The following is a 57,671-nucleotide window of genomic DNA, read 5'->3' on the forward strand; positions in this document are numbered from 1 at the left end:
CGCAGACTGACCGATGCCGTCCACGCCGAAGGCGCACTGGCGGCGGCGCAGATCGGCCACGCGGGACTGGTCGCCAACACGCTTTCCAACAAGACGAAGACTCTGGCGCCGTCGACCAGGCTGAGTCCGCCCGCAATGGGCCTCGTCAGAGGCGCGACACTTGCCGAACTCGACGGTGTTGTCGCCGACTTCGAACGGACCGCCCGCGTCGCCGTGGATGCGGGATTCGACGCCATCGAGGTCCATCTCGGTCACAACTACCTACTCAGTTCGTTCATGAGCCCCAATCTGAACAAACGCCACGATCGATACGGCGGCAGCGTCGCCAAGCGCGCCGAGTATCCGCGTCGAGTCATCGAAGCGGTGCGACGAGCTGCTGGATCCACCGTGGCAGTCACCGCGAAATTCAACATGTCCGACGGGGTTCCGAAGGGTCTGTGGCTCGACCAGAGCCTGCCGATCGCACAGATCCTCGAAGACGACGGGCATCTGGACGCGATGCAATTGACCGGTGGCAGTTCACTTCTCAACGGAATGTACTTCTTCCGCGGTGAGGTCCCACTGGCTGAATTTGTCGCTTCCCAACCCAAGCTCGTCGGGTACGGGCTCAAGTTCTACGGCCCCAAACTCTTTCCGACGTACCCGTTCGAAGAAGGCTTCTTCCTTCCCTTCGCCCGTCAGTTCCGGCAGGCGCTGAAGATGCCACTGATCCTGCTCGGTGGCATCAACCGTGTCGACACCATCAACCACGCGCTGGACGAAGGGTTCGAATTCGTCGCCATGGCGCGAGCGCTCCTCAGGGACCCACAACTGGTCAACAAATTTCAGGCCGAGAGCGCCGTCGAGGGTCTCTGTATTCACTGCAACAAGTGCATGCCCACCATCTACACCGGAACGCGCTGCGTGGTTCGGGACGCGCTGGTGGTTCGGGAAGTACGCCCTGCGCTGTGAACCCTGCCGCCGGGCGTTGTCCTCCCTGACTGTGAGCTGCGGACTGTGAGCCACTTTCCAGCCGGGTGCGGGAACAACACCCCTTATCCTGGTGTTGATCGGTACGGCTCTCCAAGAAGCGGAGGGTCTGCACTCACTATTGGAAGGCTCGCATGACCACCCAGCTGGAAAACACGCCCGCGGTCCATGACGTCATCATTGTCGGTTCCGGACCGGCCGGTTACACCGCTGGTGTCTACACCGCGCGTGCTGAGCTCCAGCCCGTGCTCTTCGAGGGAACCCAGTTCGGTGGCGCCCTCATGACCACCACCGAGGTCGAGAACTTCCCCGGATTCCGTGAGGGAATCATGGGCCCGGACCTGATGGAACAGATGCGTGAGCAGGCACTGCGCTTCGACACCGACATCCGCACCGAGGACGTCGAGGAAATCGATCTGAGCGGCCCGATCAAGACGGTTGTCGCGAACGGCGAAACCTACGCCGCGCACGCGATCATCCTCGCGATGGGCGCCGCAGCCCGTTACCTCGGGATTGAAGGTGAAGAGCGTCTCCTCGGCCGCGGCGTCAGCGCCTGCGCCACCTGCGACGGCTTCTTCTTCCGCGACCAGGACATCGTCGTGGTCGGCGGCGGCGACTCCGCGATGGAAGAAGCAACCTTCCTCACCCGTTTCGCTCGCTCGGTCACCCTGGTGCACCGCCGCGAGGAGTTCCGCGCCTCACGGATCATGCTCGAGCGCGCCAAGGCGAACGAGAAGATCCGCTTCCTGACCAATGCGGAGCCCGTCGAGGTGCTCGGTGAGAACAGCGTCGCCGGCCTCGTCGTGCGCGACACCGTCACCGGTGAAACCTCCACACTCGAGATCACCGGCATGTTCGTCGCCATCGGCCACGACCCGCGCAGCGAGCTCGTCAAGGGCCAGGTAGACCTCGACGACGCCGGCTACGTCCGCGTCGCCCCCGGTTCTACCGCGACCTCCGTCGACGGCGTCTTCGCTGCCGGTGACCTGGTCGATCACACGTACCGTCAGGCGATCACCGCTGCCGGCACCGGATGCTCCGCAGCAATCGACGCCGAACGCTGGCTGGCCGATCGTGGCGACATCACCGCCAACACGCTCGACGCTGCCGGCCACACGGTCGACGTCGTCGGCGCTCCCTGATTCATCAAGCTGTCGTACCCAACCCTCGAGGAGTAACAGTGTCGAATACCGTCACCATCACCGACGATTCCTTCAAGCAGGACGTCCTGGGCAGCGACAAGCCCGTTCTGGTCGATTTCTGGGCAACCTGGTGCGGCCCGTGCAAGATGGTCGCCCCGGTCCTCGAGGAGATCGCCGGCGAGAACAGCGAGAAGCTGACCGTCGCGAAGCTCGACATCGACGCCAACCCGGCGGCCGCCCGCGATTTCCAGGTCATGTCGATCCCGACGATGATCCTGTTCAAGGACGGCAAGCCGATCAAGACGATCGTCGGCGCCAAGGGCAAGGCTGCACTGCTCAAGGACCTCGCGGACGTTCTCTGACGACTGGTTGAGCATCGTGGATTCTCGCAATCCACAGAATTTCTGAGATAATCGATCGATGTGCCTGATCGGGTCTACGACCAGGCACATCGATCGAATTCGTTAACCGATCCGAGAGGCTTTCACGCATGCACAGACTCCGACACGGCGATCACGGCCCGGCCGTCGCCGAGATTCGGGGCACATTGACGAAGCTGGGATACCTCCATCACGGAACTTCCGGCATTCGACGTGAAAGCGCCGACGGTGCCCACTGGGTTGCACCCGACGCCATCTTCGATCATCAACTCGACAGCGCCGTTCGCGCCTTCCAGCAGCAGCGTGGGCTCCTTGTCGACGGCATCGTGGGTCAGGCAACCTATCGCTCACTTCGTGAGGCCTCGTACCGCCTGGGTGCCCGTACGTTGATCTACCAGCTGTCAGCACCGCTGTACGGCGACGACGTCGCAGCTCTGCAGGCAAAACTGCAGGACCTCGGCTTCTACGCGGGCCGGGTCGACGGTTTCTTCGGTCCGCAGACCCACGAGTCTCTCTCGTCTTTCCAGCGTGAAATCGGTATCGCCGCCGACGGTATCTGCGGTCCGCAGACACTGCGTTCGCTGGAACTGTTGGGAACCCGCGTCACCGGTGGTTCCCCGCACGCCATCAGCGAAGAAGAATTGGTGAGGCGAAAGGGCCCGCAGCTGGGCGGCAAGCGCATCGTCATCGATCCAGGCCTCGGTGGGCCGTCCACGGGCACTATCGTCAACGGCATCTCCGAAGCCGACATCCTCTGGGATCTGGCCATGCGCCTCGAGGGACGGATGGCGGCGACCGGGATGGAAACTTTCCTCTCCCGCCCGCACAACGCCGATCCGACCGAGGCCGAGCGCGCGCTGACGTCCAACGCATTCGACGCTGATCTGATGATCTCCTTGCGTTGCGACAGCAACTCGAGCCCGTCGGCAAACGGTGTCGCGAGCTTCCACTTCGGTAATTCGCACGGTTCGGTCTCGATGATCGGGCAGGTGTTGACCGGTTTCGTTCAGCGCGAGATCGTTGCGCGAACTCCGTTGCGGGACTGCAGAACTCACGGACGAACGTGGGAGTTGTTGCGCCTGACCAATATGCCGACAGTGCAGATCGATCTCGGCTACCTGTCCAACGCGTCCGACGTTGCGGTACTGACGAATCCGCGGATGCGTGACACCATCGCCGAAGCCATTTTGATCTCGGTCAAGCGGCTGTATCTGTTGGGTCAAGATGATCAGCCGACCGGTACCTTCACCTTTGCCGAGCTTCTCGCAGAAGAACTTTCGGTAGCCGACCGCATTTCGTAGGTCCTACGGTCGGCACCTGCTCACACTCTGGCGAGCTCGCTGATCTCCACCATCTCGAGAGCTGCGGCCTTCAGTAGACGGTCGAGGGCTTCTTCCACGTCGACTTTCCACTCGTGGTCACGATTGAGTTCGAGACGAAGCCTCGGATAACGATGGTGCGGAGCCACGACCTCGAAACCGTAGTCCTCGAGGAACTCGGCACTGATCATGCATTCTGCGGGTGAACATTCCAGAGCTGCCGTTGCGCTGGCCACATCGGACGCGGGCCCCAGGCCGTCGCTGCGGATACCGAATGCCTCCAGCGCACGAACTCCGCGTCGAACCAGATCTGTCACGACAGCGGCCAGCAGGCTCGGCCCAAGTTCTTCTTCTATGCCCGAAGGCTCGAGGCGAAGGCTTGTCAGGAGCACTGCGTCCGAACTGACCGGACTGGTCGGAAACAGCTGCGCGCGCGGGATCGTGCGGGGAGGGGCGTACAACGCACTACCGAGCGGCTTGCCGTCTCGGACGGCGACCTGTCCGCACGAACCCCACTCGAGCATGACCATCGACAGCCACGCTTCCTTCTCGAATTCCTGATCGCAGAATCCTCGGGCGTCGTGAAGCGCGCCCGGATCCATCTCCCAGAACACGCAACGACGCGCATGGGCGGAAAGCTGATCGAGGGTGTCGAGCGTGAGCGAGGTGATGACGTGAGTCGACACTGACTAACTCACTCTCCGTAGGTCCCCGAAGCGGTTTTGATGCTCGCCCGCCGCTTTTTTCTTCTCCAGGATAGGCCAGCTGCGCCGAGTCGGCAGTGGCACGAGAGTTGATCGCTCTAATGTATTGTTGTTCAACATCTTTCGTCCCGGTTGAAGATTTCGAGGAGCTCGCACCACCTAGATTTGTCACAGTGACGAAAATAGGTGGTGCGCCCGGTCATCGTCATTACGTCACCAAACGGGCTTCCGAGTTCACTACGTGGATTTCTGCGCTTCCATCATTCCGACGATGCGTTGCAGGTCGTCGACCGAGCCGAATTCGACCACAATCTTCCCCTTCCGCTTGCCCAGACTGACAGTCACCCGGGTGTCGAACGAGTCCGACAACCGCTCGGCCACATCCTGCAGACCCGGCATCACGATCGGCTTCCGCTTCTGTGGGGGAGCGATCTCATTATCCGCCCGGTTGGCGAGAGTGACTGCTTCCTCCGTCGCGCGAACAGACATTCCTTCCGCGACGATGCGCGCCGCCATGACTTCCTGAGCGTCGGCACCCGCCTCGAGGGACAGCAGTGCGCGAGCGTGGCCGGCCGAAAGTACACCGGCCGCAACGCGGCGCTGAACCGCCACCGGCAGCTTCAGCAGACGAATCATGTTGGTCACGACGGGACGCGAACGTCCGATCCGATTGGCCAATTCTTCGTGGGTGACTTCGAACTCCTCGAGCAACTGCTGATACGCCGCTGCCTCCTCGAGGGGGTTCAACTGCACACGGTGAATGTTCTCGAGGAGCGCGTCGCGCAGCATCGAGTCGTCATCGGTTTCACGAATGATCGCCGGAATCTTCTCCAGCCCGGCTTCCTGGCTCGCGCGCCAGCGACGCTCACCCATGACAAGCTGGTACTTGTCACCGTGACGACGGACCACGATCGGCTGCATCAAACCGAACTCGCGGATCGAGTGAACCAACTCCGCGAGTGCTTCTTCGTCGAAAACGCTGCGGGGCTGCTTCGGGTTCGTCTCGATCAGGCTCGGTTCGATCTCGAGGTATACCGCGCCGGTCGGCTCGAGTTCTGTCGCCGGCTCCGCTTCGACAGGAGCCTTCGCAGCCGTCCCCTTGGTGGCTTTCGACGTTTTCGGCGCCGCCTTCGTCGGCGGGGGAGGGGAGGGGTTGCGCTTGTCGACGCCGATTACGACGTCCGCTGCAGCCGATCCCAGACCCGGCGCCGTGGCCGGCCCGGTGGGGATGAGAGCAGCCAAGCCGCGGCCCAATCCACCCTTGCGTGCTTGACTCATCTCACTGCTCCTGGGGCGTCGTGGTGGCAGAGCGGGCGGCAAGTTCACGGCCGGCGTCGAGGTAACTCATGGCGCCACGTGAACCCGGGTCGTAATCGAGAACTGTCATCCCGTATCCGGGAGCCTCGGACACCTTCACGCTGCGCGGAATCACAGCGCGCAGGACGGCCTCACCGAAGTGCTTGCGTACCTCTTCAGCGACCTGGTCGGCCAGCTTGGTCCGTCCGTCGTACATCGTCAGTAGGACGGTGGAGACATGCAGATCAGGGTTGAGATGAGCCTGGACGAGCTCGATGTTGCGGAGCAACTGACCGACCCCCTCGAGGGCGTAGTACTCGCACTGGATCGGGATCAGAACTTCCTTGGCAGCGACCATTGCGTTGACGGTCAGCAGTCCCAGCGAGGGCGGGCAGTCGATGAGGACGAAGTCGACGTCGAGCTCCGCGAGCACCTTGTCGTTGAGCGCGCCTTTGAGGCGATTCTCGCGGGCAACCATGGAGACCAATTCGATCTCGGCTCCCGCCAAGTCGATCGTTGCAGGGATGCAAAGAAGGCGCTCGCTGTGCGGGCTCGTCTGAATCGCCTCCGGGGCCTTCACTTCGCCTATGAGCAGCTCATAACTGGAGGGGGTGCCCGAGGTGTGGACGACACCCAGAGCCGTGCTGGCGTTGCCCTGAGGGTCCAAATCGACCACCAGGACCGTGAGTCCTTGAAGAGCGAGCGCCGACGCAAGGTTCACCGTGGTCGTCGTCTTACCGACGCCACCCTTCTGGTTGGCGATGGTGATCACGCGGCGGAACGCCGGCTTCGGCAGTGTCACCGAATGGGGATGAAGCACTTGGCTCGCTCGATGCGCGGCGGCCCCGATGGGCGTTTCCTCCGAGGAGATTGCCGCATAGGGAGCGGTGAAATTGTCGTCGTCGTTGACGATCTGATCCGCACCCGCACTCGTTTGCTGCTTCGGTGTTTCACGTGAAACGGCGGACTCAGATCGACCCGACATTGACTGCTCCTTCGATTGGGAATCGATCACTAGGTGCTCTCATCATCTGTACATTGCTCTCGATTGCATGCGTGTAAATCATCAACGCTGGCGACGCTTCGGGAGACGTTCGGCCTTCACCACCACAGTGGGGGTGCGGAGAATCTTGGCTCCACATTCGAGTATTTCCAACTTACCTGCGCCCAACTTGGTGAGCGCCGTACGGTCCCGCTCGATCTCCTCGGCGGCGCTCGAGCCCTTGAGTGCAAGCATCCGACCATGCTCGTGGATGAGTGGAAGGGACCAACGCGCGAGCTTCTCGAGGGGCGCCACAGCTCGCGAGGTGACCACGTCCGCGCCGCCCGCTTCCTTCACGACACCCGATTCCTCGGCTCGCCCTCGGACAACCAGTACGTCTAATCCGTTGGACTCGATGAACTCCGCGAGGTACACCGAGCGTCGAAGTAACGGTTCGACCAGAGTCACCTTCAAGTCCGGGCGGGCGATTGCGAGAGGGATACCGGGTAGACCGGCACCGCTTCCAACGTCGACAACCGACTCGCCTTCGGCGATCAGTTCGCCGATGACAGCGCAATTGAGAAGGTGACGCTCCCACAGCCGAGGAACTTCACGGGGACCAATCAGCCCGCGCTCGACACCATCCGTCGCCAGGGATTGGTAATACCGTTCCGCGATCTCATATCTGTCACCGAACACTGCGCGCGCAGTCTCTTGTTCGTCCCAGTCAACCGACGCCGCACCATTCTGTTCCACGTGAAACATCCTCCCGCGTAAACCGCGAAATCAACAATCAAGACCTAAATCATTATCCGCTCTGGAGCCGACATGTGTTCGCTTCTGCACACCGACTCGCTGTGAGTCTGCCGACTCGTTCATTCTTTGGGAAGTATTCAGCTCAAACTTCAAGCGGGGGAGGGGAGGGGTTCACGTTTCACGTGAAACATAGCAGGGCGATCGAATGCAGATAGCAGCGTCATTCTTAGTATCATCACTGTGACGAAACTGCCTTGGGTAGTTACATGGATGGAATTCTGACCCAAAATGGGCAATTTTCAACAAAAAATGGTTGCAGAAAATCGTTGCCGTCGGACTGCCAAGGGGGCTCGGTCAGTCAAACCCAGTCTGTTCTTGGACGCGAATGTTCTTCGATTCCAGGTCTCGGACAGCCTCGGAATCTCATCGCTGGTTGCCGCGAACCAATCATCCGTCGACTTGACTCTCCTGTTGCGGGAGACCGGAGACTTGGCATCACAAACCGAAAATCAATCCAAGGAGCTTCGCACCACATGATGCGCATCGGAGAGTTCGCCCTCGCCTCTGGACTGACAGTAAAAGCACTCCACCACTACGACGCCATCGATCTACTCAAACCCGCACGAGTGACCGCGAACGGTTACCGCACGTATTCACCCACACAACTGCGAGAGGCAGCGACGATCCGGGCACTCCGCAACATCGGCCTCGCCCTCGACACCGTTGCAGAAGCACGGAGCAACCCGCACCACATGAATTCCTTCATCGAACGACACCGAGCACATGTCGCTGACGAACGCGCACGGCAAGATGCTGACGCAGCACAAGGGTCAGCGTTGATCGACTCACTTGAACTCGACTACACCGTGCACCGTCGTTCTATGCCGGCTCAACACTGGGTTGGACTCCAACACGAAATTCGTAACCGCGAACTCGAGCAGGTTGAGTCGCCCCTGGCGACCCTGCAAATGGCCCTGACAGAAGCAGGCCACACGATCTCCGGTCCCTGGTGGACAACGCTGCGCCAAACCGCAGAAGCTGAGGTTGTCGAAGTTCTGTTCTGCTGGCCGACTGCCCAGATCCCCGCCGAGCCAGTTGGCATCTCCGGAAAGATCGTCGAATCCGGCACGCTCCCAGCGCGCGACGAACTGTTCGTGACACTCGAAACATCCGAAGACGATTCCGATCTAGGCGATCTAGGCGCCGAAGCCGCACAGATCGCGATGATCGAGCAAGCAAACGGTGACGGACTGAAGCTAGTTCACGGCAGCATCCGTCAGGTTGGGGTTCTCGCTGACGACGGCACACCAGAAGCCATTGAACTCGTCATCGCCATCCAATAGGCGTCCATCGCCAACCTGGGCTGGAGATCGAGAATTCGGGGAAACAACCCATCGATGGGGTTTCACGTGAAACGAAGGGCTGACATTCGGTCTGGGGGAGGGGAGGGGCTCACATGTAGTACGGCATGTTGTCGATCGAATACCCGAACGCGCACAGTGCGCCCCCGACAGCCAAGAAGGCAACCGTGAAGCTGAGCATGAACGCTCTCCCGGATCGCCATGCCAGAGCAAGCGGAATGAATACGACGGCGACTACTCCCAGCGGCAACAACCAGCAGAGCCAATACTTCAGACCGCCCGGCGGGAAAGACTGGACTTCCATTTTCTGCTGCAGTTCGAAGACCAGGGGCCAATAGCTCAGGCCGCACACGAGCATCCCGATCAAAGCACCCAAGACCATCAATCCGAGAGGGAATCCGGAACGCTCGGGGGACATGTCGACAACGATAGGCACCGAACCTTCACCGTGCCCCCAGATTCGGTTTCACGTGAAACACCTCGTGGACACAAAAGCGGGCCCCGGGAAATCCGGGGCCCGCATTCGTTCAAGGGGAGTGTCAGTCCTTGAGGACAACCACTCGGCGAGAGGGCTCAGCGCCTTCGCTCTCGCTGGAAACACCGGCGACCTTGGCGACGGCGTCGTGCACGATCTTTCGTTCGAACGGCGTCATCGGAGCAAGCTCCTCGCGTTCGCCGGTCTCGAGAACACGCTGTGCGGCTTCCGCACCGAGAGCACTGAGTGCCTCGCGACGGCCTGCACGCCAGCCGGCGACGTCGAGCATCAAGCGGCTGCGTTCTCCGGTCGACTGCTGAACTGCCAGACGAGTCAGCTCCTGGAGAGCATCCAGAACCTCGCCCTTACGTCCCACGAGCTTGGTCAGGTCGTCGCCGCCGTCGATGCTGACGATCGCCCGATCGCCCTCGACGTCGAGGTCGATGTCACCGTCGAAATCGAGAACGTCGAGCAACTGCTCGAGGTAGTCGCCGGCGATCTCGCCCTCTTCGATCAGGTCGTCATCGGAATCGTCGATGTCTACATCCACATCGGTAACCGGCGCAGTGGTCTCGGTGCTCACGTCTGCGTTCTCTCCATCCACAACGATGTCAGCTTCACTGGACATTGGTCGTTCTCTTTCCTGGATCAGCGCCGTTTATTGCGCTTGGGGGAGTTGCCGCGGTTGCTCTGTGGCCGGTTCTGTTTGGGTTTCGACGTGGAACCACCACCGGAACCCGAAGGCTTCGGCTGTGGCTTCTCGAGCGAAACTTCCGGGGCATCGCCGTCGTCGTCGGCTGAATCCGCGGTCTTCAGCGCAGCCGGGGATCCCTTCTTCTTATTGGGATCCGGACGGGCACCGGGCTTGGGCGCATTGTCGTTACGGCGAGTGATCGCTTCCTGCTTCTTGGCTTCTTCTTCCGCATCAATCTTGCGGAAGACGAGGTGCTGCTGACCGTAGGTCCAGATGTTGTTGGCCACCCAGTACAGGAGGATCGCGATCGGGAGGAACGGTCCACCGACGAGGACGCCGAGCGGGAAGACGTACAGCGCGAGCTTGTTCATGATCGCGGACTGCGGGTTCGCGGCAGCTGCTTCGCTCTGGCGGGCGACGGAAGCGCGGGAGTTGAAGTGGGTCGCGATGCTGGCGATGATCATCAGCGGAGCGGCCACGAGAATGATGTTCAGGCGTGACGGAAGCTCGGGCACGTTCTCGGTGACGTAAGCCTGAAGCTGCGCAACCGGCGTCGTGATCGCGGCCGAGATGGGCGCGCCGAACAGACGAGCATCCAGGAACGACTGGACGTCAGTGGCCGAGAAGACGTAGTTCGGGGTGTTGAGGTTGTCCTCGGCGCTCATGCTCAGCTGGCCCATGCCGGTGCCGGTGCGGTTGAACGAGCGCAGGACGTGGAACAGACCGATGAATACCGGGGCCTGAGCCAAGACCGGAAGGCAGCCCATGATCGGGTTGAATCCGTGCTCCTTCTGGAGCTTCTGCATCTCGGTGGCCTGGCGCTGACGGTCGCCCGAATACTTCTTCTGCAATGCCTTGATCTGCGGCTGCAGTTCCTGCATCTGGCGGGTCGTACGGACCTGCTTCACGAACGGCTTGTACAGAACCGCACGCAAGGTGAACACCAGGAAGACCACGGAGAGCGCCCAGGCTATTCCGTTGTCCGGGCCGAGAATGAACCCGAAGACCTTGTGCCAGACCCACAGAATCGCGGATACCGGATAGTAGATGAAATTGAGCACGGCTCTAAGTACTCCTCTGTTCGTCCGTCGGACTGTGACACGCTGCGCGTGCTTCCGGACAGCTATGGCGGCTACCCGCATCACGGTCACGACGGGCAGGGACAGGGTCCCACCCTCCAGAATGCCAGGGGGCACACTTCGCCAACCGCACCACAGTCAAGAAAAGGCCTTTGATCGCCCCGTGAGTGCGCAGCGCTTCGACCGCGTATTCACTGCAGGTGGGGGTGAACCGGCAGGTCGGCATCCTCAAGGGCGACACATATGTCCGGTACAACTCGATACAGAAGATGAGAACAGTGGCGGGAGCGCGACGCACAGCCTTCAACACCGTGATGACACGGGAGGCTCTGGGAGTCTCGATCTGCTCAGAGAGCGGAGTACTCATGGCTCTTCACTTACCGACACCAATAGGTTCATTTTGGTCAGGCCCCCACGCAACTGCTTGGCCAGTTCGGCTGAACTGGCGGTAGCTGCGCCCGGAAGTGCGCGGATAACCACGTCTGTCTCCGGCGAAACCTGTCCGACGAAATCTGCACAGATATGACGAAGCCGGCGTGCGACTCGATGTCGAATCACCGCCGGCCCGACAGCCTTGCTCACGATCAGCCCGAATCGGGGACCGTGATTTGTTACTACCAGCGCCTCTACTTGCTCGCGATCGAACGCGTGCACGACAAGGTCGCGTCTTCCCATACGACGTCCGCGTCGCACCGCCACGGAAAAGTCCGAGTGACGGCGCAACCGGTACGGCTCAGGCAACACCCCGAGCTCCTGAACTCGAAATCAGATCAGGCGGTGAGGGAATCGCGGCCCTTACGGCGACGAGCCGAAACGATTGCACGACCCGCACGGGTACGCATACGAAGACGGAAGCCGTGAACACGCGCGCGGCGGCGATTATTCGGCTGGAACGTCCGCTTGCCCTTGGCCACGGTCAACACTCCTCGAAGTTCATTGACGCCTCCCGGCGTCATTCAGTGATCGACGCCTTACAGCGCCTCTGGATCCAACAGGTACAGAACAATCAACTTCACTCGTTGTGGCTTGGAAGACCGATCCGACCTGACATATGTAGCCAGCACGAAGCGATCACCACCAGCGGGTGACCGTTCGAGGTTACTTACCACCGTTGCCAAGGTCAAACCAGCCCGATTCGAAGCCCTTCCGCGGCAACTGCGACGACACGCCGACAGTTGCATTATTCCGCAGATTCCGATTCCGGTGTGCATATGGCCGTGACCTCGAGCGAGGCGACAAGTGTGACCTTGGCAACAGTCCCGCTACGGACTACAGGTGAACCGAAGGCAAGCCGGACAGTTCCACCTGCGCGTGCTCTCGACAAGGCCTCATCAGCACATACGGGCATGAGCGCCGGACATGACCCCGAATCCCGAGTTTCCACATTCATCCACAGGGCTGTGAGTGTTGACGCATCCCCGACACCAAGTGGCGAACGCCTCGAGTTCCGACAAAATTGCAGGTAGATCAATTTCTCGGTCACTTCAGCGAATTTGGTTGACGAAAAAACCGACTCGGTGCAGGTTTGTCCACATCTGTGGATAATTGTGTGGAAACACAGCCCAGGTGGCATATTCGTAGCCTGTTACGGGGTTCTCACCCCCGGGTGGTAATCCACCGAATCATTCGACGCCGCAGCCATACGCTCGGCAGCTGCAGCACACCCACTGTCGGCGAAACAAGGGAAGGAACCACGTGAACGACGATCCCAACGCGCTCGCACGGGTCTGGGTCGACGTGGTTGCAGAACTCACGAGTGATGACCCTGGAAGTAATCTTCCGGCTTTGAGCAGCAAGCAGAAGGCGTTTGTCCGTCTGGTGAGGCCTCTCACACTTGCTCAGGGTTTTGCACTCCTCTCGGTTCCATCGCCATTTGCTCAAGAAACGATCGAGCGCGATCTACGCGAGCCGATCCTGCAGGCACTCGGACGCCATCTCGGCGGCCAGGTCGAAGGACTCGGTGTCCGCATCGCACTCGAAGACGATGCCGACGCACCCGCCGAACCAGTCGAGGAGCGCACGGGCAGCCGTCAGTTCGAGTCGGTCAACAGCTCGGGCGCATACCGTCGTCGCAGATTCACCGAAGGCGACGGCGAACCCTCGGACTCCGAGACCGCCGAGACCGAAGAAGTCGACGACGATCGGGAAGCACTCGCGAGCGTTCACGAATCGTGGCCGTCGTACTTCACGAAGCCGCCCGCTACTCCTTCTGCTTCGGGGTCCGGCGCCAACAGCCTCAACGCGAAGTACACCTTCGACACTTTTGTGATCGGTTCGTCCAACCGATTCGCCCATGCCGCTGCCGTCGCGATCGCGGAGGCGCCGGCACGTGCCTACAACCCCTTGTTCATCTGGGGAGCTTCGGGACTGGGAAAGACGCACCTTCTTCACGCCGCCGGCCACTACGCACAGCGACTGTTCCCCGGCATGAGGGTCAAGTACGTCTCGACCGAAGAATTCACCAACGACTTCATCAACAGTCTTCGTGACGACCGCAAGGTCGCGTTCAAGCGTCGCTACCGGGAAACGGATGTCCTGCTGGTCGACGACATCCAGTTCATCGAGGGCAAGGAAGGTATCCAGGAGGAGTTCTTCCATACCTTCAACACCTTGCACAACGCGAACAAGCAGATCGTCGTTTCCTCGGACCGTCCGCCCAAGCAGTTGGCAACCCTCGAGGAGCGTCTGCGGACGCGCTTCGAATGGGGCCTGATCACCGATGTTCAGCCGCCTGAGCTCGAGACGCGTATCGCGATTCTGAGCAAGAAGGCGAGGATGGATCGCCTCGAGGTCCCGCACGACGTCCTCGAGCTGATCGCCAGCCGTATCGAGCGCAACATTCGTGAACTCGAGGGCGCGTTGATCCGCGTCACCGCTTTTGCCTCGCTCAACCGTCAGCCGTTGGATCTGACGTTGGCCGAGGTGGTCCTGCGAGATCTGATGCCCGATTCGTCGAGCCTCGAGATCAACGCGGCGACGATCATGGCGGTGACGGCCGAATACTTCAACATGTCGATCGACGACCTGTGTGGGCCGGGTAAGGCCCGGCCGCTCGCTCAGGCCCGCCAGATCTCGATGTATCTGTGCCGTGAGCTCACTGATTTGTCATTGCCGAAGATCGGTCAGACGTTCGGCCGTGACCACACGACGGTCATGTACGCCGACAAGAAGATCCGTAAGGAAATGACGGAACGCCGCAAGGTGTACGACCAGGTTCAGGAGTTGACCGCAAGGATCAAGCAGCGCTCCAAGCGCTGACCTGCGCTTATTTCGATCGATGCCGCTCGAGGGAAACCTCTGCCTCGAGCGGCATCGGTGTATTCGAAGGGTTCCACGTGCAGTCCCCTCGAGGGAGGTTGTCCACCTCGAGGGACGACACGCCGGAGTCGGACACGCCGGTGAGAACAAACTCTTCGTTTCTTGCGAAAAGTATTCACACCTGTGGATAACTGTGTTGATAACTCCTGAAGTCTGTGGAGTTCTCGAGGAGGAATCCGAAAACTTTCAGAGAGTGCACAGAGGGGGTCGATTGGTCCTCGAGTCTGTCCTCGAGAAGTGCACAGGCCCTCGAGGGGACCTACCAGCGTCGACAACCCTTGCTCCACAGATTGCACAGGACTTATTACTACTACTGAGAATTTCCTAGGAAAAGCTCTTTGAAAATAGTTCTGGGGACAACTCCTGTTGAGAACCTCGCCTCAGGCTGCGCTCGTCCCGGCTTCGGCTTTCCACTTGCGCCCTCGAGGGCATACGGTGGGCATCGCTTGGTCTGTGTCAGACTTCAAGTGAGCTGATGCAGATCCGCAGCAGACGAACATGCCTACCGAGAGGAATAACCCGGCGATGGAGCTTGGAAGCCTGAAGTTTCGCGTTTCCCGGGAAGAGTTCGCTGATTCAGTAGCGTGGGTTGCTCGTAGCCTGCCCTCGAGGCCGCCCGTGCCTGTTCTCGGCGGAGTTCTTCTCGACGCAACCGAAGCCGGCCTCACCGTTTCCGGGTTCGACTACGAGGTATCCGCGCAGGTCCGCGTCTCGGCAGATGTCACGACTGCAGGTCAGGCACTCGTCTCCGGACGCCTCCTTGCCGATATCACCAAGTCGCTTCCCAACAAGCCTGTCGATGTGACCCTCGAGGGCACTCGCGTGCTCATCTCCTGCGGAAGCGCCAAGTTCTCCCTGCCCACGATGCCGGTCGAGGACTACCCCCAGCTTCCGACACTTCCGCAGCAGTCCGGGTCCATTCCCGTCGACCTGTTCTCCGAAGCCATCAGCCAGGTAGCCGTTGCAGCAGGCAAGGACGACACCCTTCCGATGCTCACGGGTATCCGTGTCGAGATCGAACAGAATTCGATCGTCCTCGCCGCGACCGACCGCTTCCGTCTCGCCGTGCGTGAACTTGAGTGGACTCCGGCCAATCCCGACGTCCAGGCTGCTGTTCTCATCCCGGCCAAGACTCTGTCTGAGTCCGCGAAAACGCTTGCCGGCAACGCAAATTCGCCGGTCGAGTTGGCTCTCGGTTCCGGTACGACCATCGGAAACGACGGACTCCTCGGCATCGTCAACGACGGACGCCGCACCACGACGCGTCTCCTCGACGCCGAGTTCCCGAAGTTCCGCCAGCTGCTGCCCGCTCAGCACACCGCGATGGCAACGGTCGAGGTCACGCCTCTCATCGAGGCCATCAAGCGTGTAGCACTCGTCGCCGAGCGTGGCGCACAGGTTCGCATGCAGTTCTCCGCTGACGGCCTGCTCCTGTCCGCTGGTGGTGACGACGCCGGCCGCGCAGAAGAGACGCTCAACGCGTCGTTCCAGGGCGAAGCACTCACCATTGCGTTCAACCCCGGTTACCTGATCGACGGGTTGAACTCGCTTCACAGCGAAAACGTTCTGTTCGGCTTCACCACTCCCAGCCGTCCTGCTGTTCTTCGCCCCGCGGCCGAGGAAGAGCCCACGGCAGACGAGTCCGGTAACTTCGCTGCGCCCTCGAGCGAATACACGTACCTGCTGATGCCGGTTCGCCTTCCGGGCTGAGCGGTACCCCGCACTTCAGTTCGCGCCTGACCAGGGAGAACAGTATGAAGATCGGACTCGTAGGTCTCGGCAAGATGGGTTTCAACATGCGTGAGCGCTTGCGCGCGCATGGTCTCGAGGTAATCGGATACGACCCTCGACCAGAAGTCACCGATGTCGGGTCACTTGCCGAACTCGCTGCTTCCCTCGAGGGACCGCGAGTCGTCTGGGTGATGGTTCCGGCTGGTGAAATCACCCAGAGCACCATTGCCGAACTGGCGGATGCCCTCGAGGGCGGCGATCTGGTCATCGACGGTGGAAACTCTCGCTACACCGATGACGCTGTCCATGCCGAGATGTTGGGCGCCCGTGGGATCGGTTTCCTCGATTGCGGTGTCTCAGGTGGCATCTGGGGCCGTGAGAACGGCTACGGGCTGATGGTGGGCGGATCCGAGCCCGACGTGGCGAAGGCAATGCCGATCTTCGACGCTCTGCGCCCCGACGGCGACGCTGCAGACGGTTTCGTCCACGCCGGCCCGGTCGGTGCTGGTCACTACGCGAAGATGGTGCACAACGGCATCGAATACGGCCTGATGCAGGCATATGCCGAGGGCTACGAGCTCCTCGAGGCGGAAAGCCTGATCGCGGACGTTCCCGGTGTGCTCCGAGCGTGGTCGAAGGGAACCGTCGTACGTTCGTGGTTGCTCGATCTGCTTGTCGACGCCCTCGAGGAGGATCCGGAGCTTGCGCAGATCACGGGCTATACCGAGGATTCCGGTGAGGGCCGCTGGACGGTCGAGGAAGCTATCAAGCACGCTGTCCCCGCTCCCGTCATCTCCGCTGCCCTGTTCGCGAGATTTGCTTCACGACAGGATGATTCACCGGCCATGAAGGCGGTGTCGGCCTTGCGTAATCAGTTCGGTGGTCACGCGGTCAAAAGCGCTTCGCCCAAGAATTCGGCTTCTGGAAGCTAAGTGTTCGTTCGTAGATTTTCGCTGCGTGACTTCCGATCGTGGGATTCGCTGACGCTCGATCTCACTCCGGGAACAACCGTGTTCCTCGGCTCGAACGGGCACGGTAAGACGAACGTCCTCGAGTCGCTCGGGTATCTGTCGACGCTGTCGTCTCATCGAGTGTCCGCGGATGCACCGATGATTCGCAGCGGTTCCGCCAGTGCCTTTGCCGGTGCAACGGTGGTCAACAACGGGCGCGAACTGACCATCGATGTCGAACTGATCGAGGGAAAGTCCAACCGTGCCAGGATAAATCAGTCTCCGACGCGTCGTCCGCGTGAAGTGCTGGGGATTCTGCAGTCGGTGATGTTCGCGCCGGAGGATTTGTCGTTGGTACGCGGCGATCCTGGTGATCGTCGACGCTATCTCGACGAGTTGTTGACGTCCCGGATTCCCCGAATGGCCGCTGTCCGTGCGGATTACGACAAGGTGCTACGCCAGCGGTCGGCTCTACTCAAAACTGCCGGTGCGGCTTTGCGTCGAGGTTCGCGTGGTGGAGAGTCCGACAACGTCCTCTCGACCCTCGAGGTGTGGGACGGGCATCTGGCCGCTCACGGCGCACAATTGTTGGCCGGGCGCCTCGAGTTGGTCCACGATCTGGCGCCGCACCTGGCGGAGTCGTATCGTTCCATCGCACCCGAATCCCGGCCGGCCTCGATTCGATACAAGAGCAGCCTGGGTTCGTCGTTGGATCCCGAATTCACCGACCCTGCAAGGATTTCCGGTATCGACGACGTTGCGTACCTCGAGGAGCGATTCCATCTCGAGTTGGCGCAGATGCGTTCGAAGGAAATCGATCGTGGAGTGTGTCTGGTCGGTCCGCACCGGGACGATCTGGAGCTGATTCTCGGCGACAGTCCGGCGAAAGGCTTTGCAAGCCATGGTGAATCGTGGTCTTTCGCGCTTTCGCTGAGACTGGGAGGTTTTGCCCTCCTGCGGGCAGACGGCAGTGACCCGGTCCTGATGCTGGACGATGTCTTCGCGGAATTGGACCGTCGTCGCCGTAGTGCGCTCGCCACTGTCGCCGCCACCGCGGAACAGGTACTGATCACGGCTGCTGTTCCCGAAGACGTGCCGGACGAACTCGAGGCGGCCAAGTTCGGCGTCGAAGCCTCCGATACCGCAGACGGTCGGATATCCCGGATAGTGCCCGTAGGCTCGACTGATCAGGAGGTCGAGTTCGATGACTGAAGACAGCAGATGACTGAAGACAACAAGGGAGCTCCGGAGCCCGAGCTCAAAGGGGTCGATCTGGCGCGCCGTGCCCTCGAGGAGGCGCGCGCGACGGCCAAGGCCAACGGCAAGGCCGTCGGGCAGGGGCGTTCGTCGCCCAAATACGGAAGCGGCCGCCCGCGTCGGCGCAGCGGTTGGTCCGGCCCCGGTCCGGATGCGCGGGATCCTCAGCCGTTCGGCGCTCTCACCAGTGCGATCTCCAAGTCGCGTGGGTGGTCCCCCAGGGTGTCCGAGGGCACGGTCCTCGGACGGTGGCCGCAGGTCGTCGGTGAAGACATCTCTGCCCATGCCGAGCCGATTTCTCTGAAAGAAGGTGTTCTCAGCATCTCCGCCGAGTCGACGGCGTGGGCGACCCAGCTGCGCATGATGCAGTCGCAAATTCTGGCAAAAATCGCCGCTGCCGTCGGTGACGGCGTCGTCAAGACGCTGCGCATCACCGGACCGAGCGCGCCGAGCTGGCGCAAGGGTGAAAGGCATGTGAAAGGCCGCGGACCTCGCGATACGTACGGCTGAGGAAAACTCAACCAGGCTCTGGTTCTACCTATTACTTCGTGTTACAGTTAAAACTCGCTAGTGAGTGAACTGTGTCACAAGGCTGTCGTTCCCCACCGTTCGGCAGGCATGAAGGAGTAGCCAGATGTCGCAGAAGCTATCGACACCCGCTTCGTCGTTCGCCGAGCCGGATCACATCCTGTTGCAGGCTCGCAATGTCGAGTTCGACTGGTCCGATCTGCCCATGCACTGGATTCCGGGCGATCCGTTCAGCACACACGTTCTCAACGTGCTTCACCTTCTCCTCCCTGCCGGTGAGGAATGGTTTGTCGAGACCTTCAAGGAAGCTCTTCCCCTGATCGAGGACGAGAAACTCCGCGAAGACGTCGTCGGATTCATCGGCCAGGAGGCAATGCACTCCAACGCGCACTCGGGCGTCCTGGTCCATCTCAAGGAGAACGGCCTCGATCCGACGCCGTACACGCAGCAGATGGAATGGACCTTCTCGAAGCTGCTCGGTCCGCGCCCGATGACGGGATTGCGCGCCGAGAATCACCTGGTGGAGCGCTTGGCGATCATCGCAGCCATCGAACATATCACCGCTTTTCTCGGCGACTGGGTGCTCAACGCCAAGGGGCTCGACAAAGCCGGCATGCACCCGACCATGCTTGATCTTCTTCGCTGGCACGGCGCCGAAGAGGTCGAACACCGCTCCGTCGCTTACGACGTGATGCGCTACTTCGACAAGCGCGAGACGCGCCGCATCCGAACGCAGATCGTCGTCACGCCGGTACTGGTGTGGCTGTGGATTCGTGGCACCAGGTTCCTCATGCGTAACGATCCCGAACTTGCCGCTCAGGCTCCCAGCCGTCGACGCCCCCACCTGTCCGATTTCATCGCGGCGGGTAAGCGAGGCACGGTTCCCACGTCGTTCGAGCTGGCCAAGCGAATGTCGACGTACTTCAGCAAGTCGTACCACCCCAGCAAAGAGGGCTCGACCGCCCAGGCGGTGCAGTACCTGGCGTCGTCACCCGCAGCGCAGGCGGCTGCACGGTGATTTCACTCTCGAGGGTCAAGGACGTCATCTCCGGTCACGACGGGTTGCCGCGTTTTCCGGCGCCGCCCGATCTGTCCGGCAAGAACCGTCCCGACCGCGCCATGCGCATCACGGAGTTGTTGGCGGACAAGTACCTTCGGGTGTTGACGGCCTACGACTACAACCCCGAGATCGCGGGACACAACCCCGACACGGCCATGAACATGGTGGTCAGCACGCGTGAGGTGGTGGCCACCGACGAGAACGTCGTTCGCCTGCGCTTCGAATCCGCCGACGGCTCACCGATTCCGCCGTGGCATCCGGGTTCGCATCTGGACTTCCATCTACCGTCGGGTCTGCGGCGTCAGTATTCGCTGTGCGGCGACCCTGCCGATCGCACGGGATACAGCGTTGCGGTGCGCCGGATCCTCGACGGCGGTGGCGGTTCCATCGAGATGCACGCCCTGCAGCCCGGTGAGCAGGTCACTGTCCGCGGCCCCCGCAACGGCTTCCCGTTTGTCGGAGAAGGCAGCGCGTTGTTTGTTGCCGGCGGTATCGGCATCACGCCGATCATCGCAATGGTCCGTGCAGCAAGGGAATTGGGGATGGACTGGTACTTCGTGTACTCGGGCCGCTCTCGTGAATCCATGCCGTTCCTCGACGAGATCGCCACCTGGGATCCCGAACGTGTCTTCGTGCGTCCGGACGACGAGTTCGGATTGCCCACCACCGCAGATCTTCTCGGACGAGCGCCGGTCGGCGGCGCCGTGTACTGCTGTGGCCCGACGCCGATGCTCGACGCCGTCCGCCGCGGATTCAGCGATACACCCTCTGCCGCTTTGCATTTCGAGCGGTTCGGGGCTCCGCCGGTGATCGACGGCAAGGAATTCGAAGTGCAGCTGGTCAATTCGGGTCAGGTACTCACCGTGCCGGCCGACGGGTCCGCTCTCGATGTCATCAAGAAGACGTTGCCCGGTGTCGGGTACTCGTGTCAGCAGGGTTTCTGTGGAACCTGTCGGGTGAAGGTGCTCGCGGGTAAACCCGATCACCGCGAAAGGCGTCTGACCGACACCGAGCAGGAAACGGAGATGCTCATCTGCGTATCTCGTTCCGACGGTGGACGTCTCGTTCTCGATCTCTAGATTTCCCAGTCCGAAGGATTCAAAGCCGAAGGGTCAGTCAATGTCCAAGCACTCTCCTGTCCATGCCGTGACCGCGCGTCGGGTGACCAACGGTTCCGTCAGCCTGGCCGTGTTCGAGCAGGGAAAAGCGGACGGCGAGACCATCGTCCTGGTGCATGGTTGGCCCGACACCCATGAATTGTGGAACCGAGTCGTGCCTTTGCTCGCAGACGACTTCCGCGTCGTCAGCTACGACAGCCGCGGGGCCGGGGATAGCACGATCCCCTCGAGGGTGCAGGACTACCAACTGAGCGCACTGGCCGGCGATCTGTTCGCCGTCATCGACGCGGTCAGCCCAGGCAAGCCGGTGCACGTCCTGGCACACGACTGGGGATCCGTGGAAACGTGGGAAGCGGTCTGCGAGCCGGGGGCCGAGGAGAAGATCGCGTCGTTCTCTTCCATCTCGGGCCCCAATCTCGATCATCTCGGTAAGTGGATCCGGGCGAGCGCGTCCAAGCGTCGTTTCCTCGGCCCGGCCGCGCAGGGAATTGCGTCGGCCTACACCGTTCTGTTCCAGATTCCCGGCCTGTGCACTCTTCCGTTGCGTCTGTGGTTCGCCAAGCACTGGCCGGCTTTTCTGGGGTTCTTCGACGGTCTGGACCCCCGTGTGGTCAACACCGCGCCCACCATCGCCGACGACATGGTGAACGGACTCAAGCTTTATCGCGCGAACATCCGGCCGTCTCTCGGCAAGCCGCGGGATCGGTACACGGACGTGCCCGTTCAGCTCATTCTGAACAAGTACGACAAAGCCGTTCGTCCGGTGGGATACGAAGACACCGAAAAATGGGTCTCCGACCTGCAGCGACGTGAAATTGCCGCGGGACACTGGTCGCCGTTCTCGCATCCGGGCGAGGTTGCCGAACATGCGCGGGCATTTATCGCGAGCCTGAGAGAGCGTCGCTCGGAGAAGCAAAGTTCCTAGCGTTTCACCTTCAGGGGATCGTAAAAATTCGTCTGCGGCGCAGCCAGGGGTGTCATTGGCCGCTTCTAGTCGGTGCTTACCAGTAAGATGGTCAACGGTAACTAGCGGCAACATTCTCGAACCCGCTCCGACGACACCCGCAAGGGCTTGCTGACGGCTGCGCTCGAGTATTGACGGAGAAGGAGAGCTACCCACCCGTGGCTGCCCAGAAGTCAGATACAAGCACTTCCAGCAAGGACTACAACGCGTCCTCCATCACTGTCCTCGAAGGACTTGAGGCGGTACGCAAGCGTCCAGGCATGTACATCGGTTCCACCGGTGAACGCGGCCTGCACCACCTCATTTGGGAGGTCGTCGACAACTCGGTCGACGAGGCGATGGCCGGACACGCCACCAAGGTCGAGGTCACCCTCCTCGAAGACGGCGGAATCCGCGTCATCGACGACGGCCGTGGCATCCCGGTCGGCATGCACGCCTCCGGAGTTCCCACCGTCGAGGTCGTGCTGACCCAGCTGCACGCCGGCGGCAAGTTCGACTCCGACTCCTACGCCGTCTCCGGTGGTCTGCACGGCGTCGGTATCTCGGTGGTCAACGCGCTCTCCACCCGGCTCGACGTCGACATCAAGGTCGACGGCTACCGGTGGCAGCAGACGTACACCGATTCCAAGCCGGGAGAGCTCGTACAGGGCGATCCGACGAAGGAGACCGGCACCACCGTCAGTTTCTGGGCCGATCCCGAGATCTTCGAGACCACGCGGTACAACTTCGAGACCGTCGCGCGGCGTCTGCAGGAAATGGCATTCCTCAACAAGGGTCTGACCATCACGCTCACGGACGAGCGCGCCGAGGTCATCGACGACGAGGCAGCCGAGGTAGCCGAGGCACCCAAGTCGGCTGCCGAAGAAGCGGAAGAAGCCGCCAAGTCGACCCCCCGCAAGGCCAAGACCCGCGTCTACCACTACCCGGGTGGCCTCGAGGATTACGTCCGTCACATCAACAAGTCCAAGAGCCCCATCCATAATTCCGTCGTCGGATTCACGGCCAAGGGCCCCGGCCACGAGCTCGAGGTCGCGATGCAGTGGAACTCCGGCTACTCGGAGTCCGTGCACACCTTCGCCAACACCATCAACACCCACGAGGGTGGTACGCACGAAGAAGGTTTCCGCGCCGCCCTCACCACGGTGGTGAACAAGTACGCGCGCGACAAGAAGTTGCTCAAGGAAAAAGAGCAGAACCTCAACGGTGACGACATCCGTGAGGGTCTGGCCGCGATCGTCTCCATCAAGGTCGGTGAGCCCCAGTTCGAGGGCCAGACCAAGACGAAGCTCGGCAACACCGAGGTCAAGTCTTTTGTGCAGAAGGCGTGCAACGAGCACCTTCAGCACTGGCTCGAGGCAAATCCCGCCGACGCCAAGACCATCGTCAACAAGGCCGTGTCCTCGGCGCAGGCCCGCATCGCTGCCCGTAAAGCACGCGAGCTTGTCCGTCGTAAGAGCGCAACCGATCTCGGTGGCCTGCCCGGCAAGCTTGCCGACTGCCGCTCCAACGATCCGGAGAAGTCCGAGATCTACATCGTGGAGGGCGACTCCGCAGGCGGCTCGGCCAAGTCCGGCCGCGACTCGATGTACCAGGCGATCCTCCCGCTTCGCGGAAAGATCATCAACGTCGAGAAGGCGCGTATCGATCGCGTCCTCAAGAACACCGAAGTCCAGTCGATCATCACCGCTTTCGGCACGGGCATCCACGACGAGTTCGACATCGCCAAGCTGCGCTATCACAAGATCGTGCTCATGGCCGACGCCGACGTCGACGGTCAGCACATCGCAACGCTGCTGCTCACGCTGCTGTTCCGCTTCATGCGACCGCTCGTCGAGTCCGGCAAGGTCTACCTGGCGCAGCCGCCGCTGTACAAGCTCAAGTGGCAGAAGGGTGCGCAGCCGGAATTCGCGTACTCCGACCGCGAGCGCGACGCGATGGTCAAGGCCGGCCTCGAGTCCGGCAAGAAGATCAACAAGGACGACGGCATCCAGCGCTACAAAGGCCTCGGCGAGATGAACGCCAAGGAGCTGTGGGAAACCACGATGGACCCGACGGTGCGCGTTCTGCGTCTCGTCACGCTCGACGACGCGGCTGCTGCCGACGAGCTGTTCAGCGTGCTGATGGGCGAAGACGTCGAAGCGCGACGCAGCTTCATCACCCGCAATGCCCGGGATGTTCGTTTCCTCGACGTGTAGGGCCTTCGGCCCTGTGCGTGGTTAACGAGTCCAGGGACTCCTTAACCGCTCACAGGGCGCTTGCGCCCCCTCTTCTTCATAAGAAAGTGAGCTCATGACCGACACCACGTTGCCTCCGGACGGTCCGCAACACGACCGGATCGAACCGGTCGACATCCAGCAGGAAATGCAGAACAGCTACATCGACTACGCCATGAGCGTCATCGTCGGTCGCGCTCTGCCGGATGTGCGCGACGGTCTCAAGCCCGTGCATCGCCGTGTGCTGTACGCGATGTACGACACCGGCAATCGCCCGGACCGCGGATACGTGAAGTCTGCGCGACCGGTCGCCGAGACCATGGGTAACTACCACCCCCACGGCGACTCCTCGATCTACGACACGCTGGTCCGTATGGCCCAGCCGTGGTCGCTGCGCTACCCGCTCGTCGACGGCCAGGGAAACTTCGGTTCCCGCGGTAACGACGGCGCGGCCGCCATGCGTTACACCGAGTGCCGGCTCACGCCGCTCGCGATGGAAATGCTGCGTGAGATCGACCACGAGACAGTCGATTTCACACCGAACTACGACGGTAAGACGCAGGAACCGACGGTTCTGCCCAGCCGTGTCCCGAACCTGCTGATCAACGGTTCCAACGGTATCGCCGTCGGTATGGCCACCAACATCCCGCCGCACAACCTGCGTGAAGTTGCCGAGGCCATCTACTGGGCGCTCGAAAACTACGAGGCCGACGAGGAAGCCACCCTCGCCGCCGTCATGGAGCGGGTCAAGGGGCCGGACTTCCCGACGCACGGCCTCATCGTCGGCGGCCAGGGAATCCAGGACGCATACAACACCGGTCGCGGTTCCGTTCGTATGCGCGGCGTCGTCGAGATCGAAGAAGATGCCAAGGGCCGCACCACGATCGTCATCACCGAGCTGCCCTACCAGGTCAACCCGGACAACCTGATCACGTCCATCGCGGAGCAGGTTCGTGACGCCAAGATCGGCGGCATCTCCGACATCCACGACGAGTCCTCGGACCGAGTCGGCATGCGCATCGTCGTCACCGTCAAGCGTGACGCCGTCGCCAAGGTCGTGCTGAACAACCTCTACAAGCACACCCAGTTGCAGACCAGCTTCGGCTGCAACATGCTCTCCATCGTCGACGGAGTGCCGCGCACGCTGCGCCTCGACCAGATGATCCGTCTGTACACGACGCATCAGCTCGAGGTCATCGTTCGTCGTACCAGGTACCTGCTTCGCAAGGCCCAAGAGCGCGCCCACATCCTGCGCGGTCTGGTCAAGGCGCTCGACGCTCTGGACGAGGTCATCGCCTTGATCCGTGCGTCGCAGACCGTCGACATCGCCCGCGCCGGATTGATGGAACTCCTCGACGTCGACGAGATCCAGGCCGACGCGATCCTCGGCATGCAGTTGCGTCGTCTGGCCGCCCTCGAGCGTCAGAAGATCGTCGACGAGTTGGCCGAGATCGAACTCGAAATCGCGGACCTCGAAGACATTCTGGCTCGCCCGGAGCGTCAGCGCGCGATCGTTCGTGACGAGCTCAAGGAAATCGTCGACAAGTACGGCGACGACCGTCGTACCCGCATCATCGCCGCTGACGGAGACGTCAACGACGAGGATCTGATCGCCCGCGAAGACGTCGTCGTCACGATCACCGAGACCGGCTACGCCAAGCGCACCAAGACCGACCTCTACCGCTCGCAGAAGCGCGGCGGCAAGGGTGTTCAGGGCGCCGGACTCAAACAGGACGACATCGTCTCGCACTTCTTCGTCACCTCGACGCACGACTGGCTGCTGTTCTTCACCACGAAGGGCCGCGTCTACCGCGCCAAGGCTTACGAACTGCCCGAGGCGAGCCGTACCGCTCGCGGTCAGCACGTGGCGAACCTGCTGGCCTTCCAGCCGGACGAGCGCATCCAGTCCGTCATCCAGATCAAGACGTACGAAGACGCGCCCTACCTGGTGCTCGCCACTCGCAACGGTCTGGTCAAGAAGTCCAAGCTCACCGACTTCGACTCCAACCGCAGCGGTGGCATCGTCGCCATCAACCTGCGTGGTGAAGACGAACTGGTCGGCGCTGTTCTCTGCTCCGCCGACGACGACCTGCTTCTCGTCTCGGCACAGGGCCAGTCGATCCGCTTCTCGGCCACCGACGAGGCACTGCGTCCGATGGGCCGCGCAACGTCCGGCGTCCAGGGCATGCGCTTCAACGGGGACGACGAGTTGCTCTCGCTCAACGTCGTTCGTGAAGGCACGTTCCTCCTCGTCGCCACCTCGGGCGGTTACTCCAAGCGAACCGGCATGGAGGACTACCCGGTGCAGGGTCGCGGCGGCAAGGGCGTGCTCACGATTCAGTACGACAAGAAACGTGGCACTCTGGTCGGTGCGCTCATCGTCGACGACGACGACGAGCTGTACGCGATCACCTCGGGCGGCGGCGTCATCAGGACGGCTGCCAAGCAGGTTCGTAAGGCGGGACGCCAGACCAAGGGCGTGCGTCTGATGAACCTCGGCGAAGGCGACACACTGCTCGCGATTGCGCGCAACGCCGACGAGCCCGAAGAGCTCGCTGCAGAGACCACCGACAACGCAGACAATGCCGATGGAGCTAAGGAGTCCTAGTGAGCACTCCCAACCAGCCGGGCAGTGACCAGAAGAGCGAAAGCCCTTCAGGTGAGGTGCCACCGAAGCCGGAGCAGGCAACTGCTCCGGCGGGGCCGCAGACGTCGAAACCTGCAGCTCCAGCGGACGGCGGACCCAAAGCTTCCGAGGCAGCTCCGGCGCCCGAGGCACCTGAGCCGCCTCGTGGCCCGTCGGCTCAGAAGCCGGCGGGTGGGGCTTCCGACGCTGCAGGTGCGGCCAAGGGTCAGGCTCCTTCTGTGGCTCCGGCTGCGCCGGTAACTCCGGCGAAGGGTGACGGTCAGGCTCCGCCGCAACCGGTTGCCAATCAGGCTCGTGGCAGCCAGGCACCGCCGTGGCAGCGGGGACCCCAGCCGTCAGGTCAGCCGCAGGGGCAGCCAGCTCAGAACCCGGCTGCTCAGAACCCGGGGTCCAAGGCTCCGGCACCGCAGAATCAGGCACCGCAGAATCAGGCTCCGCAAAGTCAGCCGCAGACCAACATCACGCGACCCGCCGGTGCTGGTGCTCCTGCGGGTCGACCGGCAGGCCCTGCCGGGAGTAAGCCACCTGCGGGTCCGCAGCGTCCTGCAGCGGCCGGCCCTGCACAGGGTGGCCCGGCCAAATCTCCCGCACAGGGTGGTGCACCGAAGGGACAGCCTCAAACGGGTCGCCCTGCCGGCAACCCGTCGGCACGTCCCGTCGTGACGGGAACGGCGGCGGCCGCAGCTACCGGTGGCGTCGCTGGTGCGGCAGCGGCCAAGAGCAACGCACCGACCGTCGCAGCCAGGGCAGTTGCACCCGCGGGCGCGAATCCGACGGCTGCAAACCCCAAGGCTGCAAATCCGAAAGCAAAAGCTGCTGCGATCGACGGGCCCACTCGGCACATCGATCGCAAGGATTTGCCGAAGGACATGCCTGACCTCTCCGAGGCCAAGCATCCGTTGCCTGCTGCGGTGAAGGGTGAGAAAACTCACGCCGTATCGGCCTCGGTCGTCGACGGTGCGCCGCTGCGCGCAACGGTTCAGATCCGTCGTATCGACCCGTGGTCCACGCTCAAGATCACGTCCGTGATCTCGGTGTCGCTGTTCTTCGTATGGATGGTGGCCGTCGGACTGCTCTACGTCGTCCTCGACGGTATGGGCGTCTGGGATCGCTTGAATAACGCGTTCACCGACATCGTTGCCGACGGCGGCTCCGACGGTCTGGTGACGGCCGGCCAGGTGTTCGGCTACGCCGCGCTGATCGGTATCGCGAACATGGTGCTTTTCACGGCACTCGTCACGATCGGATCGTTCATCTACAACCTCTGCAGCGACCTGGTTGGCGGCGTAGAGGTAACTCTCGCCGACCGCGACTGACCTGCGAAAACATTGCTCCGCCGGGCCCGTTTTGGTGTCAGCGGCCCGGTGGGGTAATCTTTGGAATCGGTTCAGGGGCCTATAGCTCAGGTGGTTAGAGCGCTTTACTGATAATGAAGAGGTCGGAGGTTCAAGTCCTCCTAGGCCCACTCCCATGTGCCGAAGAAGGGTTGCTGGAATGAAGGTTTTCCTGCTTGTCGGGGCCGGAATTCTGGTAGCTCTCGGGGTCACCAAGCTGATCAAAAGTCAGCGCGGAGACAAGGTTTGGCACGATTTGGAAACAGGATAGAACCTAGGTACTCTGACTCCGGTCAGAAACCGAACGGGGCCTTAGCTCAGTTGGTAGAGCGCTGCCTTTGCAAGGCAGATGTCAGGAGTTCGAATCTCCTAGGCTCCACAGTAAGAAAACACCCTCCCGGGATCCGGGAGGGTGTTTTTTTGTATGCCGATGTACCCATGTCCGTCCCACCCCCCGTTTTTGAGCGAACGGCACTTTCGGCGCACTGAAGGCGATGAACATGCCGTTCGCTCGGAGTGGGGTGGCCAGAACGACGCCCACTATGGTCCGTTCGTCCCGAATTCTCCGGAAGGTCTAGTGGTCATAACCAGCCGGGCGTAGCGTGAGGAGAACCCAATTTCAGGAGGTTCGTAGTGCTTCACAACGACATTCCCAGCCACGGTGAAATTGCCGCACTCGCGGAGGTGGAAGGGCCCACCTGCATCACCATCGTGACTCCGACTGAAGATGCGCCGCAGGATTACGACAAAGCGCGCATAGCCTTCAAGGACAAGGTTCGCTCAGCACTCGCATCGGTGGAGGATCCCGCCGAGCGCAAGCAGTTCGAGGCCGAATACGCAGAGCTCGACGATGACGACGATTTCTGGCGCTTCCAGTCGCGCTCATTGGTCACGTACGCGACGCCGGAGCGTCTGGTGACCTTCCGCCTCCCCAACCGTCTGCAGGCGCTCGAAACGGTCAGCGATCGGTTCCACCTCAAGCCACTGCTCCGTTCGGTGACCTTCCCCCAGACGGCGTTTGTTCTCGCTCTGGCAGAGGGTTCGGTGCGACTGATCGAGATCGCTGCCGATCAGCCGGCCGACGAGGTCCGTGTTCAGGGAATGCCGAAGAACGCTGCGGATCACGCGGGCAAGTCGTCGATCAACAGCCGTACCGAGGCGGGTCGGCTGTCGGGGTCGGACAGCCGAAAGTTGCGCGTCAATCAGTACGCCCGCGCAGTCGATCACGAGGTACGCGGTGTCCTCGCCGGCCGGGATGTCCCGTTGATCCTGGCCGCTGCCGAACCGATTGCGTCGGTGTATCGCTCCGTGAATTCGTACCGCCACCTGGTCGACAAAACCGTCGAGGGAAACCCGGAAGCCTTGTCGACGCAGGAAGTCGCGGATGGTTCGCGTCCGGCGCTCGACGATTTCCACGCCGAGCAGCTGGCGGCGGTGCGTGAGACCTTCAATGTGCGCACCGAACAGGGACGCACTCAGACCGACGTCGCCGACGTGGCAACAGCCGCGACGTACGGACAGGTCGACACCGTTTTCATCGACATCGATTCCGTCCTACCCGGAAGTCTCGATCCCCGGACGGGCGCTCTCACGACCGGGGAGTCGACCAACGGAAGCACCTACGGTGTCGTCGACGAGATCGCTCGTCGTTCGCTCTTGACGGGTGCTCGGGTGCTCGCTGTTCGCGCGGAGGACATTCCGGGCGGCGGCGCAGTTGCCGCGATTTTGCGCTTCGCTCCGTAAACAGACTGGACGCGTGTGCGCCTCGTGACCTGATTCGGGCACGGGGCGCATACGATTCCGGCATGAAACGTGTGTGGGAACGGCTGCGCCTCTATTGCAAGACGCTGCATCCGGTCGGGCTTGCCTTTGCTCTGGTCTTCTTCACCTGGTCGATGAGTCCGTCCCTGTTGCCGCGCGCGTGGTACCTGCAGGGCGTTGCGACAGGCATCTCGCTCGCGATGGGATACGCGCTCGGCGTGACGGTTGCCTGGATGATTCGAAAGTGCGGCGTCGAACCGCAGTGGTCGGATCGCACCAAGAAGATCGGATGGCGAATCCTGTTGGCCGCGGCCGTCATTCTGGTTCCGACGTTCTTGGTCCTCGGTTCGTGGTGGCAGCAGATCGTTCGTGATCTGGTCGAGGTTCCGCGCACTAATCAGGCGAATTACCTTCTGGTGCTGATGATTTCGCTCGGAATCTGGTTCATTCTGCTCGAGGCCGGACGTGGTCTTCGTTTCACCACCAACAAGCTCACCGCAGTCGCACTTCGGTTCGTTCCCCTCGAAGCGGCGAAGGTCGGCAGCTTGATCGTCATCTTCGCTCTCGGCATCTTCATCGTGAACGGTGCGCTGTACAACGGGCTGATCGCGTTCGCGAACTGGAGTTTCTCCGGTGCCGATCACGAAACTCCGGACGGCATCGAACAACCATTGATCGCCGAGCGCAGTGGTTCACCGATGTCCGCCGAGCCTTGGGATTCGCTCGGCCAGGAGGGGCGCACCTTCATGGGCAGCGGTCCCACCGCCACCGAGATCTCTGCATTGACCGGACGTGAAGCGAAGCAACCGATCCGCGTGTACGCCGGACGCGAATCCTCGGACTCGATCAACGGTGTCGCACAGCGCGTCGTCGACGAGTTGGAGCGCACCGGCGGATTCGACCGCGGAACCCTCGCAGTCGTGACGACCACCGGCCGCGGATGGGTGAACGAGGACGTCGCGTCGGCGTTCGAGTACGTCGAGGGCGGCGACACGGCGATCGCGTCGATGCAGTACTCGTTCCTTCCGAGTCCGTTGGCCTTCATCGCCGACCGCGAGACGCCGATGATCGCCGGGCGTGCGCTCTTCAATGCGGTGTACGCCAAGTGGATCGACCTGCCCGTGGAGACGCGACCCGAGCTGGTTGTCTTCGGTGAGAGCCTCGGCTCCTACGGTGGCCAGGCCGCATTTGCCGGCGCTCAGGACATGATGACGCGCGTCGACGGCGCACTGTGGGTCGGAACCCCCAACTTCACTGCTCAGTGGCAGGAAATCACGAACAGTCGTGACTCGGGTTCGAAGGAAATTCTGCCGGTGATCGACGGCGGACGGGCAATTCGTTTTGCCGGTGATCCGGAGGATCTGGAGCTGAAGGCCGATTGGGACGACGACCGGATCGTGTACTGGCAGCACGCCAGCGACCCGATCACGTGGTGGTCCTTCGACCTGCTGCTCAACAAGCCGGATTGGCTCAAGGAACCGCTGGGTCGCGACGTGGATCCGGGAATGAAGTGGGTGCCGCTCGTGACGTTCTGGCAGGTAACCCTCGACATGGTCTTCTCGGCTGACGTCCCGTCCGGGCACGGTCACAACTATGGCGAGGATGCGGCAGACATGTGGGCCGAGATCCTGCATCCCGGGACGTGGACCTCGTCCGATACCGACAAGCTTCGTTCGCTGCTGACCTCGAATCTGGAGCCCACGAAGTAGTCGTAAACGCTTGTAATTCAGCCTGTTAAGGCGAAAACCTCACGAAAAAGTATTACGTGATGTATGTGTTACTCTGCGTTCGCTGTGTGCCAAGCCACAGCGCAGGCGAACGTGGGGAGATCGAAACGTGAAGAGCAGAGCATGGTGGGCGGCCGGGGTCTCCGTCGCAGCACTGGTCATGGGTGCTGTGACGGCCCCCGCCGCAATGGCGCAGCCGGCGGACTTCTACACGCCGCCGTCCGAGCTTCCGGCAGGTGCCAACGGAGATCTCATCAAGAGCGAGCCGTCACCACTGCTACTGAGCGTGCCCGGATCGAACGGTGCATGGCCGGCGACCGCCACCAAGATCATGTACCGAAGCGAGGACGCCAAGGGCGCCCCCGTTGCAGTGACGGGCACCTATCTCGAACCGTCGAATCCGTGGACCGGGCAGGGGGCGCGTCCACTGGTTGCCGCAGCGGTGGGAACGCATGGACAGGGCGATCAGTGCGCACCGTCCAAGCTGTTCAACACCGGTATCGAGTACCAGTTCCCGACGGACGTCATGGTCGGCTACGAGTCCATCTGGGTGAATACGTTGCTGCTCAACGGCATTGCCGTCGTCGTCACCGATTACGAGGGTCTCGGAACGCCGGGCGATCACACCTATGTCAACCGCGGCGCCGAAGCTCACGCGGTTCTCGACTCGGTGCGCGCCGCTCAGCAGCTCCCGAACACGAGCATTCCCGCCGACGGCCCCGTCGGACTGTGGGGTTACTCGCAAGGTGGTGGAGCTGCCGCTGCGGCAACGGAATTGAAGCCGTCGTACGCTCCCGAACTCGATCTCAAGGGCACTTACGCAGGTGCACCGCCCGCCGATCTGGCGGCGACGCTGCAGCAGGTCGACGGCACGTTCCTCACCGGAGTGATCGGCTACGCGCTCAACGGAATACTTGCGCAGTACCCCGAGGTTCAGCCGCTGCTCGACGCCGAGATCAACGATCGCGGCCGACAGATGTTGGCCGCCACCAAGAACCAGTGCGTCGCCGAAAGTGGTCTGCAGTTCGGCTTCCAGCAGTCGTCGAGCTTCACCAATTCCGGTGAATCACTCTCCGCGGTTCTGGCCCGTCTGCCCATGGCGCAGGCAATCCTCGACGAGCAGAAGATCGGCAAGCTGACGCCGGAGTCGCCCGTGTTGATCCAGCACGGCCGCTCCGATGACATCGTTCCGTTCGGCCAGGGACAACAACTGGCGCGAGACTGGTGCGGCAAGGGTGCGACGGTGCAGTTCTCCGTCAACGAACTGCCCCCGATCATTCCGGGACTGGCAATCAATCACGCGACGCCGTATCTGGTGGGTACCCCCGAATCCGTCGGGTACATGATCGATCGCTTCAACAACGTCCCGGCACCGTCCAACTGCTGAACGTGAACATCGAAAAGCCCCGGAACACAATCTGTTCCGGGGCTTTTCGTATGTCGACTAAGCGGTCTTCTCCGCCGAGTTCTCCTCGAGACGAGGGGGCGCGGAAGCGACCGGCGGATGCTCGCGTCGGCGGCTCTTGAAGAAAACGGCGCCACCGATCACCGCAACACCGGCGATGACGAACACGGTGACGCGCTTGCGGCCGCGAGGCTTCTCGGCGCGTTCCGCGGACTTTGCCGGGATGGCCTTGGCGCGCTCGACGCCCTTCTTGGCGAGGACTTTGCCCTGACGACCCAGGAACAACCCGACCTGCCCGGCGCCGCGAGCGACCGACGTCGCGACCACCGCGGCGATACGGCGAGCGTTGTCGGCTGCCTCGGACTCCTTGATACGAGCCGCTGTTTCTTCGAGGTAAGCGGCGGTCTCGTCGAAGGTGTCCTCGACGCGGGCGCGCGCGTGATCGAAGGTGTCGGGCAACTGCGTGCTGAGGGACTCGGTCACTCGTGTCATGACTTCACTGTGCCATAACAGCGAGGCGGGGACAGGGAGAGTTTTGCGGGGCGACATCCGCGAGAACGCCGGCAATGGCACGATGGTGGTGTGACTTCAACTCATCAGACCGCAACCGCAACGCTGCACACGAACCGCGGCGACATCAAGATCGCTCTGTTCGGCAACCATGCGCCGAAGACCGTCGAGAACTTCGTCGGCCTCGCCGACGGCTCGAAGGAGTACACCACCGCAAACGCCGCCGGCACCAAGACCGGCCCGTTCTACGACGGTGCCATCTTCCACCGCGTCATCGACGGCTTCATGATCCAGGGTGGCGACCCCACCGGAACGGGCACCGGCGGCCCGGGCTACAAGTTCGGTGACGAGTTCCACCCGGAACTGCAGTTCGACCGCTCCTACCTGCTGGCCATGGCCAATGCAGGCCCGGGAACCAACGGCTCGCAGTTCTTCATCACCACCGGCCCGACGCCGCACCTGAACCGTCGCCACACCATCTTCGGTGAGGTTCTCGACGACGATTCCAAGAAGGTTGTCGACGCCATTTCCTCCACCTCGGTCGATCGTGGCGATCGTCCGGTCGAGCCCGTCGTGATCAACAGCATCACCATCTCCTGAACAGGTAAAACAAGCAGATGACGAACCCCGGTTGGGGCGGCGGTGCGAGTGAGGGCATCCCGCCCCAGCCGCGGTGCGTCCGCCATCCAGATCGACCTACCGCACTTTCCTGTAATCGTTGTGGACGCCCGGCGTGCCCGGACTGTCTCCGCGACGCGGCGGTGGGATACCAATGTGTTGACTGTGTAGCTGCCGGTCAGCGTGATGTCCGTCCCGTTCGGGGCGTCGCCGGAAACACCGTGAGCTCCACCCGCGCGGTCCCGGTCGTGACGTACACCTTGATGGGGCTCAACGTCCTGGCGTTCCTCGCGACCTTCGCGCAGTCGCGAAGCATCATGAACAATCAGGTCGGCTCGTCGATCTTCGCCAACTGGGCACTCAATCCGGGTCTGGTCGCCAGCGGTGACTGGTTCCGGCTCATCGGCTCCGGGTTCCTGCACTTCGGCATCCTGCACCTCGCGGTCAACATGTACGCCCTCTACATTCTGGGGCGCGACACCGAAATCGTGATGGGCCGTTCGAGATACATCGGCATTTACCTGGTTTCGCTTCTCGGCGGATCAGCATCCGTGATGGCGTTCCAGCCGGTGTTCTCTTCGCTCACGGCTCTGTCCTGGACTGCCGGGGCGTCCGGCGCGATCTTCGGCATCATGGGCGCACAAGCCGTCCTTCTGCTGCGTTTGCGCCGAAGCCCGGTCCCGATCATCTCCGTGATCGCGATCAACGTGATCATCAGCATTTCGCTGCCCGGGATCTCGTTCTGGGGCCACGCGGGAGGTCTGGTGGCAGGTGCCGCAACAGCCGCTGCCTTCCTGTACGCCCCGCAGTGGTTGGGCGCCGGTGAGAACCGCGTGAAAGCCGTACGTATCGGCTGGATCGCTTTTGGTGCCGTCACCGTGGTGACGTTGGGAGTCATCGTGCTGCGCGTCGTCCAACTGCGCGAACAGCTGGGAATCAGTTAGCAAGAATCGTGCACCCGAGTACAGGTGCACGATTCTTTTGCTTCTGCAGCTCAGCCGCCGATGACGGACTCGCAGGCGAACGTGATCTCGAAGCTCGACGTCTCCGTCGGGTTGCCCTTGTCCCGGGCGCCGATTCCCTCGCCCGTCACCACGAAGGTATTGCCGTCCTGCTTGGCACTGGCAGATCCGCCGGGCAGTCCCGGTGCGAATCCGGCGGTGTACGGCAGACCGTTCGATCCACCCTCGCTTCCGGCGATTCCAGCAGTCTGAACCGTGCCGGATTCATCGATGATGGCTGAGACGGTCAACATGCCGTAGGTGGCATTTTCCGCGTCGAGCAGTGTCATAACTGTCGTGCCGCCGTCCTTTGCGCACTTCGTCTCGAATTTGGCGTCGAGCGTCTTCCCGCCGACGGTGGCCGAGGATGTAGCGGACGAGGCGCCGGCAGCGCTCTTGTCGGAGTCGGTCTTGTCGGAGTCGCTGCCGCAGGCGGAGGCGAATAGAGCGACCGCCGCGAGGGTGGCAGCGACTGCGGTGGAAGACCGGCCGGTCAATGTGGTCCGAACCAACTTCGTCATGTTCTGTCCTTCAAGTCATGCGGTGCGTGTGCACTTGCTCCGGCTATTTCGCCGACAACAGTAGCCAGTGAGGCGATGCTTGTAGCTCTAAACCCCCAGCTCAGACGGGTTTGTCGCCTTCGACTGTTCAGGGACGTTCGTCAGGCTGCCCGGGATCATCTTCCGGATTCTGGGAGTAAACGCACATGCCGGGACGGCTTCTGTAGAGATTGTCCACATAGGTTGAACTCGGTGGTGCTTCTACTGTGGCTTGAGTCACTTCGTAGATAGCAACGCTGACCTTTTCCGAGGAGTACCCCTGCCATGACCTCCACCGATAGCACTACCACTGACGGTGGGGTTGCGCCGAGCGAGATCGAATCTCGCGTGGTGAAGAAGGTAGCGCGACGGCTGATCCCCTTTCTGATCCTGCTATATTTCGTGAACTATCTGGATCGTACGAACATCGCGTTCGCGAAGCTCACCATGAGCGCCGACCTCGGGATGACCGAGACGATGTTCGGCCTCGCCTCCGGACTCTTCTTCGTTGGCTATCTGCTGTTCGAGGTGCCGAGCAACCTGGCCCTGCACCGCTTCGGCGCCAGGCTGTGGATCGCGCGCATCATGCTCACCTGGGGCATCCTCGCCGCTGCGTTGGCATTCGTGCCGAATGTCGGCAGTCTCTATTTCCTGCGCATCCTGCTGGGAATCGCCGAGGCCGGTTTCTTTCCCGGAGTTCTTCTCTACCTGACCTTCTGGTTCCCGAAGAAGTACCGCGTACGCCTGATGGGCCTGTTCCTGCTGACGCTTCCGCTTTCGTCGGCGCTCGGCGCCCCACTCTCGGCTGCCATCATCCAGTACGGCGACGGTCTGTTCGGCCTGGCCGGATGGCGCGTGATGTACCTGATCGAGGGTCTGCCCGCCGTGATCTTGGCGTTTGTCGTCTGGTTCTACCTCACTGACCGTCCCGCCGACGCCAAGTGGTTGACCCTCGAGGAGCGCACGTGGCTGATGAAGTCCATGGCGGACGAGGAAAAAGAACTCGGCGACGCCGGTCACCAGTCGGCTGGTAAGACCCTGCGTGATCCCCGCGTCATCGGTTTCGGTCTGGTCTACTTCGGAATCACGTACGGGCTCTACGCTTTGAGTTTCTTCCTGCCGAGCATCGTCGCGGGATTCAAGCAGACATTCAACACTGATTTCTCGCTCGTCGAGACCGGCCTGATCGTGGCCGTCCCCTACGCTGTCGGCGCCGTCGCGATGGTGCTGTGGAGCCGCCATTCCGACAAGACCGGTGAACGGATGTGGCACGTCGCAGCGCCGACGCTCTTGGGTGCGGTATCCATTCCGATTGCGCTGTACCTGGATTCGCCGTTCACCGTCATGATCGCCGTCTCGCTCACCGCCGTCGGCGTGCTGTGTGCACTCCCCGTCTTCTGGTACTTGCCCACTACCTTCCTGACGGGCGCCAGCGCGGCGGCCGGTATCGCGATGATCAACTCGATCGGCAACGCGTCGGGCTTCGGCGCTCCGTACCTCACCGGCTGGCTCACTGATGTGACCGGAAATGCCAAGGCAGGCCTCTGGGTGGTGGGCGCCGTGATGCTCTGTGCCGCAATACTTGTTGTGGTGCTGGCTAAACGATCGAGCAAGCCCGCTCAGATCTGACCGAGTTTCCCCGCACTGGCACGCAGCCGGATCAGGAGCGCAAGATCGAGCGCCTGATCCGGCTGACGCCACTGTGTTCCGATCAACCGGTCGATCGATTCAAGGCGTTGATACAGAGTGTTGGCGTGAATCGCGAGCGCGGCGGCGGTCGCGGAATGCTTGCAATTGTGCGAGAGGTACGACGCCAGAGTGTCCAATAGTGGAACCCCGCGTCGTTGCTCCTCCTCGAGGAGGGGGCCGAGGGAACGCTGCGTCAGCGCGTCCAGTTCGTCGCGGCCGGTGCGGCTGAGGAGAATTCGGTAAATGCCGAGTGAACTTGCCGGTTCGACATGTGAGGCCCGTCCCAGCGTCTCGAGGACGTCGACGGTGTGCTGAGCCTCGACGTAAGCCCGAGCCAGTCCTTCTGCTCCAACGGCCGGATCGGCGATTCCGACGGTCGGGTTCTCCGCCGGTTGCACCCATGCCGCCGCAACGTCTGCCGGTGACATTCCGGGGATCAGTGCGATGACCCGTGAACCATGCTCGGCTACAACGGTTCCCGACGGGAATGCAATTTCCTCGATACTGCGACGCGTGCGGTCGACGGCGTCGGCCGGGCGGGCCACCACGACGGTGTACGAGCGGTCGGGGTTGAGCCCGGCCAGGCGGAACTGCCCGGTGACTTCGGCCGGCGTCGGCGCAGGCCTGGTGATCAGATCGACGAGGAACGCGTCGCGTGCTCGACGGGTGGCTTCCCTGGCTGCCCGTTCGCCGACCAGGGCAAGCGCAATGGCGGGAGCAGACCTTTCGAGTGCCAACCTCATGGCGGCGGTGGGTTCTCGGCGCGAGAGCAGGAACAGAACTCCGAGTTGGTCACCGGCACTGCGTACTTCGGTGGCAAAAAGGAACTGCTCGCCGACGATGAGCGTCACCTCCTGCTCGCGTCGGTCGGCAGCGAGGATGTCGAAGACCCGGTGAACGCTCTCGCTCACCCGTTGCAATCCCGGTGGGATCTCCGATGTTCCGGTCACGAAGAACACCGGCGAGCCCGTCGACGCGGAGGTTTCCTCCACGAGTTCACGGACTCCACCGCCGCGCAGAACCACCTGAGTGAGCGAGCGGTCCCAGGTCAGTGTCTGTTCGAGAAGTGCTGTGCGTTCGGCAAGTTCGGTGTTCGCGGCATTCACTTCCGCAACCGTCGCGCGATAGCGTTCGAGGGAGCGGGCATTCTCGATAGCCACCGAGGCATGAGCTGCGAGAGCGGACAGCAACGCAACTTCCTCGTTGCCGAATCGACGCTCCTGACGCTTGCAGGCGCACAGCGCGCCCAGGATCTTGCCGTTCAATGTCAGTGGTACGGCCAGCAGGCCGCGCATGTTCTCGGCCCGTGCTGCGTCGTCAGCCGGTCCGATGTGTGCAAACGAAGGATCGTTGCGGTAGTCGGGAGACCAAGCGGGAGAAGAATTCTCGACCACCCGACCGATCAGACCTTCGCGGAATGGAACCGTGAGGCCGAGGAGTTGGGAGGTGTACGCCCCGCTGGTGACCTCGATGATCAAGATGTCCTCGTGAATCAGAGCAAGGTACGAAAGATCGACGCCCAGTAGTCGTTTGGCCTGGTCCACGATCTCCTGCAGGAGGGCATGGTGATCGTGCATCGTGGTCAGCAGCGACGCGATGTCGTTGAGCGCCCCGAGCTCGGTGGCGCGCTGTCGGCGCTGAGCCAGAAGACTTCGTAGTTGAAGCGCCGATCGGGCTTCTCGCTCGATCTCGGCAGCGGCCTCGGGGCCCGACCCGGCGGCCAGTTGATCGCGATGCTCGATGAGTTCCTCGGTGGATGCCTCGGCCAGGAGAAGCTGTAGCCAGTTCTCGTGCATTGGCACTCCCTCGTCAGATCAATCGTGAGTATGGAGAGAATGCCCATACAGTCTCCGGTTTCTCGGAGTAAACCTACATGGGGTGGTGTAGTCGCCGTCACTATCGTGGAGGCATGACACTCCTCGAGGCGCTCGGCTCGCAGATCGATGCGGATCGACTGATCACCGACCCCGACATCATGGCGAGCTACATCCACGACGACGCCGAGTGGGCTCCCTATGAGATGCCTGTCGCAGTGGTCCGTCCGCGCACAGCCGAGCAGGTACAGGCCGTTGTGCAGGCGTGCATCGCCCACGGTGCTCCCGTCGTGACGCGCGGCGCCGGTACCGGGCTGTCGGGCGGAGCCAACGCGGTCACCGGTGGCGTCGTGATCGCCTTCGATGCGATGAATGCCATCAAGGAGATCAACACCCTCGAGCGTTTGGCTGTGGTCGAACCCGGAGTGGTCAACGATCACCTCCGCGACGCCTGCGCCGAGCACGGCCTCTGGTACCCGCCCGATCCGGCCAGCGCGCCCTGGTCGACGATCGGCGGCAACGTCGCGACCAATGCCGGCGGCTTGTGCTGCGTCAAGTACGGCGTCACCAAGGACTACGTGCTGGGCATGCAGGTGGTCACCGGAACCGGCGAGCTGGTTCGGCTCGGGCGCCGAACTGCCAAGGGAGTGGCTGGGTTTGATCTATCGGCGCTCATGGTCGGCTCCGAAGGCACTCTCGGGGTGATCACCGAGGTGACCGTCAAGCTTCGTCCTCAGCGCGATCCTGAACGCACCATCGTCGGATACTTCGACTCCATCGTCGCTGCGGGCAAGGCCGTCGAAGCCGTCGCTGCCGACGGTCTCACGCCCTCTGCTCTCGAGCTGATCGACCGGCAGTGCCTGCTTGCCGTCGACGCCTGGAAGAACATGGGTCTCTCGGCCGACGCCGAGGTGGTCCTGCTCGGCCGCATCGACACACCCGGCGAGATAGGCGACGCCGAAGCCGAGCGAATGTTGGCTTGTTTCAACCGCTCCGGAGCAACCTGGAGTGCCAGGTCCACCGACCAGGAGGAAGCCGACGCGCTGTTCTCCGCCAGGCGACTGGCGTACCCCGCCCTCGAGCGGCTCGGCCCGGTGCTGACCGAGGACATCTGTGTTCCCAAGGCGGCGGTCCCGGAGATGCTGGCACGCATCGAAGCCATCTCGGCCCGTCACGACACGCACATCGCGAACATCGCGCACGCGGGTGACGGCAACCTGCATCCGCTGCTGATCACGCCTCACGACGACGAAGCGGCGCGACGACGCGCTCAGGCCGCTTTTGCCGAGATCATCGACAACGCCCTCGAGTTGGGCGGAACCGTCACCGGCGAGCACGGCGTCGGCCTGCTGAAGATGGGCGGCCTGGCGCAAGAACTGTCACCGGCAGTTGTCGCGATGCATCACGCAATCAAGGGGGCGCTCGACCCGCACGGAATCATGAACCCTGGCAAGGTGATTTGAAGGGCCGTGTGATTTGAAGGGCAGTGTGATTTGAAGCCCTGCTCCGTAACCGAATCGGTTTCCGGAGTTACGCCGTCGAAATGACGAGTTCCTACGCTCGAGTTGAACCGTTTGGCCAACTCGACGTATGGAGTCATGAATGTTTTCTTCCGAATTGACGCTGGCAAGTGTTGTTCCGCGGCGTGTGGAGACGGTCGAGGCCGTCCGGGCGGCGATCGCTCTGGACGGCGCCGCGGTCTTCGGTGGGCTGCATACGGAGGATGACGCCATTGCTTTCGCGTCGAAGTTGCTCGGTGAGAAGTGCATTCGCGTCGGCCGCCAGTTCGAGGCGAGCGCCAAGAGTCAGGATGCCGAAGCAGCTGTCGTCGACACGCAACCGGTGGACGAACGCGGGCGCAAGCGCTCGTTCGGTATCTCCGGCGAGCGGATGACCGCCCACAACGACGGTTTTGCTTTCGGCGATTACGCGCCCGACTATCTGTTTCTGTGGTGCAAGCGACCGGCGTACCCGAGTGGCGGCGACTCGTTTCTCATCGACGCGGTCAAACTGACGCGATTGCTCGCCTTCGATCCCGCAACAGCGGGACTGGCCGAATTCTGTTGGAGCACAGACATCGATCATTCTGAACCGAACTTCCCGCAGAACACATTTGCGCCGATCGCCCGGACGGTGCCGAGTGGACGCAACCAGGTTCGGTATCACCCATATCTCGCGCCGATCGCCGGCGAATCGGAAGAAGCGCAGTGGCCGCTGGTGAAGCAGTGGAGTGAAGCCGTGATTCACGTGCGAGACAGTGGGCCGATGTTCCGCGCCGACGCCGGCGAGATGATCTGCATCGACAACTACCGGGTACTGCACGGCCGCGACGGATACACCGATCCAGGCCGTGAGCTGTACTCGATCTGGGGATGGTCGAGCGACGCCGTAGCAGTGCCGCAACAGGCTCTCGACATCGTGCAGCCGGACCTCGCGGCACTGGCCATGTAACCCGCGCTTACTTCTCCGGCGGCACCAAACCATGGACAGCGAGCACGTCCAGGACGTCCTCCGGCGACGTACCGAGATCCCAGCGTCCGAAGATCAACAGCTTCTCCGTGTCGGTGGGCCGGTCGACGATGTCGATCTCGAGCATCGGGACGCGTCGACCCAGACGCGGGTAGCGGACAAGCCGCACGCGGTCGATCTGTTCGCGAGTGAACGTGTGCCGGGCGCGAAGTCGCTGCACCGCGATCGATTTGGTTCCCCCGTCTTCGATCACCGCCAGCCGGGGACGCTGACGCAGAGCGAGTCCGCCCATCACGAACAGCCCGATCACCGCGAGGGCGAGCAGGAAGCGTCCGGCAGGCTCCGTGGGCGCGACGATCGAGGCGATCGCGAGGGCAACTCCTCCGCCGAACATCGCATAGACAACACCCATCGGAGTGGCCCACGAGACGACCTCCGTGGCGTTGTCACGAGGCTGTGGATGAAATTCATCCTCGAGCATGTGGATAACTTCCTAGGTTGTCCACAGGAGTTATCCACAATGGGGATGAATGACACCCATGTAATTGAAAGACGGTCACGATCCGAGCCGAATCAGATACTCGCCGGTCAGCGCCATCTCATGGTCATGACAAGGCCGACAACCATGAAACCGAAGCCGACGAGGAAGTTATAGTTTCCCAAGTCGTTCATCCACGTGATCGAATCCGCGGCCAAGTAGTACACAATCAACCACGCCAGGCCGACAAGCATGAATCCGAGCATCACGGAGACATACAAAGTGCTCGACGGACCCATCTTCACCTTCACCGGAGTGCGGTTTGCCGGGTTGACTGTGTAGTCGTTCTTCTTACGGACCTTCGACTTGGGCATGACGTCCTCGCTCTACGGTGTGACCTGCATGTGTTACCTACACGCTAACGTAGCTGTGTCCAGTTGGTCACCGGCCGACCTGCACAATCCGGGAGGAGCCACGTGTCTTCGGGTGAATCTTCACGAACCGTCTGGCACATCGGTGTACTTGCCGTCTGCCTGGTAGCCGGTCTGATGGTCGCCACGGCGCAGAGATCCGCCGAGGAAAATCAGCTGCAGGTCACCGAAAGCACCAGGCTCTCCGATCTGGTCCGCAGTGCCCAGGCCAATGCCGAAAAAGTTTCGGCCGACCGGGACGAACTTGCCGCTCAGCTCGATTCGCTGCAGGAAGACGCCGCTCGGTCCGACGCCGGAGTGGCAGCAGCCCTCGGTGACATCAAGAACATCTCCGCCGACGCGGGACTGACGGAGATGACCGGCCCGGGCGTCGTGGTCACGATGACGGACGCCCCGCGCAATGCCGACGGCAAGTATCCGGTCGACGCCACCCCGGACGACCTCGTCGTGCATCAGCAGGACGTCCAGAGCGTCCTGAACGCACTGTGGGCCGGCGGGGCCGAAGCGGTGGGCATGCAGGACCAACGGATCATCAGTACGTCGGCGCCGCGGTGCATCGGAAACACTCTCCTTCTTCACGGCCGTACCTACAGTCCGCCCTACGTGATGAGTGCCATCGGCGACGTTGCACGCCTCGAGGCGGCACTGGCCGCCGAACCGGGTATTCGGATCTACAAGCAGTACGCGACCCGCTTCGGCCTCGGGTACACGCAGGCAACCCCGTCGCAGATCACGGTCCCCGCCTATACCGGCGGATAGCACGGGCGTTTACCCTGCTCTCATGAGGATTCTCGTCGTCGACAACTACGACAGCTTTGTGTTCAACCTGGTGCAGTACCTCGGCCAGCTCGGAACCGAAGCCGTGGTCTGGCGCAACGACGATCCACAACTGACGGCCGACCTCGAGGGTGCAGTAGCGCAGTTCGACGGCATTCTCCTGAGCCCGGGCCCCGGAACTCCGCAGCGCGCGGGAGCGACGATGGATCTGGTGAAGGTCTGCGCCGACACCAAGACCCCGCTGCTCGGCGTCTGCCTCGGGCATCAGGCGATCGGTGCGGCCTTTGGTGGAACCGTCGACCGCGCGCCCGAACTGCTTCACGGCAAGACGAGCCTGGTGCACCACAAGGGCGTCGGCGTCCTGGCCGGCTTGCCCGATCCGTTCACCGCTACCCGCTATCACTCGCTGACGGTTCTCGAGGACACCATTCCCGAGGAACTCGAGGTGACCGCACACACCGAGAGCGGCGTCGTGATGGCGATGCGTCACCGCGAACTGCCGATTCACGGCGTCCAGTTCCACCCCGAATCCGTCCTCACCCAGGGTGGGCACCGGATGCTCGCGAACTGGCTCGCAGTCTGCGGTGAGGCGCCGCCGGAAGGGCTCGTCGCAGCCCTCGAGGCCGAGGTCGCGTCGGCGCTCGGTGGAGCCCTGCCCGCAATTCTCTGACACCTGTCCACAAAAAAGTGCCTCCCGGAAATCTCCGGGAGGCACTCTTTTTCGCTTTGTCTAGCGGCCGGGGATTCCGAGCGCTCCGACGCTGACGGTGATGACCGCGTCCTTGGAGATCTCCGAGCCCGGAGGCTGCGTCTGCGAGACGATCTTGCCCACCATTTCCGGGGTGAGCGTCGTGCTCTGGTTCTGCACCAGCTGCGATGCGGTTCCCGCCCAGCCGGCGGCCCGAAGCGTGGTCAACGCCTCCGACACCGTCTTGTTGGTGAGATCAGGCATCGCGACCTGGTTGCCGTTGGACACTCGCAGCGTCACGGTCGAACCCTTGGTTGCCGATGTGCCACCGGTCGGGTCGGTCGAAACGACCTGCCCCTTCGGCAGACCCGAATCGATCTCCGTGATCTGGACGGCGAACCCGGCACCTTCGATGTTGGGCCTCGCCACCTCTTCACGCTGGCCGGTCACATCCGGGACGCGAACCTGCTCCGGGCCGGTGCCGACGGTGATCGAGACCGCGGAATCGAGAACAACCGACACTCCGACGGCCGGGTCCTGATTGACGATCTTGTCGACCTCGGCAATGGTCGATGCCGCCTTGCCGATGGTCGGATCCAGTCGGAGACCGACGGAGTTGAGCTTCTTCTCGGCGTCGTCCTGGCTCAGGCCGGTCAGGCGCGGAATGGCTACCTGCTCGGGTCCGGTGGACACGTCGATGGTGACGGTGCTGCCCTTCTCGATGCGCACCCCGGCAACCGGACGCGTCGTGATGACGTTTCCGGCCGCGATCACCTTGTCCGTCTTCTGCTGACGCTCCACTTGGAATCCGGCGTTCGTCAGTGTCGCCTCGGCGACGTCGGCGGGCTGGTTGGTGAGGTCACCCGGAACTGTCACCATCTCGACCTTCGGCGAGTTCACCCGGATCAGGAAGAACGTCACCAGACCGATCACCAGAAGCGCCGCGATGCCCATCAGGGCGTAGCGTCCGCCCTTCTTCTTGGCAGGCGGCTCGGCAGCGCGAGTTGTCCGCGCAGCAACCGGCTCGACCGGATCGGGAGCAGTGCGGTAGTTCCCGGTGTCGGAGCCGACGGCGCCGAGGATGGTGGTGCGGTCCTCGTCGTTCATCACCATCGGAGCACTCGGACGCTGACCGCCCAGGACGCGTACCAAGTCGCTGCGCATGTCGCCGGCGCTCTGGTAGCGGTTGGCCGGGTTCTTGCTCATCGCCTTGAGAATGATCGAATCCAGCTCGCGCGGAATGTCGGGATTGATTTCCGACGGCGTCTGCGGATCCTCACGAACATGCTGGTACGCCACGGCGACCGGTGAATCACCCTTGAACGGCGGCTCGCCCGTCAGAATCTCGAACAGCACACAACCGAGCGAGTAGACGTCCGAACGCGCGTCCACCTGCTCACCCCGCGCCTGCTCCGGCGACAGGTACTGAGCGGTGCCGATCACGGCAGCCGTCTGCGTCATCGGGCTCGACGCGTCGGAAATGGCACGGGCAATGCCGAAGTCCATCACCTTCACGGCGCCGGCACGGTTGATCATGATGTTGGCGGGCTTGACGTCGCGGTGCACGATGCCGTTGCGGTGGCTGAAGTCCAAAGCGGCACAGACGTCCGCGATCACTTCCATCGCCTTGCGCGGAGCCATCGGCCCGGTGCCGCGAACGATGTCACGCAACGTGTCGCCGTCGACGTACTCCATGACGATGTACGGCAGCGGCCCGGCGTCGGTCTCGGCTTCACCGGTGTCGTAGACGGCCACGATCGCCGGATGGTTCAGCGCGGCAGCGTTCTGCGCCTCACGACGGAACCGCAGGTAGAACGTGGGGTCGCGCGCGAGGTCTGCACGCAGCACCTTGATCGCGACGTCGCGGCTGAGTCGGAGGTCGCGCGCCAGGTGAACCTCGGACATTCCGCCGAAGCCGAGAATCTCACCCAGCTCGTAGCGGGAGGAGAGATTGCGGGGTGTCGTCATTGGTCTTGTCCTAGCGGTTCTTCAGCGTCTCCGGGATCCGCCAACGGCTCAGTGGTCGTTGTGGTCGTCGTTGTCGTCGTGGTGGTGGTTGTGGTCGTCGGAGTGGTTGTTGTCGTGGTCGGAGTTGTCGTGGTGGTGGTGGTCGGCTCGGTCGTGGTTGTGGTCGGCCGAGTCGTCGTGGTGGTCGGCTCGGTGGTCGTCGTCGTCGGCCGAGTCGTTGTCGTGGTGGGCTTGGGCGTCGTCGTAGTCGGCAACGTCGTGGACGTGACGACGGGCGGCGTCGGGTCGCTCGGACCGTCGGTCGCGATCCAGACTCCGCCGATGATCAACGCCAACAAGATCAATCCACCTGCGGCCCACGCCACGGCTTTCTGCCCACTGGTCATTCCGCCGGCTGCCGCGTCGTCCGCAGCAGCTGCGCCCGTCGCCGGGCCCGCGTACGTCGGCGGCATGACCTGCGTGGCGCCCGTCGCCGGCAACGCGCTTGCGGCACCGGTGGCGAGCAGACCGGGCGGCGGTGGACGCCGACCCGCGCGGACAGCTGCGACGGCGTCGGCGAACTCGCCACCACTGGCGTAGCGGCCGGCCGGATCCTTGGCCAACGTGATGTCGATGAGCTCGCGGATGTTCGGCGGCAGGTCGTCCGGCATCGGCGCCGGGGTTTCCTGCACGTGCTTCATCGCGACGGTCAGGGCGCCGTCACCGGTGAACGGGCGTCGACCCGAAAGTGCTTCGTATCCGACGATTCCCAGCGAGTACACGTCACTCGCCGCGGTCGCGTCCTGACCGAGAGCCTGCTCGGGTGCGATGTACTGGGCAGTGCCCATCACCATTCCCGTGCGCGTGACAGGTGAGTTCTCGACGGCCTTGGCGATGCCGAAGTCCGTGATCTTCACCTGGCCCGTCGGCGTGATGAGGATGTTGCCCGGCTTCACGTCCCGGTGCACGACACCGGCGTCGTGTGCGACCTGGAGGGCGCGGCCGGTCTGCTCGAGCATGTCGAGGGCATGCGGAACCGCCAGGCGACCGACGCGCGCCAGGACGGCGTTGAGCGGTTCCCCGTTGACGAGTTCCATCACCAGGTACGCCGTGGAATCGCCCGAGCTGTCGCGGGTCTCGCCGTAGTCGTAGATTCCGGCGATACCGGGATGGTTGAGCTGCGCGGTGGTGCGGGCCTCGAAGCGGAAGCGCTCCAAGAACTCCGGATCGGAAGAGAACTCGGACTTGAGTACCTTGACGGCGACGCGACGGTTGAGCCGGGAGTCGGTGGCTTCCCACACCTGACCCATCCCGCCGGTGGCGATGAGACGGATCAATCGGTAACGATCGGCGATCAAAGCGCCGTTGTTCAACGCCACGGTTCAGCCCCCTTGGATTCCGGCTGCGATGACTGCACGACCGATCGGCGCAGCAACCGAGCCACCGGTAGCGGCGAGTCCGCGGTCACCACCGTTCTCGACGATGACGGCCACGGCGACCGTCGGATTCTGCGCCGGTGCAAAAGCGATGTACCAGGCGTGCGGCGGGGTTTCCCGCGGGTTCACGCCGTGCTCGGCGGTACCGGTCTTGGACGCGATCTGAACCCCGGGGATCTTGCCGTCGCCGCCGGTGAAGTTCTCCGAGCCGATCATCAGATCAGTCAGCGTTGCCGCCACTGCCGGCGAGATCGCCTGACCCATCGACACCGGTGACGGCGTACTGAGATCGGTCAGATCGGGTGCCTGCAACTGGGAGATCAGGTTGGGCTGCATCCGCACACCACCGTTGGCGACGGTCGCGGCGATCACTGCATTCTCGAGCGGGGTGACCGCAACGTCACGCTGGCCGATGCTGGTCTGGCCGAGGGCCGCGTCGTCGGAGATGTCGCCGACGGTGCTGTCCGCAACCGGCAGCGGGATCGCGGGAGTGTTGGGTCCGATGCCGAAAGCGCTGGCCTCGTCCTTGATGGCGTCCGCGCCGTCCTTGATACCCAGTTCGACGAAGGCCGTGTTGCACGAACGCGCAAACGCTTCACGCAACGACGCCGTCGGATTGGGACCGCAGGTGCTGCCGTTGTAGTTCTCGAGGGTCGTATTGGTGCCGGGCAGCGTGATCTGCGGCGCCGCGGTCAGCTGGTCGTCCGGGGTCGCACCGTTGCCCAGAGCTGCGGCCGTGGTGAGCACCTTGAACGTCGAACCGGGAGGGTAGGTCTGCGAGATCGCGCGGTTGACCAGCGGATCGTTGGGATCGGCGTTGAGCTCGTCCCACGCCTTCGTGGTTTCGGCGCCGTCGTGGCTGGCAAGCAGGTTCGGGTCGTAGCTCGGGGTGCTGACCATTGTCAGGATGCGCCCGGTGCTCGGCTCGATGGCGACGACGGAACCGGTGTAGCCCTTGCTGGTCAACTGGTCGTAGGCCACCTGCTGCATGGCCGGATTGAGCGTCGTGACGACGTTGCCGCCGCGCGGATCGCGTCCGGACACCAGGTCGAAGAAGCGCTGGCTGAACAGCCGGTTGTCCGAGCCGTTGAGAATCGGATCCTCGGTGCGCTCGAGGCCGGCGCTGCCGTACTGCATCGAGTAGAAGCCCGTGACCGGTGCGTACGGGTACGGATTCGGATACTGGCGCAGATACTTGTACCGGTCGTCGGTGGCCTGGGAGGCCGCCAGTACCTGTCCGGCCGCCGAGATCTGACCTCGCTGGCGTGAGTACTCGTCGAGCAGCACCCGTGAGTTGCGCGGGTCGGCTCGCAGGTCGTCAGCTTTGATGACCTGTACGTACGTGGCGTTGGCGAGGAGCGCGACGACCATCACCATGACGGCCATCGCGACGCGGCGCAGTGGAGTGTTCATACGCGCGGCATCATCTCGGTATTGGCGTCAGCGATTGGGGGCGGGCCTTTCTTCTTCGTCACTACCGGCGCACGAGCCGCGTCCGAGATCCGGACGAGGATGGCCAGCAGTAGGTAGTTCGCGAGCAGCGACGAGCCGCCGTACGACATGAACGGTGTTGTCAGACCCGTCAGCGGGATCAGCTTGGTGACGCCGCCGACGACGACGAAGATCTGGATCGCGATGGTGAACGACAGACCGGCGGCGAGCAGTTTGCCGAAGCTGTCGCGCACTGCCAGTGCCGTACGCAGGCCGCGCACGATGAGGAGCAGGAACAGCATCAGCACAGCGGCCAGGCCGATCAGGCCGAGCTCTTCGCCGATGGTCGCGATGATGAAGTCCGTCTTCGCGAACGGCACCTGGTTGGGCCGTCCACTGCCCAGACCTGTTCCGGCGATACCGCCGGTGGCCAGGCCGAACAGCGATTGCGAGATCTGATAACCGGTATTGGCGTAGTCGCCGAGCGGGTCCAGCCAGGTGTCGACGCGGACGCGCACGTGTCCGAACATCTTGTAGGCGAAGAAGAATCCGATGGCGAGCAGTCCGCTGCCGATCACCAGCCAGCCCACACGTTCGGTCGCGATGTAGAGCATCACCAGCACGGTGCTGAAAAGCAGCAGCGACGTGCCGAGGTCGGTCTCGAAGACGAGCACGCCCACCGAGACGATCCAGGCGAGCAGGATCGGGCCGAGGTCGCGGGCACGCGGAAAGTCCATGCCCAGGAAGTGTTTACCGGCCGAGGTGAACAGGTCGCGCTTGGCGACGAGCACTGACGCGAAGAAGATGATGAGCAGGATCTTCGCGAACTCACCTGGCTGAATGCTGAATCCGGGCAGGCGAATCCAGATCTTTGCGCCGTTCACGCTCGAGAACTTCGCCGGCAGGATCGCGGGAATCGCCAGGAACACCAGGCCCGCAAGGCCGAGCGTGTAGCTGAAACGCGCCATCAGGCGGTAGTCCTTCAAGAACACGAGCAGCAGCACAAAACCGGTGATCGCCAGTGCAGTCCACATGACCTGCTGGTTCGCATCCGGTGACGGTGCCTCGACGCCGTTGTAGAGCGCTGTCTGTTCGTCGGCGAGGTCGAGTCGGTGGATGAGCACCAACCCCAGGCCGTTGAGCAGGGCGACGATCGGCAGTAGCAGCGGATCGGCGTACGGCGCATACCGCCGAATTGCCAAGTGCGCGATCAGGAACAAGCCCGTGTACGCGAGCGCGTACTTCGCCAGATCGAGAGTGATCTTCTGTTCCTGGCTCGCCTCGACGAGTAGGAGCGAGACCGTCGTGATGATGACGGCAAAGCCCAGGAGCAGTAGCTCCATGTTTCGGCGGGTCGACTGGACCGGCGCCGGGGCAAAACCTCCGGGCGGACTCGGAAAAGCCGTCCCCGCAGCTGCGTTGGACGACATCAGTTGACCGTCCTGCAAGTCTGACCGGGAACTTCGGTCGGCGTAGGCGTAGTCGTGGGTGTCGCCGTTGTCGGCGCGGCCGGCTCCGCGGGCGGCGCAGGAGCCGGGGTGGTCTCCGGTGCAGGCGGGGGAGTGGGCGTTGCCGTCGTCGTCGGAACCGGCTCACATCGAGGCAGCAGATCGCCGCCGATGAGACGGATCATCTGGCTCTGCGCATCTTCACGCTTGCCGGACGGCAGCCCGGCGCGCACCTGTTCCTGCGCCGACGGCTGCAGATCGGCGACCTCGAGGATGTTGCAGTCGCTGGGAATCGCGTCGGGGGAGACGAGGGTGAGGACGTCGTCGTCGCCGACGCAGCCCACCAGGTCCGCGTCCTGCAGCGAGTAGCCGAGCACAGAACCGGGGATGCCGCGCAGCACCGTCACGCGGCCGTTGTCTTCGCCGACGTAGTAGTTGTTGCGGATGACGGCGCGGCCGATCACAGCTCCGACACCGACAAGCGCGATCAGCACCACGGCGAGGACCACCCACCACAACCGGTTCCGCTTCTTCTTCGGTTCCGGTTCGGGCTGGGAGACAACTCGCTTGGGCGTCGCGCGCGGCGGGCGCATGGCTGCGGCGCGGCCGGCAGCGGTGTTGGGGGGAGGGGCGTCCTCTTCCTCTTCCGTCGACGCGGCGCCCGCGACGATGGGATGCGACTGGCCGTAGTCGAGGTCGATGACATCGGCGACGACGACGGTGACGTTGTCGGGACCGCCGCTGCGCAGCGCCAATTCGATGAGACGATCGGCGCACTGCTCCTGCGAGCCCTCGCGCATCGTGTTCTCGATGGTCTCGTCGCTGACCACGTCGGAGAGGCCGTCGGAGCAGAGCAGGTAACGATCGCCGGCGCGAGCTTCGCGCACGGTGAGCGTCGGCTCGATCTCGTTTCCGGTCAACGCCCGCATGATCAGGGATCGCTGCGGGTGCGTGTGTGCCTGCTCGGCGGTGATCCTGCCCTCGTCGACCAACGACTGAACGAACGTGTCGTCGCGGGTGATCTGCGTCAGATGGTCGTCACGCAGCAGGTAGGCGCGCGAGTCGCCGATGTGCACGAGACCGAGCTTGCTGCCGGAGAAGAGGATCGCGGTGAGCGTGGTGCCCATGCCGTCGAGTTCGGGTTCTTCCTCGACGTGATCGGCGATGGAATCGTTGCCCTCGCGGGTGGCTGCCTCGAGCTTGCCGAGCAGATCCTCGCCGGGCTCGTCGTCGTCGAGATGCGCCAGGGCGGCAATCATCAACTGCGACGCGACCTCACCGGCAGCGTGTCCGCCCATACCGTCGGCCAAGGCCAGCAGGCGTGCACCGGCGTACACGGAATCTTCGTTGTTGGAGCGCACGAGACCGCGGTCGCTGCGCGCCGCGTAGCGGAGAACAAGGGTCACGGGCGTAGCTCGATTACCGTCTTGCCGACGCGAACCGGAGTGCCCAGCGGGACGCGCACCGCGGTCGTGACCTTGGCGCGGTCCAGATAGGTGCCGTTGGTTGAACCGAGATCCTCGACGTACCAGTCGGCGCCACGCTGCGAGAGCCGCGCATGGCGCGTCGACGCGTAATCGTCGGTGAGAACGAGCGTCGAATCATCGGCGCGGCCGATCATGACGGGCTGAGAGCCGAGGGTGATGCGGGTACCGGCCAGAGCGCCCTGCGTGACCACCAGGTACCGAGGCACCTTCGCCTTGCCCAGCGAGGGAAGGACCTTTCCGGCGCGGGCGTACCGCGGCGGAACCCTGACCCCGGAGCCGGCATAGATGTCGGAGCGGAGAGTGCGGAGGACTGCCCAGACGAACAGCCACAGTAGGAGCAGGAAGCCCGCCCGTGTGAGTTGCAGAATCAGGCCCTGCACGGCTGTCCACCTCCTTCTATGGCTCGAGCCCCGCCGCAGCGGGGTTCGAGCATTGTCGACTGGCAGCATCATAGGGGGCTCTGGGCCCCGAAGATTACGATATGACAGCCGCGTGACGGCGGCGCGCCGACGGACCGCCGAATGTTCGATTGTTATCGGAAAAATCCTGGCGTCCGTTTCTCAGCTCAGAGAATGCGAACCAGAATCTCCGAGTGACCTGCACGAATGATGTCGCCGTCTGCCAGCTGCCAGTCCTGGACGGGTGCTCCGTTGACGGTGGTGCCGTTCGTGGATCCCAAATCGGACAGCATCGCGGTGCGGCCGTCCCAACGGATGTCGATGTGGCGACGTGAGACGCCGGTGTCCGGGAGGCGGAACTGAGCTTCCTGGCCGCGGCCGATGACATTGCTGCCGTCGCGAAGCTGGAAGTGGCGTCCGCTGCCGTCTTCGAGCTGCAGGGTCGCCGTCAGGCTCTGGGCCGTCGGTGCGTAACCGCCCTGCGGCTGGGCGTAGCCCTGCTGCGGGTAGGCCTGCGTCTGCTCGAAGTTGCCGCCCTGCTCGTAGCCGGCCTGCTCGTACGGCTGCTGTGTGTACGCCTGCTGGTCGTAGCCGCCCTGCTGGTAGTTCTGCTGGTCGTAGCTCGGCTGATCGTAGGACTGGCCGTTGTACGGCTGCTGGTAACCCTGCTGGTCGTAGCCGCCCTGCTGGTAGCCCTGTTGGTCGTACCCACCCTGGTACGCCTGCTGGCCGTAGCCCTGCTGGTCGTACGGCTGCTGCTGGTAGCCCTGCTGGTCGTAACCGCCGCCCTGCTGGTCATAGCCCTGCTGCTGGTCGTAACCGGCCTGCTCGTACGGCTGCTGCTGGTTCGGGTGCGCCTGCTGGTCGTAGCCACCCTGCTGCTGGTTGTAGCCCTGCTGGTCGTCGCCCGTGCGGTAACCGTCGCCGCGGTCGTAACCGTTCTGGTACGGCGCTTCCTGCCCCTGCGGAGCGGCGTAACCGCCGTCGTCGTGGGAGTACCCGTTCCGTGCCGGCTGCTGCGGTTCGGGCTGGCGACCCGCCGGTTCGCGGCTTGGTTCGTAGCCTGAGTTCTGCGTCATGGGGCCGGCTCCTGGTTGTGACGGGACTGGATTGGAAACAGGGGGAACAATCGGTGCGGGTCGCTGAGGCGGCCGTTGTGGAGGCCGCGACGAAACCTGCGGAACATGCGACGGCGGCGATGCCTGCTCGGCGTCACCATCCGGGTCGACGGTTCCGCGGGTGCGGAACTGACCGGTGTGGAGCGTAGGCGAAGGCTCGAAGGTGACCGAGATGTCGCCGTACGTCTGCCAACCCTGATCGCGGATGAAATCCTGCAGGTGTCGGCTGAAAGCTTTTATCGTCAGTTCGCGATCGGCTGCCAACTCTTCGTGATCGGAGTTGTTGATGGTGATCACGTAGTTGTTGGGGGCGAGAAGGATTCCGCCGCCGAGGTGCTCGACGCGGTCACGTGCCTCCTGCTGCAGCGCCGCCTCTACTTCCTGCGGCACAACACCACCACCGAAGACCCGCGCGAATGCGTCGCCGACAGCTCCTTGGAGCTTTCGTTCGAATCGCTGCACGATGCCCATCGGGCCCTCCTCTCGCCTCGCATCTACGACGGCAAAATGCTCGGCAAGTAGCGCCGGCACCGCCTTGTCGCGTGTCGTCCAAACTGCTGTACAGGTTCCACGGTACTGTCAAATGTCGCTTCGGCAGTACCTGGCCGCTGTTTCAGCATGGTATCGGTTCTGGGCTTTTGGGTGTTCGGTGTTCATCGATTCGTGCCCTGATCTGCACGAATAGAACTTTCAAAGTTTGTCGTGATAATGTTTCGGCGTTGCTCGGGCGAGTGGCGGAATGGCAGACGCGCTGGCTTCAGGTGCCAGTGTCCTTCGGGACGTGGGGGTTCAAGTCCCCCTTCGCCCACCACAAGACGAGGCTACAAACTCTAGCGAGTTTGTAGCCTCGTTTTTGTTGTCGGCTAACTGGCCGCAGCCTGGATGAAGCTCAGAATGAAGTCCAATGCGGTGCCTGCAAAGGAGTCGTTGACTGGTTGAGTGGCCGCGGCGGGCGCAGTGATCTGAGGGTTCATCATCCCTGGCGGCAGTGTGCCGGGCGGGAGATTGATGATGGCGTTGATGTCGTAGATGGTGTTGTCGGGGCCGTTGGTCACCGAGAACGAGATACTGCCGAGGTCGACGATCGGAGTGTCGGCTGATGCAGTACCCACTGCGCTGCCGAAGGTGATCGCGGCAGCGAGTGCGCCGACACCGAGGGCCGCGGTGGTCCGGGACAAACGAGTAGGCGTTGCGGGTCCATTCACAGATGTGCTCCCTTTCGTGGTGACAGCATCCGTGCGCGGGATGCCAAGCAGCCAGGAGATTGCAACCACTACCGAGGAAGATAACGGACATTCACCCCATGGCGGGGTGGTTCGGCACGAAGTGCTCCGTCCTTCTGGAGCTACCGGAATGGAGGTTGCCGGCGGACTGCTAGTGTCGGAATTCACAATGACGTGTCCGGTAGTCACCGCTTTGGTCGGTACGGCGGCTAAGAAGGATGCGGCACCAGTGGCATATTGAAGAATCGATTGGCGAGGTCAATGAAAATCGCCTCGGGCGGCTGCCGGATCTGCGGCCCCATCCATCGGTGCAAGTGGTTCGCCTGATTTCCCCTTGTCGTACAACTGTTTTCGAGGGCGGGGGCTCGCCTCGCTAATTTCCGGGTCAGACAACCGCCTCTAATGTCCGTTAAGCCGCTGACCGAGATCGGACGTCGAAGATCCAGCCTTCGGATGGCGACGCGGACCGGTTCATAGTAGGTCCGGTATCCGGAATATCACTGTCCGCCAAGGTTACTCAAACAGCATCGGGGTAGCGCAGCAAATCGCCGTCCGAACCTGGCCGTGGTCGCGGACAGAAGTAGGCCAGTCGAGCACCCGCACATCCTCTTCGGAGCGGGAGCACTCAACCGACCGCCTTCTGATCGATTGCTGACTCGTAGAAGGCATCCGCTAGCGCAACGATGACACCGTTGATGCCGGACCCGTCGGTGAAGAAGTAGTCGGCCATAGTGTTGTGGGCCTCCTGATTGTCGACGACCGCCTCAGTAACCGCCGCTTGGAAGTCCTGCGACTCCATGAACTGCTTCTTCGAGTTCACCTTGGTCTGGTTGACAAGGTCCGGATAGGCGAGGAGTCGCTGTACCAGCCCCAGTACGAACTCACGGATCTGCGACTCGGCGAACGCATCGGCGCCGAAGAGGTCGTTCATCTTGTCGATGACGACCTGCAAGGCAACGTATTTCGGTTCCTTCCGAGCACCGGTGCCGGCGGCACTGATGCCCTTGAGTTGGCCGTCACCTGTCAGCGAGATGTCGACCGCAGCCGCCTTGTTGTGTTTGACCCCGACCAGGACCACGTCGGAGAGATCGACCTCCGCGGCCCAGGAGGAGTCTGCTATCACCCTGTCGAGGAGCCGCAGGAAGATCGACAGCATCTCCATGTATGGATCGCCATAGTCGACGATCTGGCTCATGAAGTCGTATAGCCGGACGTAGGTGGAGACGTCCTTGCGGAACAGGTCGAGGGTGTTGAGGGTGACTTTGTCGTCGGCTTCGAGTGCCGCTGCGTACCGGCGGGCGAAGTCATGCTTGGCCGGGCTGATCGCGGCCGAGAGCGCGTTGTTGCCTTTGCGGGTGACCCATAGTTCGGCGACCTCGCGCACCTGCTCCGGTGTGTAGATCCCGGCCTGGGCGAGCTTAGTGGCGAGGTGGGCGACGACGTAGGGGTCGGTCTCGGTCTCCAGGGTGGCACCGGTGAAGTATGGTTCGAACGCCGCCCGGATGTCCTCGGGTTTGTTCACGAAGTCGATGACGAATGTATTGCGCTTCTGCTCCCCGCTCGCGGTGCGATGGGTGCGGTTGAGCCGGGACAGCGTCTGCACGGCAGTGACCCCGGAGAGCTTCTTGTCGACATACATCGCAGAGAGAAGTGGCTGGTCGAACCCTGTCTGGAACTTGTTGGCGACCAGCATGATCTTGTACGTCGTGCCCTTGAACGCGGCGGCTAAGTCCGAGCCCGCGCCGGGGTTCAGGTTGGCTTCGGTGAACTCGTCGTCCTTGCTCGGCTGCGGCCCCCACTCCGAAGCCCACTGCTCGTCCTCGTCCATCGTCACCGAGCCGGAGAAGGCGACCAGGGCCCGGTAGTTGTACGAGGCGTCCAAGGCGGCCCGCTTAGTGATGTAGGCGTCGATAGCCTTCTTGTACTTCACCGCGGCCTTGCGCCCGTCGGTCACGACCATCGCCTTCGCCTTGCCCTCGAGCAGGTGGGCGACGTTGGTGTGGAAGTGCTCGACGATGATCTGCACCTTCTGGCTGATGTTGGTTGGGTGCAGTTTCACCCATCGCATCAGGCCCTTGCGCGCCGCGGCCTCCTCCACCTCGCCACCGTCGCCGCTCTCGGCTTTGCCGGCGATCTTCAACGCAGTGTCGTAGGTTTGGTAGCCCTTGAGCACGTCGAGGATGTAGCCCTCCTCGATCGCTTGGCGCATCGAGTAGAGGTGGAACGAGGTCGGCTTCCCGTCAGGCCCCATACGGCCGAACAGCTCGAGGGTCTTGTTCTTCGGCGTCGCGGTGAACGCGAGGTAGGAGATGTTCTCCGACTCAGCCCGCTCGGTCATCTCCGCAGCGAGGTGCGCCTCGACGTCGACCTCACCGCCATCCTCGATTGCTTTGACCTCTTCCGCTGTCAGGACGGCTTTAAGCTTGGAGGAGATCTGGCCGGACTGCGAGGAATGCGCCTCGTCGGCGATCACCGCGAACCGCCGGCCCTTGAGCGAGGAGTCCTTGCTGATCTCGTCGAGCGCGAAAGGGAAGGTTTGCACCGTCACCGCGATGATCAACTCCCCGTTCTTCAACGCGGTTGCCAGCAGCCCGGATTTCGACTTCGCCCCCGCCTTGCGGACGTCCTCCGGGCTGATCGTGGCCACGATCTTCCCCGATCCGTCGATCTGCCGGATCGCGTCCTGGAGTTGCCCGTCGAGCACGGTGCGGTCCACGACCACGACCACCGAGTCGAAGACCTTCTCGTTGTTGACGTGCAGCCGCGCAAGTCGGTGTGCGGTCCAGGCGATGGTGTTCGTCTTCCCCGACCCCGCCGAGTGCTCGATCAGGTACCGCTGCCCCACCCCCTCCTCGCACACGGCGGCCACGATGTTTGTCACGGCTTCCCACTGATGGAACCGAGGGAAGAGGATGCTCGTCCGCGACACCGATGTCCCGGTCGCGACGTCCCATTCCTGCTTGGTCTCGACGATCATCAGCCGGCCGATGATGGTGAGC

50 protein-coding genes and 3 tRNA genes (2 of these 53 cut by a window edge) are annotated in these 57,671 nt (G+C 62.7%); 29 read left to right on the forward strand and 24 right to left on the reverse strand.

Annotated features, from left to right (window positions below; translation table 11 throughout):
• The 4 genes from nox to QM716_RS19060 form a co-directional block, all read left to right on the forward strand.
• On the forward strand, positions 1-951 hold the 3' portion of the coding sequence (nox, locus tag QM716_RS19045; RefSeq protein ID WP_283305621.1) for a 4,4'-dithiodibutanoate disulfide reductase. It extends 258 nt beyond the left edge of the window; 951 of the gene's 1,209 nt are visible here — the last part of the coding sequence; its start codon lies off the left edge, out of view; it ends in the stop codon at positions 949-951.
• A 152-nt stretch (positions 952-1,103) separates the two neighbouring features.
• Positions 1,104-2,111 (forward strand): thioredoxin-disulfide reductase, encoded by a 1,008-nt coding sequence (gene trxB, locus QM716_RS19050; protein ID WP_283305622.1) that lies wholly within the window; start codon positions 1,104-1,106, stop codon positions 2,109-2,111.
• A gap of 38 nt (positions 2,112-2,149) precedes the next feature.
• Positions 2,150-2,473 carry a thioredoxin gene (trxA, locus tag QM716_RS19055; protein ID WP_003942530.1) on the forward strand — a complete coding sequence of 108 codons (324 nt, stop codon included), beginning with the start codon at positions 2,150-2,152 and terminating at the stop codon, positions 2,471-2,473.
• A 128-nt stretch (positions 2,474-2,601) separates the two neighbouring features.
• The gene (locus tag QM716_RS19060) at positions 2,602-3,792 is read left to right on the forward strand and encodes an N-acetylmuramoyl-L-alanine amidase (RefSeq protein ID WP_283305624.1); all 1,191 of its coding nucleotides are present in this window, start codon (positions 2,602-2,604) and stop codon (positions 3,790-3,792) included.
• A 20-nt stretch (positions 3,793-3,812) separates the two neighbouring features.
• Here the strand turns inward: QM716_RS19060 and QM716_RS19065 are convergent, their stop codons facing one another.
• The 4 genes from QM716_RS19065 to rsmG all read right to left on the reverse strand — a co-directional run bounded on the left by QM716_RS19065 (position 3,813) and on the right by rsmG (position 7,557).
• Complete coding sequence (locus QM716_RS19065; protein WP_283305626.1) at positions 3,813-4,496, reverse strand: GNAT family N-acetyltransferase; 684 nt, start codon at positions 4,494-4,496, stop codon at positions 3,813-3,815.
• 255 nt (positions 4,497-4,751) lie between these two features.
• On the reverse strand, positions 4,752-5,792 hold the full coding sequence (locus QM716_RS19070; RefSeq protein WP_283305628.1) for a ParB/RepB/Spo0J family partition protein: 1,041 nt from the start codon (positions 5,790-5,792) through the stop codon (positions 4,752-4,754).
• 1 nt (position 5,793) lies between these two features.
• A complete protein-coding gene (locus tag QM716_RS19075; RefSeq protein WP_283305629.1) occupies positions 5,794-6,795 on the reverse strand; it encodes a ParA family protein in 1,002 nt (333 codons plus the stop codon).
• 81 nt (positions 6,796-6,876) lie between these two features.
• A complete protein-coding gene (gene rsmG, locus QM716_RS19080) occupies positions 6,877-7,557 on the reverse strand; it encodes a 16S rRNA (guanine(527)-N(7))-methyltransferase RsmG (RefSeq protein WP_019746204.1) in 681 nt (226 codons plus the stop codon).
• Between the two features lie 257 nt (positions 7,558-7,814).
• Between rsmG and QM716_RS19085 the strand changes: the two genes are divergently transcribed.
• Positions 7,815-8,891, forward strand: a complete 1,077-nt coding sequence (locus tag QM716_RS19085; protein WP_283305631.1) for a MerR family transcriptional regulator — start codon at positions 7,815-7,817, stop codon at positions 8,889-8,891.
• Positions 8,892-9,000: 109 nt separating this feature from the next.
• Here QM716_RS19085 and QM716_RS19090 read toward each other — a convergent pair whose 3' ends face one another.
• The 6 genes from QM716_RS19090 to rpmH form a co-directional block, all read right to left on the reverse strand.
• The gene (locus QM716_RS19090) at positions 9,001-9,327 is read right to left on the reverse strand and encodes a hypothetical protein (protein WP_283305632.1); all 327 of its coding nucleotides are present in this window, start codon (positions 9,325-9,327) and stop codon (positions 9,001-9,003) included.
• 121 nt (positions 9,328-9,448) lie between these two features.
• Positions 9,449-10,012 carry a Jag family protein gene (locus tag QM716_RS19095; protein WP_283305634.1) on the reverse strand — a complete coding sequence of 188 codons (564 nt, stop codon included), beginning with the start codon at positions 10,010-10,012 and terminating at the stop codon, positions 9,449-9,451.
• A gap of 20 nt (positions 10,013-10,032) precedes the next feature.
• Entirely contained in the window at positions 10,033-11,139 is a 1,107-nt protein-coding gene (yidC, locus tag QM716_RS19100; RefSeq protein WP_283305636.1) for a membrane protein insertase YidC, read from the reverse strand.
• A 4-nt stretch (positions 11,140-11,143) separates the two neighbouring features.
• Complete coding sequence (gene yidD, locus QM716_RS19105; RefSeq protein ID WP_007729147.1) at positions 11,144-11,524, reverse strand: membrane protein insertion efficiency factor YidD; 381 nt, start codon at positions 11,522-11,524, stop codon at positions 11,144-11,146.
• Positions 11,521-11,901 (reverse strand): ribonuclease P protein component, encoded by a 381-nt coding sequence (rnpA, locus tag QM716_RS19110; protein ID WP_283305637.1) that lies wholly within the window; start codon positions 11,899-11,901, stop codon positions 11,521-11,523. Before rnpA ends, yidD begins: the two co-directional genes overlap by 4 nt.
• A 26-nt stretch (positions 11,902-11,927) precedes the next feature.
• Positions 11,928-12,071, reverse strand: a complete 144-nt coding sequence (gene rpmH, locus QM716_RS19115) for a 50S ribosomal protein L34 (protein WP_003942540.1) — start codon at positions 12,069-12,071, stop codon at positions 11,928-11,930.
• 781 nt (positions 12,072-12,852) lie between these two features.
• Between rpmH and dnaA the strand changes: the two genes are divergently transcribed.
• The 16 genes from dnaA (at position 12,853) to QM716_RS19195 (ending at position 33,152) form a co-directional block, all read left to right on the forward strand.
• Positions 12,853-14,415: a chromosomal replication initiator protein DnaA gene (dnaA, locus tag QM716_RS19120; RefSeq protein WP_003942491.1), complete on the forward strand. Its 1,563-nt coding sequence runs from the start codon at positions 12,853-12,855 to the stop codon at positions 14,413-14,415.
• A gap of 585 nt (positions 14,416-15,000) precedes the next feature.
• The gene (gene dnaN, locus QM716_RS19125) at positions 15,001-16,185 is read left to right on the forward strand and encodes a DNA polymerase III subunit beta (RefSeq protein WP_007729165.1); all 1,185 of its coding nucleotides are present in this window, start codon (positions 15,001-15,003) and stop codon (positions 16,183-16,185) included.
• 44 nt (positions 16,186-16,229) lie between these two features.
• A complete protein-coding gene (gnd, locus tag QM716_RS19130) occupies positions 16,230-17,138 on the forward strand; it encodes a phosphogluconate dehydrogenase (NAD(+)-dependent, decarboxylating) (RefSeq protein WP_283305640.1) in 909 nt (302 codons plus the stop codon).
• Positions 17,139-18,368, forward strand: a complete 1,230-nt coding sequence (recF, locus tag QM716_RS19135; protein ID WP_283305642.1) for a DNA replication/repair protein RecF — start codon at positions 17,139-17,141, stop codon at positions 18,366-18,368.
• A gap of 9 nt (positions 18,369-18,377) precedes the next feature.
• Positions 18,378-18,923: a DUF721 family protein gene (locus QM716_RS19140; RefSeq protein ID WP_283305643.1), complete on the forward strand. Its 546-nt coding sequence runs from the start codon at positions 18,378-18,380 to the stop codon at positions 18,921-18,923.
• Between the two features lie 124 nt (positions 18,924-19,047).
• Positions 19,048-19,959: a metal-dependent hydrolase gene (locus QM716_RS19145; RefSeq protein ID WP_283305644.1), complete on the forward strand. Its 912-nt coding sequence runs from the start codon at positions 19,048-19,050 to the stop codon at positions 19,957-19,959.
• Entirely contained in the window at positions 19,959-21,080 is a 1,122-nt protein-coding gene (locus tag QM716_RS19150) for a PDR/VanB family oxidoreductase (RefSeq protein ID WP_283305821.1), read from the forward strand. The genes QM716_RS19145 and QM716_RS19150 overlap by 1 nt, the downstream gene beginning before the upstream one ends.
• A 40-nt stretch (positions 21,081-21,120) precedes the next feature.
• Entirely contained in the window at positions 21,121-22,044 is a 924-nt protein-coding gene (locus tag QM716_RS19155) for an alpha/beta fold hydrolase (RefSeq protein WP_283305646.1), read from the forward strand.
• Positions 22,045-22,241: 197 nt separating this feature from the next.
• Positions 22,242-24,278, forward strand: coding sequence for a DNA topoisomerase (ATP-hydrolyzing) subunit B (gene gyrB / locus QM716_RS19160; RefSeq protein ID WP_283305648.1), 2,037 nt, complete (start codon positions 22,242-22,244; stop codon positions 24,276-24,278).
• Positions 24,279-24,372: 94 nt separating this feature from the next.
• On the forward strand, positions 24,373-26,904 hold the full coding sequence (gene gyrA / locus QM716_RS19165) for a DNA gyrase subunit A (RefSeq protein ID WP_283305649.1): 2,532 nt from the start codon (positions 24,373-24,375) through the stop codon (positions 26,902-26,904).
• Complete coding sequence (locus tag QM716_RS19170; protein WP_283305651.1) at positions 26,904-28,259, forward strand: DUF3566 domain-containing protein; 1,356 nt, start codon at positions 26,904-26,906, stop codon at positions 28,257-28,259. The genes gyrA and QM716_RS19170 overlap by 1 nt, the downstream gene beginning before the upstream one ends.
• Before the next feature lie 75 nt (positions 28,260-28,334).
• A tRNA-Ile gene (locus QM716_RS19175) sits at positions 28,335-28,408 on the forward strand.
• Between the two features lie 175 nt (positions 28,409-28,583).
• Positions 28,584-28,656: transfer RNA gene (locus QM716_RS19180), tRNA-Ala, on the forward strand.
• 254 nt (positions 28,657-28,910) lie between these two features.
• A complete protein-coding gene (locus QM716_RS19185) occupies positions 28,911-30,020 on the forward strand; it encodes a baeRF11 domain-containing protein (protein ID WP_283305653.1) in 1,110 nt (369 codons plus the stop codon).
• 62 nt (positions 30,021-30,082) lie between these two features.
• Positions 30,083-31,747 (forward strand): alpha/beta hydrolase, encoded by a 1,665-nt coding sequence (locus QM716_RS19190; RefSeq protein ID WP_283305655.1) that lies wholly within the window; start codon positions 30,083-30,085, stop codon positions 31,745-31,747.
• A gap of 127 nt (positions 31,748-31,874) precedes the next feature.
• Positions 31,875-33,152 (forward strand): lipase family protein, encoded by a 1,278-nt coding sequence (locus QM716_RS19195; protein ID WP_283305657.1) that lies wholly within the window; start codon positions 31,875-31,877, stop codon positions 33,150-33,152.
• A gap of 57 nt (positions 33,153-33,209) precedes the next feature.
• Here the strand turns inward: QM716_RS19195 and QM716_RS19200 are convergent, their stop codons facing one another.
• Positions 33,210-33,662 carry a hypothetical protein gene (locus QM716_RS19200; RefSeq protein WP_283305659.1) on the reverse strand — a complete coding sequence of 151 codons (453 nt, stop codon included), beginning with the start codon at positions 33,660-33,662 and terminating at the stop codon, positions 33,210-33,212.
• A gap of 90 nt (positions 33,663-33,752) precedes the next feature.
• On the opposite strand from QM716_RS19200, the gene QM716_RS19205 reads away from it, so the two are divergent.
• Together QM716_RS19205 and QM716_RS19210 are read left to right on the forward strand one after the other, a co-directional pair.
• Positions 33,753-34,280: a peptidylprolyl isomerase gene (locus QM716_RS19205; RefSeq protein WP_283305660.1), complete on the forward strand. Its 528-nt coding sequence runs from the start codon at positions 33,753-33,755 to the stop codon at positions 34,278-34,280.
• Positions 34,281-34,297: 17 nt separating this feature from the next.
• Entirely contained in the window at positions 34,298-35,242 is a 945-nt protein-coding gene (locus tag QM716_RS19210) for a rhomboid family intramembrane serine protease (protein WP_283305661.1), read from the forward strand.
• 50 nt (positions 35,243-35,292) lie between these two features.
• Here the strand turns inward: QM716_RS19210 and QM716_RS19215 are convergent, their stop codons facing one another.
• Positions 35,293-35,820: a lipoprotein LpqH gene (locus QM716_RS19215; protein WP_283305662.1), complete on the reverse strand. Its 528-nt coding sequence runs from the start codon at positions 35,818-35,820 to the stop codon at positions 35,293-35,295.
• Between the two features lie 303 nt (positions 35,821-36,123).
• Between QM716_RS19215 and QM716_RS19220 the strand changes: the two genes are divergently transcribed.
• Complete coding sequence (locus QM716_RS19220; RefSeq protein ID WP_283305663.1) at positions 36,124-37,467, forward strand: MFS transporter; 1,344 nt, start codon at positions 36,124-36,126, stop codon at positions 37,465-37,467.
• On the opposite strand, the gene QM716_RS19225 is transcribed toward QM716_RS19220, so the two are convergent.
• Positions 37,458-39,323 carry a helix-turn-helix domain-containing protein gene (locus tag QM716_RS19225; protein WP_283305664.1) on the reverse strand — a complete coding sequence of 622 codons (1,866 nt, stop codon included), beginning with the start codon at positions 39,321-39,323 and terminating at the stop codon, positions 37,458-37,460. The two genes, QM716_RS19220 and QM716_RS19225, sit on opposite strands and share 10 nt — an antisense overlap.
• A 113-nt stretch (positions 39,324-39,436) precedes the next feature.
• Here QM716_RS19225 and QM716_RS19230 point away from each other — a divergent pair, with 113 nt between their 5' ends.
• Positions 39,437-40,804 (forward strand): FAD-binding oxidoreductase, encoded by a 1,368-nt coding sequence (locus QM716_RS19230; protein ID WP_283305665.1) that lies wholly within the window; start codon positions 39,437-39,439, stop codon positions 40,802-40,804.
• 139 nt (positions 40,805-40,943) lie between these two features.
• Positions 40,944-41,792: a TauD/TfdA family dioxygenase gene (locus QM716_RS19235; RefSeq protein WP_283305667.1), complete on the forward strand. Its 849-nt coding sequence runs from the start codon at positions 40,944-40,946 to the stop codon at positions 41,790-41,792.
• A gap of 7 nt (positions 41,793-41,799) precedes the next feature.
• On the opposite strand, the gene QM716_RS19240 is transcribed toward QM716_RS19235, so the two are convergent.
• Positions 41,800-42,291 (reverse strand): PH domain-containing protein, encoded by a 492-nt coding sequence (locus QM716_RS19240; RefSeq protein ID WP_283305668.1) that lies wholly within the window; start codon positions 42,289-42,291, stop codon positions 41,800-41,802.
• A 107-nt stretch (positions 42,292-42,398) separates the two neighbouring features.
• Positions 42,399-42,662, reverse strand: coding sequence for a cell division protein CrgA (crgA, locus tag QM716_RS19245; protein ID WP_003942576.1), 264 nt, complete (start codon positions 42,660-42,662; stop codon positions 42,399-42,401).
• 102 nt (positions 42,663-42,764) lie between these two features.
• Between crgA and QM716_RS19250 the strand changes: the two genes are divergently transcribed.
• Complete coding sequence (locus QM716_RS19250; RefSeq protein WP_020967993.1) at positions 42,765-43,478, forward strand: DUF881 domain-containing protein; 714 nt, start codon at positions 42,765-42,767, stop codon at positions 43,476-43,478.
• A gap of 22 nt (positions 43,479-43,500) precedes the next feature.
• Positions 43,501-44,166 carry an aminodeoxychorismate/anthranilate synthase component II gene (locus tag QM716_RS19255; protein WP_283305669.1) on the forward strand — a complete coding sequence of 222 codons (666 nt, stop codon included), beginning with the start codon at positions 43,501-43,503 and terminating at the stop codon, positions 44,164-44,166.
• Between the two features lie 60 nt (positions 44,167-44,226).
• Here the strand turns inward: QM716_RS19255 and pknB are convergent, their stop codons facing one another.
• From pknB to QM716_RS19290, 7 genes are all read right to left on the reverse strand, one after another.
• Positions 44,227-46,152, reverse strand: a complete 1,926-nt coding sequence (gene pknB / locus QM716_RS19260; protein ID WP_283305670.1) for a Stk1 family PASTA domain-containing Ser/Thr kinase — start codon at positions 46,150-46,152, stop codon at positions 44,227-44,229.
• Positions 46,149-47,510 carry a protein kinase domain-containing protein gene (locus QM716_RS19265; RefSeq protein ID WP_283305672.1) on the reverse strand — a complete coding sequence of 454 codons (1,362 nt, stop codon included), beginning with the start codon at positions 47,508-47,510 and terminating at the stop codon, positions 46,149-46,151. Before QM716_RS19265 ends, pknB begins: the two co-directional genes overlap by 4 nt.
• 3 nt (positions 47,511-47,513) lie before the next feature.
• Entirely contained in the window at positions 47,514-48,980 is a 1,467-nt protein-coding gene (locus QM716_RS19270; RefSeq protein WP_283305673.1) for a peptidoglycan D,D-transpeptidase FtsI family protein, read from the reverse strand.
• Positions 48,977-50,428, reverse strand: coding sequence for an FtsW/RodA/SpoVE family cell cycle protein (locus tag QM716_RS19275; protein WP_283305675.1), 1,452 nt, complete (start codon positions 50,426-50,428; stop codon positions 48,977-48,979). The genes QM716_RS19270 and QM716_RS19275 overlap by 4 nt, the downstream gene beginning before the upstream one ends.
• Positions 50,428-51,852, reverse strand: a complete 1,425-nt coding sequence (locus QM716_RS19280) for a PP2C family protein-serine/threonine phosphatase (protein ID WP_283305676.1) — start codon at positions 51,850-51,852, stop codon at positions 50,428-50,430. Before QM716_RS19280 ends, QM716_RS19275 begins: the two co-directional genes overlap by 1 nt.
• Positions 51,849-52,313 carry an FHA domain-containing protein FhaB/FipA gene (locus QM716_RS19285; protein WP_283305677.1) on the reverse strand — a complete coding sequence of 155 codons (465 nt, stop codon included), beginning with the start codon at positions 52,311-52,313 and terminating at the stop codon, positions 51,849-51,851. The genes QM716_RS19280 and QM716_RS19285 overlap by 4 nt, the downstream gene beginning before the upstream one ends.
• Positions 52,314-52,498: 185 nt before the next feature.
• Entirely contained in the window at positions 52,499-53,920 is a 1,422-nt protein-coding gene (locus QM716_RS19290; protein ID WP_283305678.1) for an FHA domain-containing protein, read from the reverse strand.
• A 254-nt stretch (positions 53,921-54,174) separates the two neighbouring features.
• On the opposite strand from QM716_RS19290, the gene QM716_RS19295 reads away from it, so the two are divergent.
• A tRNA-Leu gene (locus QM716_RS19295) sits at positions 54,175-54,260 on the forward strand.
• A gap of 52 nt (positions 54,261-54,312) precedes the next feature.
• On the opposite strand, the gene QM716_RS19300 is transcribed toward QM716_RS19295, so the two are convergent.
• Together QM716_RS19300 and QM716_RS19305 are read right to left on the reverse strand one after the other, a co-directional pair.
• Entirely contained in the window at positions 54,313-54,654 is a 342-nt protein-coding gene (locus QM716_RS19300; protein WP_283305679.1) for a hypothetical protein, read from the reverse strand.
• A gap of 643 nt (positions 54,655-55,297) precedes the next feature.
• Positions 55,298-57,671: the 3' portion of a type I restriction endonuclease subunit R gene (locus QM716_RS19305; protein ID WP_283305680.1), read on the reverse strand. It continues 761 nt past the right edge of the window; the window shows 2,374 of its 3,135 coding nt (coding positions 762-3,135); its start codon lies off the right edge, out of view; it ends in the stop codon at positions 55,298-55,300.

Source organism: Rhodococcus sp. IEGM 1409, from assembly GCF_030056735.1.
GTDB lineage: Bacteria > Actinomycetota > Actinomycetes > Mycobacteriales > Mycobacteriaceae > Rhodococcus_F.

What these genes read in the sequence shown, in the direction of transcription:
- trxB (WP_283305622.1), top strand. Translation starts at nt 1,104, where the DNA reads ATGACCACCCAGCTGGAAAACACGCCCGCGGTCCATGACGTCATCATT.
- QM716_RS19060 (WP_283305624.1), top strand. Translation starts at nt 2,602, where the DNA reads ATGCACAGACTCCGACACGGCGATCACGGCCCGGCCGTCGCCGAGATT.
- QM716_RS19070 (WP_283305628.1), bottom strand. Translation starts at nt 5,792, where the DNA reads ATGAGTCAAGCACGCAAGGGTGGATTGGGCCGCGGCTTGGCTGCTCTC.
- QM716_RS19075 (WP_283305629.1), bottom strand. Translation starts at nt 6,795, where the DNA reads ATGTCGGGTCGATCTGAGTCCGCCGTTTCACGTGAAACACCGAAGCAG.
- rsmG (WP_019746204.1), bottom strand. Translation starts at nt 7,557, where the DNA reads ATGTTTCACGTGGAACAGAATGGTGCGGCGTCGGTTGACTGGGACGAA.
- QM716_RS19085 (WP_283305631.1), top strand. Translation starts at nt 7,815, where the DNA reads ATGGATGGAATTCTGACCCAAAATGGGCAATTTTCAACAAAAAATGGT.
- QM716_RS19090 (WP_283305632.1), bottom strand. Translation starts at nt 9,327, where the DNA reads ATGTCCCCCGAGCGTTCCGGATTCCCTCTCGGATTGATGGTCTTGGGT.
- QM716_RS19095 (WP_283305634.1), bottom strand. Translation starts at nt 10,012, where the DNA reads ATGTCCAGTGAAGCTGACATCGTTGTGGATGGAGAGAACGCAGACGTG.
- yidD (WP_007729147.1), bottom strand. Translation starts at nt 11,524, where the DNA reads ATGAGTACTCCGCTCTCTGAGCAGATCGAGACTCCCAGAGCCTCCCGT.
- dnaN (WP_007729165.1), top strand. Translation starts at nt 15,001, where the DNA reads ATGGAGCTTGGAAGCCTGAAGTTTCGCGTTTCCCGGGAAGAGTTCGCT.
- gnd (WP_283305640.1), top strand. Translation starts at nt 16,230, where the DNA reads ATGAAGATCGGACTCGTAGGTCTCGGCAAGATGGGTTTCAACATGCGT.
- QM716_RS19140 (WP_283305643.1), top strand. Translation starts at nt 18,378, where the DNA reads ATGACTGAAGACAACAAGGGAGCTCCGGAGCCCGAGCTCAAAGGGGTC.
- QM716_RS19145 (WP_283305644.1), top strand. Translation starts at nt 19,048, where the DNA reads ATGTCGCAGAAGCTATCGACACCCGCTTCGTCGTTCGCCGAGCCGGAT.
- QM716_RS19155 (WP_283305646.1), top strand. Translation starts at nt 21,121, where the DNA reads ATGTCCAAGCACTCTCCTGTCCATGCCGTGACCGCGCGTCGGGTGACC.
- gyrA (WP_283305649.1), top strand. Translation starts at nt 24,373, where the DNA reads ATGACCGACACCACGTTGCCTCCGGACGGTCCGCAACACGACCGGATC.
- QM716_RS19190 (WP_283305655.1), top strand. Translation starts at nt 30,083, where the DNA reads ATGAAACGTGTGTGGGAACGGCTGCGCCTCTATTGCAAGACGCTGCAT.
- QM716_RS19200 (WP_283305659.1), bottom strand. Translation starts at nt 33,662, where the DNA reads ATGACACGAGTGACCGAGTCCCTCAGCACGCAGTTGCCCGACACCTTC.
- QM716_RS19210 (WP_283305661.1), top strand. Translation starts at nt 34,298, where the DNA reads ATGACGAACCCCGGTTGGGGCGGCGGTGCGAGTGAGGGCATCCCGCCC.
- QM716_RS19215 (WP_283305662.1), bottom strand. Translation starts at nt 35,820, where the DNA reads ATGACGAAGTTGGTTCGGACCACATTGACCGGCCGGTCTTCCACCGCA.
- QM716_RS19220 (WP_283305663.1), top strand. Translation starts at nt 36,124, where the DNA reads ATGACCTCCACCGATAGCACTACCACTGACGGTGGGGTTGCGCCGAGC.
- QM716_RS19225 (WP_283305664.1), bottom strand. Translation starts at nt 39,323, where the DNA reads ATGCACGAGAACTGGCTACAGCTTCTCCTGGCCGAGGCATCCACCGAG.
- QM716_RS19230 (WP_283305665.1), top strand. Translation starts at nt 39,437, where the DNA reads ATGACACTCCTCGAGGCGCTCGGCTCGCAGATCGATGCGGATCGACTG.
- QM716_RS19235 (WP_283305667.1), top strand. Translation starts at nt 40,944, where the DNA reads ATGTTTTCTTCCGAATTGACGCTGGCAAGTGTTGTTCCGCGGCGTGTG.
- QM716_RS19240 (WP_283305668.1), bottom strand. Translation starts at nt 42,291, where the DNA reads ATGCTCGAGGATGAATTTCATCCACAGCCTCGTGACAACGCCACGGAG.
- crgA (WP_003942576.1), bottom strand. Translation starts at nt 42,662, where the DNA reads ATGCCCAAGTCGAAGGTCCGTAAGAAGAACGACTACACAGTCAACCCG.
- QM716_RS19255 (WP_283305669.1), top strand. Translation starts at nt 43,501, where the DNA reads ATGAGGATTCTCGTCGTCGACAACTACGACAGCTTTGTGTTCAACCTG.
- pknB (WP_283305670.1), bottom strand. Translation starts at nt 46,152, where the DNA reads ATGACGACACCCCGCAATCTCTCCTCCCGCTACGAGCTGGGTGAGATT.
- QM716_RS19270 (WP_283305673.1), bottom strand. Translation starts at nt 48,980, where the DNA reads ATGAACACTCCACTGCGCCGCGTCGCGATGGCCGTCATGGTGATGGTC.
- QM716_RS19275 (WP_283305675.1), bottom strand. Translation starts at nt 50,428, where the DNA reads ATGTCGTCCAACGCAGCTGCGGGGACGGCTTTTCCGAGTCCGCCCGGA.
- QM716_RS19290 (WP_283305678.1), bottom strand. Translation starts at nt 53,920, where the DNA reads ATGGGCATCGTGCAGCGATTCGAACGAAAGCTCCAAGGAGCTGTCGGC.